Source organism: Arthrobacter sp. 10T416, from assembly GCF_056394165.1.
Genome location: NZ_JBFTHI010000001.1, coordinates 796,194 through 852,988, shown reverse-complemented (window position 1 = coordinate 852,988; position 56,795 = coordinate 796,194). Strand labels below are relative to the sequence as shown.

The 56,795-nt window shown below is 67.9% G+C and carries 55 protein-coding genes (2 of these 55 cut by a window edge); 45 read left to right on the top strand and 10 right to left on the bottom strand.

Features of this window, described 5'->3' with window-relative positions; genetic code table 11:
- From thrC to AC1DBE_RS03825, 22 genes are all read left to right on the top strand, one after another.
- Positions 1–392 carry the final stretch of a threonine synthase gene (thrC, locus tag AC1DBE_RS03930; RefSeq protein ID WP_476879388.1) on the top strand. Its footprint begins 715 nt before the window's first position, so the window shows 392 of its 1,107 coding nt (coding positions 716–1,107); its start codon lies beyond the left edge, outside the window; the stop codon is at positions 390–392.
- Between the two features lie 2 nt (positions 393–394).
- Positions 395–1,381 carry a homoserine kinase gene (gene thrB, locus AC1DBE_RS03925; RefSeq protein ID WP_476969654.1) on the top strand — a complete coding sequence of 329 codons (987 nt, stop codon included), beginning with the start codon at positions 395–397 and terminating at the stop codon, positions 1,379–1,381.
- Between the two features lie 308 nt (positions 1,382–1,689).
- A complete protein-coding gene (gene rho, locus AC1DBE_RS03920; RefSeq protein WP_476969653.1) occupies positions 1,690–3,750 on the top strand; it encodes a transcription termination factor Rho in 2,061 nt (686 codons plus the stop codon).
- 204 nt (positions 3,751–3,954) lie between these two features.
- Positions 3,955–5,028 carry a peptide chain release factor 1 gene (gene prfA / locus AC1DBE_RS03915; RefSeq protein ID WP_476880370.1) on the top strand — a complete coding sequence of 358 codons (1,074 nt, stop codon included), beginning with the start codon at positions 3,955–3,957 and terminating at the stop codon, positions 5,026–5,028.
- A gap of 17 nt (positions 5,029–5,045) precedes the next feature.
- Positions 5,046–5,957, top strand: a complete 912-nt coding sequence (gene prmC / locus AC1DBE_RS03910) for a peptide chain release factor N(5)-glutamine methyltransferase (RefSeq protein WP_476969652.1) — start codon at positions 5,046–5,048, stop codon at positions 5,955–5,957.
- A complete protein-coding gene (locus AC1DBE_RS03905) occupies positions 5,954–6,727 on the top strand; it encodes an L-threonylcarbamoyladenylate synthase (protein ID WP_476969651.1) in 774 nt (257 codons plus the stop codon). The genes prmC and AC1DBE_RS03905 overlap by 4 nt, the downstream gene beginning before the upstream one ends.
- Before the next feature lie 2 nt (positions 6,728–6,729).
- The gene (locus tag AC1DBE_RS03900) at positions 6,730–7,638 is read left to right on the top strand and encodes a glycosyltransferase (protein ID WP_476969650.1); all 909 of its coding nucleotides are present in this window, start codon (positions 6,730–6,732) and stop codon (positions 7,636–7,638) included.
- Positions 7,639–7,644: 6 nt separating this feature from the next.
- The gene (locus tag AC1DBE_RS03895) at positions 7,645–8,604 is read left to right on the top strand and encodes a glycosyltransferase (protein ID WP_476969649.1); all 960 of its coding nucleotides are present in this window, start codon (positions 7,645–7,647) and stop codon (positions 8,602–8,604) included.
- A 115-nt stretch (positions 8,605–8,719) separates the two neighbouring features.
- Positions 8,720–10,588 (top strand): polysaccharide biosynthesis protein, encoded by a 1,869-nt coding sequence (locus AC1DBE_RS03890; RefSeq protein ID WP_476969648.1) that lies wholly within the window; start codon positions 8,720–8,722, stop codon positions 10,586–10,588.
- Positions 10,588–11,610 (top strand): MraY family glycosyltransferase, encoded by a 1,023-nt coding sequence (locus AC1DBE_RS03885; protein WP_476969647.1) that lies wholly within the window; start codon positions 10,588–10,590, stop codon positions 11,608–11,610. Before AC1DBE_RS03890 ends, AC1DBE_RS03885 begins: the two co-directional genes overlap by 1 nt.
- Before the next feature lie 80 nt (positions 11,611–11,690).
- Positions 11,691–12,176 carry a hypothetical protein gene (locus AC1DBE_RS03880; RefSeq protein WP_476969646.1) on the top strand — a complete coding sequence of 162 codons (486 nt, stop codon included), beginning with the start codon at positions 11,691–11,693 and terminating at the stop codon, positions 12,174–12,176.
- A 419-nt stretch (positions 12,177–12,595) separates the two neighbouring features.
- Positions 12,596–13,396, top strand: coding sequence for a F0F1 ATP synthase subunit A (atpB, locus tag AC1DBE_RS03875; protein WP_476903015.1), 801 nt, complete (start codon positions 12,596–12,598; stop codon positions 13,394–13,396).
- 80 nt (positions 13,397–13,476) lie between these two features.
- The gene (gene atpE, locus AC1DBE_RS03870) at positions 13,477–13,695 is read left to right on the top strand and encodes an ATP synthase F0 subunit C (RefSeq protein WP_003804776.1); all 219 of its coding nucleotides are present in this window, start codon (positions 13,477–13,479) and stop codon (positions 13,693–13,695) included.
- Positions 13,696–13,748: 53 nt separating this feature from the next.
- The gene (locus AC1DBE_RS03865) at positions 13,749–14,297 is read left to right on the top strand and encodes a F0F1 ATP synthase subunit B (protein WP_476969645.1); all 549 of its coding nucleotides are present in this window, start codon (positions 13,749–13,751) and stop codon (positions 14,295–14,297) included.
- On the top strand, positions 14,297–15,121 hold the full coding sequence (locus AC1DBE_RS03860) for a F0F1 ATP synthase subunit delta (protein WP_476969644.1): 825 nt from the start codon (positions 14,297–14,299) through the stop codon (positions 15,119–15,121). The genes AC1DBE_RS03865 and AC1DBE_RS03860 overlap by 1 nt, the downstream gene beginning before the upstream one ends.
- 87 nt (positions 15,122–15,208) lie before the next feature.
- Positions 15,209–16,846, top strand: coding sequence for a F0F1 ATP synthase subunit alpha (gene atpA, locus AC1DBE_RS03855; RefSeq protein WP_476903256.1), 1,638 nt, complete (start codon positions 15,209–15,211; stop codon positions 16,844–16,846).
- A gap of 76 nt (positions 16,847–16,922) precedes the next feature.
- Complete coding sequence (locus AC1DBE_RS03850) at positions 16,923–17,816, top strand: F0F1 ATP synthase subunit gamma (protein WP_476969643.1); 894 nt, start codon at positions 16,923–16,925, stop codon at positions 17,814–17,816.
- An 82-nt stretch (positions 17,817–17,898) separates the two neighbouring features.
- Positions 17,899–19,353, top strand: coding sequence for a F0F1 ATP synthase subunit beta (atpD, locus tag AC1DBE_RS03845; protein WP_138768903.1), 1,455 nt, complete (start codon positions 17,899–17,901; stop codon positions 19,351–19,353).
- 1 nt (position 19,354) lies between these two features.
- Complete coding sequence (locus AC1DBE_RS03840; RefSeq protein WP_476903014.1) at positions 19,355–19,639, top strand: F0F1 ATP synthase subunit epsilon; 285 nt, start codon at positions 19,355–19,357, stop codon at positions 19,637–19,639.
- A 10-nt stretch (positions 19,640–19,649) separates the two neighbouring features.
- Positions 19,650–20,081 carry a DUF2550 domain-containing protein gene (locus AC1DBE_RS03835; protein WP_476879200.1) on the top strand — a complete coding sequence of 144 codons (432 nt, stop codon included), beginning with the start codon at positions 19,650–19,652 and terminating at the stop codon, positions 20,079–20,081.
- Positions 20,082–20,086: 5 nt separating this feature from the next.
- The gene (locus tag AC1DBE_RS03830) at positions 20,087–21,433 is read left to right on the top strand and encodes an alpha/beta hydrolase (protein ID WP_476969642.1); all 1,347 of its coding nucleotides are present in this window, start codon (positions 20,087–20,089) and stop codon (positions 21,431–21,433) included.
- Complete coding sequence (locus AC1DBE_RS03825) at positions 21,430–23,958, top strand: bifunctional lysylphosphatidylglycerol flippase/synthetase MprF (protein ID WP_476903013.1); 2,529 nt, start codon at positions 21,430–21,432, stop codon at positions 23,956–23,958. The genes AC1DBE_RS03830 and AC1DBE_RS03825 overlap by 4 nt, the downstream gene beginning before the upstream one ends.
- Positions 23,959–24,115: 157 nt before the next feature.
- Here the strand turns inward: AC1DBE_RS03825 and AC1DBE_RS03820 are convergent, their stop codons facing one another.
- The 3 genes from AC1DBE_RS03820 to nucS all read right to left on the bottom strand — a co-directional run bounded on the left by AC1DBE_RS03820 (position 24,116) and on the right by nucS (position 26,601).
- Complete coding sequence (locus AC1DBE_RS03820; protein WP_011692441.1) at positions 24,116–24,319, bottom strand: cold-shock protein; 204 nt, start codon at positions 24,317–24,319, stop codon at positions 24,116–24,118.
- A gap of 306 nt (positions 24,320–24,625) precedes the next feature.
- Positions 24,626–25,864: an N-acetylglucosamine-6-phosphate deacetylase gene (locus AC1DBE_RS03815; protein ID WP_476969641.1), complete on the bottom strand. Its 1,239-nt coding sequence runs from the start codon at positions 25,862–25,864 to the stop codon at positions 24,626–24,628.
- Positions 25,865–25,905: 41 nt separating this feature from the next.
- Positions 25,906–26,601 carry an endonuclease NucS gene (nucS, locus tag AC1DBE_RS03810; protein WP_476903011.1) on the bottom strand — a complete coding sequence of 232 codons (696 nt, stop codon included), beginning with the start codon at positions 26,599–26,601 and terminating at the stop codon, positions 25,906–25,908.
- Between the two features lie 87 nt (positions 26,602–26,688).
- Between nucS and AC1DBE_RS03805 the strand changes: the two genes are divergently transcribed.
- Positions 26,689–27,048, top strand: coding sequence for an ATP/GTP-binding protein (locus AC1DBE_RS03805; protein WP_476879205.1), 360 nt, complete (start codon positions 26,689–26,691; stop codon positions 27,046–27,048).
- Between the two features lie 23 nt (positions 27,049–27,071).
- Positions 27,072–27,869: an alpha/beta hydrolase gene (locus AC1DBE_RS03800; protein WP_476969640.1), complete on the top strand. Its 798-nt coding sequence runs from the start codon at positions 27,072–27,074 to the stop codon at positions 27,867–27,869.
- 6 nt (positions 27,870–27,875) lie between these two features.
- On the opposite strand, the gene AC1DBE_RS03795 is transcribed toward AC1DBE_RS03800, so the two are convergent.
- On the bottom strand, positions 27,876–29,057 hold the full coding sequence (locus tag AC1DBE_RS03795; protein WP_476879211.1) for an AI-2E family transporter: 1,182 nt from the start codon (positions 29,055–29,057) through the stop codon (positions 27,876–27,878).
- 331 nt (positions 29,058–29,388) lie between these two features.
- On the opposite strand from AC1DBE_RS03795, the gene AC1DBE_RS03790 reads away from it, so the two are divergent.
- The 7 genes from AC1DBE_RS03790 (at position 29,389) to AC1DBE_RS03760 (ending at position 38,191) form a co-directional block, all read left to right on the top strand.
- A complete protein-coding gene (locus AC1DBE_RS03790; protein WP_476879207.1) occupies positions 29,389–31,191 on the top strand; it encodes a hypothetical protein in 1,803 nt (600 codons plus the stop codon).
- 115 nt (positions 31,192–31,306) lie between these two features.
- A complete protein-coding gene (locus tag AC1DBE_RS03785; protein WP_476903010.1) occupies positions 31,307–32,311 on the top strand; it encodes a co-chaperone YbbN in 1,005 nt (334 codons plus the stop codon).
- Positions 32,311–33,411: an NADH:flavin oxidoreductase/NADH oxidase gene (locus tag AC1DBE_RS03780; RefSeq protein WP_476969639.1), complete on the top strand. Its 1,101-nt coding sequence runs from the start codon at positions 32,311–32,313 to the stop codon at positions 33,409–33,411. Before AC1DBE_RS03785 ends, AC1DBE_RS03780 begins: the two co-directional genes overlap by 1 nt.
- 130 nt (positions 33,412–33,541) lie before the next feature.
- Positions 33,542–34,315 carry an ABC transporter ATP-binding protein gene (locus tag AC1DBE_RS03775; RefSeq protein WP_476879210.1) on the top strand — a complete coding sequence of 258 codons (774 nt, stop codon included), beginning with the start codon at positions 33,542–33,544 and terminating at the stop codon, positions 34,313–34,315.
- On the top strand, positions 34,297–35,868 hold the full coding sequence (locus AC1DBE_RS03770) for a transporter (RefSeq protein WP_476969638.1): 1,572 nt from the start codon (positions 34,297–34,299) through the stop codon (positions 35,866–35,868). The genes AC1DBE_RS03775 and AC1DBE_RS03770 overlap by 19 nt, the downstream gene beginning before the upstream one ends.
- Positions 35,869–35,898: 30 nt before the next feature.
- Entirely contained in the window at positions 35,899–36,213 is a 315-nt protein-coding gene (locus tag AC1DBE_RS03765; protein ID WP_476880576.1) for a DUF3039 domain-containing protein, read from the top strand.
- 193 nt (positions 36,214–36,406) lie between these two features.
- Positions 36,407–38,191 (top strand): DEAD/DEAH box helicase, encoded by a 1,785-nt coding sequence (locus AC1DBE_RS03760; protein ID WP_476903007.1) that lies wholly within the window; start codon positions 36,407–36,409, stop codon positions 38,189–38,191.
- A gap of 107 nt (positions 38,192–38,298) precedes the next feature.
- Here AC1DBE_RS03760 and AC1DBE_RS03755 read toward each other — a convergent pair whose 3' ends face one another.
- From AC1DBE_RS03755 to AC1DBE_RS03745, 3 genes are all read right to left on the bottom strand, one after another.
- Complete coding sequence (locus AC1DBE_RS03755) at positions 38,299–38,646, bottom strand: hypothetical protein (protein ID WP_476880577.1); 348 nt, start codon at positions 38,644–38,646, stop codon at positions 38,299–38,301.
- 78 nt (positions 38,647–38,724) lie between these two features.
- Positions 38,725–39,369 carry an isochorismatase family protein gene (locus AC1DBE_RS03750; RefSeq protein WP_476969637.1) on the bottom strand — a complete coding sequence of 215 codons (645 nt, stop codon included), beginning with the start codon at positions 39,367–39,369 and terminating at the stop codon, positions 38,725–38,727.
- Positions 39,370–40,698: a nicotinate phosphoribosyltransferase gene (locus AC1DBE_RS03745; RefSeq protein ID WP_476969636.1), complete on the bottom strand. Its 1,329-nt coding sequence runs from the start codon at positions 40,696–40,698 to the stop codon at positions 39,370–39,372.
- 219 nt (positions 40,699–40,917) lie between these two features.
- Between AC1DBE_RS03745 and clpS the strand changes: the two genes are divergently transcribed.
- The 6 genes from clpS (at position 40,918) to rdgB (ending at position 45,237) form a co-directional block, all read left to right on the top strand.
- Positions 40,918–41,286, top strand: coding sequence for an ATP-dependent Clp protease adapter ClpS (gene clpS, locus AC1DBE_RS03740; protein WP_476903004.1), 369 nt, complete (start codon positions 40,918–40,920; stop codon positions 41,284–41,286).
- Positions 41,279–41,839 (top strand): DUF2017 domain-containing protein, encoded by a 561-nt coding sequence (locus AC1DBE_RS03735; protein ID WP_476903003.1) that lies wholly within the window; start codon positions 41,279–41,281, stop codon positions 41,837–41,839. Before clpS ends, AC1DBE_RS03735 begins: the two co-directional genes overlap by 8 nt.
- Before the next feature lie 67 nt (positions 41,840–41,906).
- Positions 41,907–42,977: a glutamate racemase gene (murI, locus tag AC1DBE_RS03730; RefSeq protein ID WP_476969635.1), complete on the top strand. Its 1,071-nt coding sequence runs from the start codon at positions 41,907–41,909 to the stop codon at positions 42,975–42,977.
- Positions 42,974–43,771: an MBL fold metallo-hydrolase gene (locus AC1DBE_RS03725; protein WP_476969634.1), complete on the top strand. Its 798-nt coding sequence runs from the start codon at positions 42,974–42,976 to the stop codon at positions 43,769–43,771. Before murI ends, AC1DBE_RS03725 begins: the two co-directional genes overlap by 4 nt.
- A 48-nt stretch (positions 43,772–43,819) precedes the next feature.
- On the top strand, positions 43,820–44,578 hold the full coding sequence (gene rph / locus AC1DBE_RS03720; protein ID WP_476880249.1) for a ribonuclease PH: 759 nt from the start codon (positions 43,820–43,822) through the stop codon (positions 44,576–44,578).
- On the top strand, positions 44,575–45,237 hold the full coding sequence (gene rdgB / locus AC1DBE_RS03715) for an RdgB/HAM1 family non-canonical purine NTP pyrophosphatase (protein WP_476969633.1): 663 nt from the start codon (positions 44,575–44,577) through the stop codon (positions 45,235–45,237). The genes rph and rdgB overlap by 4 nt, the downstream gene beginning before the upstream one ends.
- A gap of 40 nt (positions 45,238–45,277) precedes the next feature.
- On the opposite strand, the gene AC1DBE_RS03710 is transcribed toward rdgB, so the two are convergent.
- On the bottom strand, positions 45,278–45,991 hold the full coding sequence (locus AC1DBE_RS03710; RefSeq protein ID WP_476969673.1) for a VTT domain-containing protein: 714 nt from the start codon (positions 45,989–45,991) through the stop codon (positions 45,278–45,280).
- 118 nt (positions 45,992–46,109) lie between these two features.
- On the opposite strand from AC1DBE_RS03710, the gene AC1DBE_RS03705 reads away from it, so the two are divergent.
- Together AC1DBE_RS03705 and AC1DBE_RS03700 are read left to right on the top strand one after the other, a co-directional pair.
- Positions 46,110–47,117 (top strand): 3'-5' exonuclease, encoded by a 1,008-nt coding sequence (locus AC1DBE_RS03705; RefSeq protein WP_476969632.1) that lies wholly within the window; start codon positions 46,110–46,112, stop codon positions 47,115–47,117.
- Positions 47,118–47,196: 79 nt separating this feature from the next.
- On the top strand, positions 47,197–47,748 hold the full coding sequence (locus AC1DBE_RS03700) for a DUF4395 domain-containing protein (RefSeq protein ID WP_476903002.1): 552 nt from the start codon (positions 47,197–47,199) through the stop codon (positions 47,746–47,748).
- On the opposite strand, the gene AC1DBE_RS03695 is transcribed toward AC1DBE_RS03700, so the two are convergent.
- The gene (locus AC1DBE_RS03695; RefSeq protein ID WP_476969631.1) at positions 47,735–48,859 is read right to left on the bottom strand and encodes an ADP-ribosylglycohydrolase family protein; all 1,125 of its coding nucleotides are present in this window, start codon (positions 48,857–48,859) and stop codon (positions 47,735–47,737) included. The two genes, AC1DBE_RS03700 and AC1DBE_RS03695, sit on opposite strands and share 14 nt — an antisense overlap.
- A gap of 112 nt (positions 48,860–48,971) precedes the next feature.
- Between AC1DBE_RS03695 and AC1DBE_RS03690 the strand changes: the two genes are divergently transcribed.
- From AC1DBE_RS03690 to AC1DBE_RS03665, 6 genes are all read left to right on the top strand, one after another.
- Positions 48,972–49,328: a YidH family protein gene (locus AC1DBE_RS03690; protein ID WP_476880594.1), complete on the top strand. Its 357-nt coding sequence runs from the start codon at positions 48,972–48,974 to the stop codon at positions 49,326–49,328.
- A complete protein-coding gene (locus tag AC1DBE_RS03685) occupies positions 49,325–49,663 on the top strand; it encodes a DUF202 domain-containing protein (RefSeq protein ID WP_476969630.1) in 339 nt (112 codons plus the stop codon). The genes AC1DBE_RS03690 and AC1DBE_RS03685 overlap by 4 nt, the downstream gene beginning before the upstream one ends.
- A gap of 79 nt (positions 49,664–49,742) precedes the next feature.
- Positions 49,743–50,747 carry an MIP/aquaporin family protein gene (locus tag AC1DBE_RS03680; protein ID WP_476969629.1) on the top strand — a complete coding sequence of 335 codons (1,005 nt, stop codon included), beginning with the start codon at positions 49,743–49,745 and terminating at the stop codon, positions 50,745–50,747.
- A 65-nt stretch (positions 50,748–50,812) separates the two neighbouring features.
- A complete protein-coding gene (locus tag AC1DBE_RS03675; RefSeq protein ID WP_476969628.1) occupies positions 50,813–52,018 on the top strand; it encodes an exonuclease SbcCD subunit D in 1,206 nt (401 codons plus the stop codon).
- Positions 52,015–55,083: an AAA family ATPase gene (locus AC1DBE_RS03670; RefSeq protein WP_476969627.1), complete on the top strand. Its 3,069-nt coding sequence runs from the start codon at positions 52,015–52,017 to the stop codon at positions 55,081–55,083. Before AC1DBE_RS03675 ends, AC1DBE_RS03670 begins: the two co-directional genes overlap by 4 nt.
- A 113-nt stretch (positions 55,084–55,196) precedes the next feature.
- The gene (locus AC1DBE_RS03665) at positions 55,197–56,540 is read left to right on the top strand and encodes an MFS transporter (protein WP_476969626.1); all 1,344 of its coding nucleotides are present in this window, start codon (positions 55,197–55,199) and stop codon (positions 56,538–56,540) included.
- Here AC1DBE_RS03665 and hpaD read toward each other — a convergent pair whose 3' ends face one another.
- Positions 56,541–56,795, bottom strand: the end of a protein-coding gene (gene hpaD, locus AC1DBE_RS03660) for a 3,4-dihydroxyphenylacetate 2,3-dioxygenase (RefSeq protein WP_476969625.1). The gene runs 819 nt beyond the window's last position; only the last 255 of its 1,074 coding nucleotides appear in the window; its start codon lies beyond the right edge, outside the window; it ends in the stop codon at positions 56,541–56,543.

Below are 56,795 nucleotides of genomic sequence, written 5' to 3'. Positions count from 1 at the left end.
GGCACCCCATCACGGAGCCGGACACCATCGCCACCGCCATTCGGATCGGCAACCCCGCCTCCTGGGACACCGCCGTCGCCGCGCGCGACGAATCCGGCGGTGTCATCGAGGCCGTCACGGATGAGGAAATCCTCTCCGCGCACCGCTGGCTCTCCGCCCGCGAAGGCGTCTTTGTCGAACCGGGTTCCGCTGCCGGCGTCGCCGGGCTGATCAAGAAGCACGCCGCGGGCCAGGTACCGTCCGGCAAGACCATCGTCATCACCGTCACCGGGCACGGCCTCAAGGATCCGCAGTGGGCCCTGCGCACCGAAGACGGCAGCGATGTGCAGCCGGTCAAGGTGGCCAACGACGTCGTCACGGTCGCGGCCGAACTGGGACTGGAAGAAAAATAGCCTTGGAAACAACCCTCACCGTCCCCGCCGAATCGGCCGCCGACACTCCGGCGGTCCCGGCGGGGCAAGTGGTCACCGTCCGGGTGCCGGCCACCAGCGCCAACCTGGGCCCCGGCTACGACAGCCTGGGCCTGGCGCTTTCCCTGCACGACACCCTGACGGTGGAAACCCTCGCGAGCGGCGAGCTCGAATTTGAACTCAGCGGCGAGGGCGCCGACACGCTGCCCCGCGACGCGAGCCACCTGGTGGCCAGAGCCCTCACCGAGGCGCTGAACGTACTGGGTTTCCGCCACGAGGGGCTGCGGATCACCGCGGACAACGTCAACCCGCACGGGCGCGGCCTGGGGTCCTCGGCGGCAGCCGTGGTGGCAGCCGCCACCGCCGCGAACGCCCTGGTCCCGGCTGAATCCCGCCGCGGCAAGGACTGGATCCTGCAGTTCACGAGCCGGCTCGAAGGGCATCCGGACAACGTCGCACCCGCCATTTTCGGCGGATTGGCGCTGTCATGGCAGGACAGTGACCAGTACAGCAGCACCTGCGCCACAGTGGACGCCGGCATCGTCCCGGTGGTCGCGGTGCCGGACTTCGAGCTCTCCACCGAAGCGGCTCGGGCTCTTTTGCCTGCCTCGGTGGGACACCACGCGGCCGCCATGAACTCGGGCAGGGCCGCCCTGCTGATCCATGCCCTGACGCAGAACCCCGAATTCCTGCTGGCAGGAACCGAGGACTACCTGCACCAGAGCTACCGCGCCCAGGCGATGCGGCCCAGCGCCGCGCTGATCGACGCGCTCCGGCAGCGCGGCCACGCAGCCGTGGTCTCGGGCGCSGGRCCCACCGTGCTGGTSCTGGCSKCSGGSGAARAGGAAGCGGCCGACGTCGTCGASTTCATCGGAGCTTTCACCGCSGACAACACGCCGGACGTCGCTTGGCGTGTGATGAAGCTGGCTGTAGACACTGAGGGTGCTAAAGTGGAAGTGCACCGGCGGTAATCACGCAAGCTTTGTATAGACCGCGATGTTGGCCCAGTTGCCCTCTCTCATCTTTCACTGCGCAAACAATTTCCGGTGCCGCCTGCTTTCGGCCTGACGAAAGAAGCTGCAGAATTCCTCTGTACCCCTGAATCGTCAGCCGGCCGTTCCTTACTTTCGGGGCGTGTCTTGGTGTAGCAGTATCCGGCCCGCCGGCCGATATCCAACCGGCATGGCCGAAATCCCGGCTGCAGATCTGAACTGCAGCCCAGATCAAATCACCGCGTCCAGCTCCTAGCCTGGACGCCGTCGAGGGGGAAGGATCCTTCGTGACCGAAACCACTGAGCTGTCTCCAGCTGTGGACACATCATCTTCTGCTGCCGCTTCGGCAGCACCCGCCAAGAGCAGCGGCCTCGCAGGCCTCAAGCTCGCCCAGCTGCAGGCCCTGGCCAGCCAGCTGGGTATCTCCGGCGGCTCCCGGATGCGCAAGGGCGATCTGGTGACTGCCATTTCCGCCCACCGTGCCGGTACCCCGGTCAGCAAGTCCGCCGACCGCGCCGCTGAGAAGGCGAGCGACAACGGCTCCATTGCCCACGCTGTTGCCCCGGCCGCCGCACCCGTAGCGGCCGAAACCGCTCCGGCCGAGAACCCGCGTGCCCGCACCCGGGGACGCAGCCGCCGCGCAGGCAGCGACGGTGTTGTCACCGCTCCCGCCGCCGAGGCCCCCGCCGCAGCACCTGAGGTCCAGGCCGCCCCGGAGCAGGCTCCGGCCGAGCAGGCCTCCGAAGGCAGCGACCGCACCCGCCAGCCGCGGACCCGTAACCGCCGCCGCGGCGAAGCAGCCGCCCAGGCCGAAGCTCCCGCCGCTGCAGCCACCGAAGCTCCCGCCGAGCAGACGGCCGGCGAACAGCGCCAGGACCGCCAGCCCGAGCAGGGCAACGACGACGGCCAGCGCCGCGAGAACACCCGCGGCCGTGGCGGCCGTGAGGACAACGCCGCCAACCGCGACAACAGCCGCGATAACAACCGCGACAACGACGACAACGACGGCGGCAGCCGCCGCAACCGCCGTAACCGTCGTGACCGCAACGACCGCTCGGGCGGCCAGGACAACCGCGACAACAACTCGCGCAACGACCGTTTCCGGGACCGCAACGAACGCCGCCGCGGCCGTTCCCAGGGCCCGGACGTCGACGACGTCGAGGTCACCGAGGACGATGTCCTGCTGCCCGTCGCCGGCATCCTGGACGTGCTGGAGAACTACGCGTTCATCCGCACCTCCGGTTACCTGCCGGGTTCGAACGACGTCTACGTATCCCTCGCCCAGGTCAAGAAGTACAACCTGCGCAAGGGCGACGCCGTCGTCGGTGCCATCCGCGCCCCGCGTGAAGGCGAAGCCCAGCACAACAACCAGCAGCAGTCGGCCCGGCAGAAGTTCAACGCCCTGGTCCGCGTCACCTCGGTCAACGGCAAGACCCCCGAGGAGCTGAAGGACCGCGTAGAGTTCGCGAAGCTTGTTCCGCTCTACCCCTCCGAGCGCCTGCGCCTCGAGACGGACCCGAAGAAGATCGGCCCCCGCGTCATCGACCTGGTTGCCCCGATCGGCAAGGGCCAGCGTGGCCTGATCGTCTCGCCGCCGAAGGCCGGCAAGACCCTCATCCTGCAGTCCATCGCGAACGCCATCACCACCAACAACCCTGAGGTCCACCTCATGATGGTGCTCGTTGACGAACGTCCCGAAGAAGTCACGGACATGCAGCGCACCGTCAAGGGTGAGGTCATTGCCTCCACCTTCGACCGGCCCGCCGATGACCACACCACCGTGGCCGAACTCTCCATCGAACGCGCCAAGCGGCTCGTGGAAATGGGCATGGACGTGGTGGTCCTGCTGGACTCGATGACCCGCCTGGGCCGCGCCTACAACCTGGCAGCGCCGGCCTCCGGCCGCATCCTGTCCGGCGGTGTCGACTCGGCCGCGTTGTACCCGCCGAAGCGCTTCTTCGGTGCGGCACGCAACATCGAGAACGGCGGCTCGCTGACCATCCTGGCCACCGCCCTGGTTGAGACCGGCTCCAAGATGGACGAGGTCATCTTCGAGGAGTTCAAGGGCACCGGCAACATGGAACTGCGCCTGTCCCGCCAGCTCGCGGACAAGCGCATCTTCCCGGCCGTGGACGTCAACGCGTCCGGCACCCGCCGCGAGGAAAACCTGCTCTCTGCCGAGGAAGTCAAGATCATGTGGAAGCTGCGCCGTGTCCTGTCCGGACTCGAAACGCAGCAGAGCCTTGAGCTGCTGACCAACAAGATCCGGGAGACCCAGAGCAACGTCGAGTTCCTGATGCAGGTGCAGAAGACGACGCTTGGTGCGAAGTCCGATAACGACAAGTAGCTGAGTTGAGGGGTGGGGCCGTCGCATATTTTTGCCGGCCCCGCCCCTTCGCGTTGCGGCTGGCGTACTGCGTACGCCGGCCGCAACGCTCCGACAGGCCCGATGCCACTCCCGGGCCGGCAAAAAATATGCGACGCCGGCCGCCAGGTCACCCGCCGCTTCGTGCGTCATTAGACTTGGTACCAAGTCGAAAGAGGTTTGAAAATGTTTGAGTCCGTACAGGGGCTGTTGGATGAGCATGCTGCTATTCAGGCGCAGCTTGGGGATCCTGCCGTTTATGCTGACCAGAAGTTGGCCCGGAAGCTGGGGCGGCGGTCTGCTCAGCTGAACGGCATTGTGGAGGCTTACCACCGCTGGGAAGGCATCAGCGATGACCTCGCGGCCGCCAAGGAAATGGCCGACGAGGATCCTGAGTTCGCCGCCGAGGTGCCCGAGCTGGAGACTGCGCTGGAGACGGCCGCGGCCAAGCTTCGCCGGCTGCTGATCCCGCGCGACCCGGACGATGCCCGCAATGTGATCCTCGAGGTCAAGGGCGGCGAAGGCGGCGACGAGGCTGCCCTGTTCGCCGCGGACCTCCTGCGCATGTACAGCCGCTACGCCGAATCCCGCGGCTGGAAGACCGAACTGATCTCCGCCACGGAATCGGACCTCGGCGGCTACAAGGACGTCCAGATGGCCGTCAAGGGCAACTCCAACGACCCCGCCGAAGGCGTCTACGCCCGGCTGAAGTTCGAGGGCGGCGTGCACCGGGTGCAGCGTGTTCCCGTGACCGAATCCCAGGGCCGCATCCACACCTCGGCCGCCGGCGTGCTGGTGCTCCCCGAAGTGGACGAGCCCGAGGAACTCGAAATCAACCAGAACGATCTCAAGATCGACGTCTACCGCTCCTCCGGCCCCGGCGGGCAGTCGGTCAACACCACCGACTCCGCGGTGCGCATTACCCACCTTCCCACGGGCATTGTGGTGGCCATGCAGAACGAGAAGTCCCAGCTGCAGAACCGTGAGGCCGGCATGCGCGTGCTGCGTGCCCGCATCCTCGCGCACCAGCAGGAGCAGATCGACGCCGAGAACTCCGCGCAGCGCAAGTCGCAGATCCGCACCATGGACCGCTCGGAGCGCATCCGGACGTACAACTACCCGGAAAACCGGATCGCGGACCACCGCACCGGGTACAAGGCGTACAACCTGGACCAGGTCATGAACGGGGACCTGGAACCAGTCATCCAGTCCGCCATCGAGATGGACGAGCAGGCCCGCCTCGACGCCATCGGCGACTAGTAGCGACCCCGCCCCAGATGACACCTGATACCCGGCCGAGCCTCGCCGACGCTGTCCGCGAGGCGACGGCGGTGCTCGCCGCCGCCGGTGTGCCGAGCCCCAAAGTCGACGCCGAACTCCTGGCCGGCCACCTGCTGGGCGTCGGCCCCGGCCGGCTCCGCGCCATGGTCCTTGGGGACACGCCGGCGCCCGAGGGGTATGGCGAGCTTGTGGCCGAGCGCGCCCGGCGGATCCCGCTGCAGCACCTCACCGGTGTGGCGCATTTCCGCTATCTGGAACTCGCCGTCGGACCCGGGGTGTTCATCCCGCGTCCGGAGACGGAGTCCGTGGTCCAATTGGTGATCGACTGGCTCAAGACCTGGGCCGCCGCGGAGCCGTCCCGCGGACGCGGGCCCAAGGTTGTTGACCTCGGGACAGGCTCCGGCGCGATCGCGGGATCGATCGCGCACGAGGTTCCCAATGCGGAGGTTCACGCCGTCGAGTTCAGCGAATTCGCACACGCCTGGGCCGCGAAAAACCTCGCGCCGCTCGGGGTCCGGCTGGTCCGCGGGGACCTGCGGGACGCGCTGCCCGAACACAACGGCAGCTTCGACGTCGTGGTCTCCAACCCGCCGTACATTCCCGCCGAAGCGGTCCCCAACGAACCCGAAGTGGCGTTGCACGATCCCGCGGAGGCGCTTTATGGCGGGGGAGCGGACGGCATGGAACTGCCCACCGCAGCCGCAGCCTCCGCGGCGAGGCTCCTGGTGCCTGGCGGCTATTTTGTGATGGAACATGCCGAAGTCCAGTCGGGCTGGATTGCCACGATGCTGGAGCGCTCGGGGCGATGGACCGGGATTGCCACGCATCTGGATCTCAACGGCCGGGAGCGCGCCACGAGTGCTGTCCGCAAGCCCGACGCCGGCAGTGATGAAAGGATAGGTCAGTGACCACCACTTACGATTGCGCGGACGCAGAGCAGCGGGCCGCAGGACTTGAACACGCCCAGCGGGCCATCCGGGAGCACAAATGTGTGGTCCTCCCAACCGATACCGTGTACGGAATCGGCGCGGACGCCTTCTCGCCGATGGCCGTGACACTGCTGCTCGCTGCCAAGGGCCGCGGCCGGCAGATGCCCCCGCCGGTGCTCATTCCCCGGCTGAACGCCCTCGACGGACTCGCCACCGACGTCCCCGCCGAGGCGCGGCAGCTCGCCGAGGCATTCTGGCCCGGCGGCCTGACCCTGATCCTGCACGCCCAGCCCAGCCTCGACTGGGATCTCGGCGACACCAAGGGCACCGTCGCCCTGCGCCTTCCGGCCGACGACGTCGCCCAGGACCTGCTGACCCTCACCGGGCCGCTGGCAGTCTCGTCCGCCAACCGGACCGGCCAGGCCGCGGCCCAGAACGCTGCGGAAGCAGAAGCGCAGCTGGCGGAATCCGTTGAGGTCTACCTCGAGGGCGGCCACCGGCCGGTTGAGGGAAGCGGGGCCGAGCCGTCCACGATCGTTGACGCCACCGCCACGCCCATGCGCGTGGTCCGCCAGGGTGCCATCAGCCTGGAGCGGCTGCGGGAAGTGGTTCCGGGTGTGCTTGGCGCCGGCGAAGAGCCGGCCGCCCCCGCGGATGCCGACACCGCCCCCGCAGTTGCGGAACCTGACACCGCTGTTGCGGAACCTGACGTTCCCTCCGACTCCGCCGACGACGCCCCCAGGAACTGACCATGCAGCCCAAAGTCGCCGTCGCGGCCGTAACCTTCGACCGCCATCAAGAGCTGGCGCTGCTCCTGAAGGGACTCGCGGACCAAACCGCCCCCATCCACTCGATCGCACTGGTGGACTCAGGCACCGTGCCGGCCACCGACGTCATTGCCGCCGGTGGTTCGAACATCAACTACCTGCGCTCCGAGGCTAACCTTGGCGGCGCCGGCGGGTTCGCGTACGCGATCCTGGCCGCCATGGCCAGCGGTGCCGAGTGGATCTGGCTAATGGACGACGACGGCCACCCCGAGGACGGCACCTGCCTCGCCGAGTTGCTGAAAACCGCGGAAGAACACCAGCTCGACATTGTGAGCCCGCTTGTTGCGGCCACGGCCGATCCCAACCGGCTGTCCTTCAACTTCCGGATCAACGGCCTGCTGACCAACGACCGGTCCAAGCTGGCACCGATGGGCTACCTCCCGGACATGGTGCATTTCTTCAACGGCGCCCTGATCCGCACTGAGGTCTTCCACACCATCGGCATCCCGGACGTGAAGTTCTTCATCCGCGGCGACGAGGTGGACTTCCTCTCCCGGGTGAAGAAAGCCGGCCTGAAATACGGCACCCTGGCGACGGTGGCAGTGCAGCACCCGGCCACCTGGACCGAAATGAAGCCCGTCTTCGGCGGATTCATCACCCCCGTCATCCCCGAGGGCGAATTCAAGCGCTACTGCTACTTCCGCAACCGGGGTTACCTGACCCGTAAGTACCGCAACCTGCGCTGGTTCAGCGCTGACATGGTCGGCTTCCCGTACTACTTCCTCAAGAGCGGTGACTTCAAAGGCCTCGCGCACTGGTTCAACGCCTACTCAACCGGTTTCCGCGGCAAGGGCTTCGGCTCGCCCGCGCGGCTGATGTCCGGCGACCGCTAGGCCGGCATGGAGAACCTGTACGCCGTCGTCGTCACCTACAACCGGGCAGACTTCCTGCAAAACCTGCTGGAATCCTTTGCCCGCCTCGACACCCGCCCCGCGCGGATCATTGTGGTGGACAACGCGAGCAGCGACCATACCCCGGAGGTCGTGGCCCGGGCCATCGCCGCTGGCGGTGCGCCGATTGAGTACGAACGGCTGCCGGAGAACATCGGCGGCGCCGGCGGCTTCTCCCGCGGCGTGGAGCTGGCGCTGCAGTCGGGCGCCGAATGGCTCTGGCTGATGGACGACGACGTCGAGGTGCTCCCCGGTGCGGTGGAGGCCCTGGCCCGGTTCACCCCCGACTACTCCTGCATGATTGGCCGCCGCTACGACGCCAACGGCAACCCCTTCTTCTGGCAGCACCACTTTGTCGATGCACTGGGCGTCTTCCTGCCGGTCTCACGCGACGTCTTCCGGCACTCCGACGTTTTCCGCACCAATGTGGGCAACTTCGAAGGCATGCTGATCAACGCCGCAGTTGTCCGGGACATCGGGCTGCCGGATCCGCGCTTCTTCATCACCTGGGATGACACCATCTACGGGTGGCTCGCCGCCCAGCAGACCCCGGTGGTCTACGTCAACGCCTTTGTCATCAAGAAGGTGCGCGCCCAGCGCCAGGTGGACCTGGGCCTGCGCCACCTCAACGACTCCAGTGACCTTAGCCGCCGCTACGTGATGCGCAACCGCGGCCACGTGGGGCAGTACCTCCGGGCGCACGGCAAGTTCAGCAGGCCCGGTTTCGCGGCCGGGACCGCGCTGACCTTCCTGAAGGAAATGGTCCGCCTCATCCTCGTCGAACGCACCCTGAAAGGGACCGGCGCGCTGTGGCGGGGGTGGCGCGAATCACGGGCCATCCTGGCCGACGACGGCTGGCAGCCGATGCCGCCGCTGCCGCCCGCCGGGCACGACGACCCCGGAAACTGAGCCGGGAGAGATTAGTATCGTTCTAGGCTCCGCCGCTGTCCGACAGTTGTGCGGCGGGGTATTTTTGAAAAAGGCGCATAACCGCCGTGGTAGTGGAAGTCGGTTGCAATTTCTCGTGAGTACCAAATCTGAAGCGCGCGAACCTGCCGCAGCACGGGACGACAAGCCCGCCCTCTGGATCTGGATCCAGCTGTTCCTCGACTCCATGTCCTGGATCGTGGCGATCGTCCTGGCGCTGCTGCTGCGCTATGAAATGGGAATCCGTGCGGAACAGTTCCCGGGCGCCTTCCTCATCGCGGCGATCGCCGTCGTCGTCCAGGTAGTCGCCGGCTATGCCCTGGCCCTCTACCGGGGCCGATATCCGTTCGGCAGCTTCCAGGAAGCGCGCGCCCTGGTCTTCGTCACGGTCATTGTGGCCGCGTCCATCACCGCATCCCTCCTGGTCCTATACGGCGCCATCAACATCGGCCGCAGCGTGGGCCTGATCGCGTTCCCCTTCGCCTGCCTCTTTATGGGGGCCGCGCGCTACGCCAAGCGGCTCTACGTCGAGGGTAAGACCCGGCCCGGTGACGAGGCCCAAAACACCCTGATCTACGGCGCCGGGTTCCTCGGCAACTCGCTGCTCACCCGGATGCTGCAGGACCCGGACTCGCCCTATTTCCCGGTTGGCCTGATCGACGATGATCCGACCAAGAAGCACCTCCGGCTTTCCGGCGTGCAGGTCCAGGGCAGGGGAGAGGACCTTCCCTCGATCATCCGGCGGACCCGGGCACGGGTGCTGGTCCTGGCCTTCGCCAACGTCGAGGCCGCCGTCGTCCGCCGCATCTCCGACGCCGTTGCGGGGCTGAATATCCGCGTTCTGGTACTTCCCCCGCTGCGTGACATGCTCGGCGGCGGTGCCCCCGAGGGGTTCTCGGATTTCCGCGACGTCGCCGTTGAGGACCTGATCGGCCGCCGTCCGGTGGACATCAAGGTCGAAGAAATCGCCGGCTACATCAAGGGCAAACGGGTGCTGGTAACAGGCGCCGGCGGCTCGATCGGCTCCGAGCTCTGCCGGCAGATCGTGCAGTTCTCGCCCGCGGAACTGATCATGCTGGACCACGACGAGACCGGCCTGCAGCAGACCCAGATTTCCATCACCGGCCGGGGCCTGCTGGCCGGACGCGACACTGTCCTGGCCAACATCCGCGACGGCGAAGCCCTGCTGGACATCTTCGAGGACCGCCGCCCCGAAGTGGTGTTCCACGCAGCGGCACTCAAACACGCCCCACTCCTCCAGCAGTACCCGGTGGAGGCCTGGAAGACCAACGTCTGCGGCACCCTGAACGTGCTGCGCGCCGCCCAGCGCGCCGGGGTCACCCACTTCGTGAACATCTCCACGGACAAGGCGGCCAACCCCACCACCGCCCTCGGCCACTCCAAGCGCGTCGCTGAAAAGCTCACGGCCTGGATGGCCGGCCAGACGGACAGCCGTTTCGTCTCGGTCCGCTTCGGCAACGTGATGGGCAGCCGCGGCTCCATGCTGCCGCTCTTTACCGAACAGATCCGGGTGGGCGGACCGGTCACCGTCACCGATCCCGAGGTCACCCGCTTCTTTATGACCATTCCCGAAGCGTGCCAGCTGGTCATCCAGGCCGGGGCCATCGGTTCCGGCGGCGAGGTCATGATCCTCGACATGGGCGAGCCCGTGAAGATCCTCGACGTGGCACAACGGATGATCGCCATGTCCGGCAAGAAGGTCGAAATCATCTACACCGGACTGCGGCCGGGGGAGAAGCTGCACGAGGAACTCGTCGGTACGGGCGAACTCGACCAGCGGCCCCTGCACCCCAAGATCTCCCACACCCGGGCCACGCAGCAGGACCCCGAAAAACTGGACCTCAACGTCTGGCTGGCGCGCTGTGAGGCAGAACAGGGCGCCAACATCGCCGATATTCCCGATGACGAGGCCGACGAAGCCGGCGCCGTCCGGGTGGCATCGTGATGCCCCTGGTCCTGGTTGCCGGCATTACCCTGCTGGCGAGCCTGCTGCTGCCGTTCGCGGTCAAGCCCTGGCTGGTCCGGCTGGGCGTGGTCGATGTCCCCTCCGCCCGGTCCTCGCACCACAAGGCCACCATCCGCGGAATGGGCATGGCCGCGGTGCTGGCCACCGCGATCGGGTACCTGGCCGCCGTCCTCCTCGGAGTTGTTACGGTGGACCGGTCCGTTTTCGCCGTCGTGCTGGCCATCATCGCCGCGAGTGCGGCAGTGGGCTGGATCGAGGACCTGCGGGGCCTCTCCATCCAAGGGCGTGCGGCCGCCCAGCTGGGCATCGGCGCTGCCGGTTCGGCGGCGCTGATCGTACTGACCGGCCAGACCTTCTGGTGGCTGCCCCTGGCGGCCGTGGCGGTGGCGGCCTACATCAACATCGCGAACTTCATGGACGGCATCAACGGCATCTCCGGCCTGCACGGGGTGACGGCCGGCTGCGCGTACGCGTCCGCGGGCCTGTTCTCCGACCAGCCCTGGCTCACGGCCGGCGGCGCGGTGCTGGCCATGGCGTTCCTGGGCTTCCTGCCCTGGAACCTGGGCCGCGGATCGGTCTTCCTGGGCGACGTCGGCAGCTACCTGCTGGGGGCTTCGATCGCCGCACTGGCCGTGGCCGGCTTCCTCAGCGGCGTCTACGTCGAATACGTCCTCTCGCCGATCCTGGTCTACGCCGCGGACACCGGCTACACCCTGCTGCGGCGGATCAAGGCGGGGGAGCGCTGGTACGCCTCGCACCGCGAACACGTCTACCAGCGCCTGACCGACGTCGGGTTCTCGCACCTGCAGTCCGCTGCCATGGTGACGGCCTGCACCGTCGCCGTCATTGTCCTGGGCTTCACCGCCGCCACGGCAACCCTGCCGGTGGTGGCCCTGTGCGTGGCCGGCAGCCTGGCGGTGCTGGTGCTGTACCTCGTCTCGCCCGATCTGATCCGCCGGTTCCGGCACCGGCCCAAGGTGACCCGGATGCCGGTGGCCTAGCCCTGTTCTATCTCGTGTAGAATTCAGGGGCGGCCTCTCGCCGCGCCTTGCCCTTTACCCCCTGCGACGATTGGGATCCCATGACCTCCAACGCCGGCCCCGGACGCACGTCCGGCAACGGTTCAGTTGGCGGCTCCGGACCCACCACGTCCCTTTGGCTGCGGCTGCTGGCCCTCAGTTCGGCAGCAGCAGGAGCAGCCCTCCTGGTAACCGCCGGACTGGCCTTTGTTTTCAATGGAAGCTACGGGGCCCTCTCGAGCCTCTTCGGCGGGGCCGTGGTGATGGCGTTCTTCGCTATCAGCCTGGCGATCGGCCACTTCGTCGGCCGCAACAACCCTTCCGGAGCGATCGGAATGTTCGTCGCCACCTACTTCGTGAAGGTGGTGGGCTTCGCCGTGGTGCTCTTTGTGATCGGCGCGCCGGCGTGGCTGCACGAACGCTGGTTCCTGATCGGCGCCGTCGTGAGCGTGGTGGCCTGGCAGGCAGCCGAGATCGTCGGCTTCAGCAAAGCACGGCTCCAGATTTACAACGATCCTGAAACCCCGGAAGGCGGCAACAATGTCTAGCCGGAAAACCGCAGGCGATAACCCGGACCGGCCCCGGACCCCCAAAACCACAGGCGGAGCGCCCGGTGTGTCGCCGGACGGCAACGACGGCGGATACAACGCCGGAATAGCCGTCTTCAGCTACATTGTTGGCGGAATCATCGTCTGGAGTTTGATAGGGTGGGGTCTGGATAATCTGTGGGGAACCCGCTGGATTGTGCTCGCAGGCGCCCTGCTTGGAGCTGCGGGTGGGTTCTATCTTTCCCATATGCACGGCCTCACCAGTCACCGGAATTCGGCTGGCGGAGACGGCGCTGCAAACGGCCCGTCCAAGGACGCGGAACAGTAATGCCAAAAAATTTCACAGGGGGAATGACTGACGCAAATGTCGCCGCTCCCCGCCCAACGCCCAATGATGGACACTGCAGAGAGGAAACGCGTTGATCGCGCTTGCGCTCCCGGCCCAAGATTCAGGAGAGTTCACTCCTCCTGGAATTGAACAATTGCACCTGCCGGCTATCCTGCCCTGGGGTGCAGCCGAAGGATTCTCCAAGCAGATGCTGCTGGTGATCCTCTCGGTCGTCATTATCGCTACATTCTTTGTGCTGGCTGCCCGTAAGCAGCAGCTCGTTCCCGGCAAACTGCAGTTCGCAGGCGAGGCCGCATACGGCTTCGTCCGTAACGGCATCGCCAAGGACATCATCGGCGGCAAAGACTTCATCAAGTACGTCCCGCTGCTGTTCAGCCTGTTCTTCTTCATCCTGGTGAACAACATCTACGGCGCCATCCCCGTGATTCAGCTCCCGAGCTTCTCGCACGTCGGCGGCGCCTATGTGCTCGCCGCGATCGTGTACGTCACCTGGATTGCCATCGGCATCAAGAAGAACGGCCTGAAGTACTTCAAGCTGGCCACTGTGCCGAGCGGCGTGCCCATCTACATCCTCCCGATCGTCATCCCGATCGAGATCATCTCCAACTTCCTGGTCCGGCCCGTCACGCACAGCCTCCGTCTATTCGCGACCATGCTGGCAGGCCACCTGATCGTGATGATCGCCGGTTCCGGTATCGAGTTCCTGGTCATGCAGGAGAACGTCCTGCTCAAGGGCGCCTCCGTACTGGTCCTGGCCGGCTCGCTGGCGATGTACATGCTGGAGGCGCTGATCATGGCGCTGCAGGCGTACGTCTTCACGCTGCTGACCGCGATCTACATCGAAGGCGCACTCCACGCCGACAGCCACTAAGGCACCCACAAACTTCCCCTCACGGGGATGAAGCAACCCAAACAACCTGCCACACGGGTGGCATCTTGAAAGGAAGAAAAATGGAAGGCTCCATCAACGGCTCCCTCAACCTCATCGGCTACGGCCTCTCCGCCATCGGCGGTGGTATCGGTGTGGGTCTCGTGTTCGCTGCTTACATCAACGGCGTAGCACGTCAGCCGGAAGCCCAGCGCGTCCTGCAGCCGATCGCATTCCTCGGCCTCGCGCTGACTGAAGCCCTCGCCATCCTCGGCCTGGTCTTCGCGTTCGTTCTCAAGTAAACCTTCAGAACCCAGCGAACATCCAGAACCGAGTAGATAAGGACGGGTGAAATATGAAGCAGCTGATCATCTCAGCCGCCACCGAGGGTTCCAACCCCCTCGTTCCCAACATCTGGGAAATGATTGTCGTCTTCTTGGGCTTTGCTGTTCTCCTCTTCATCGTGACGAAGTACGTTGTCCCGATGTTCGAGAAGAACTTCGCAGAGCGCGCCGAGGCGATTGAAGGCGGCATCGCCAAGGCCGAGAAGGCTCAGGCAGAAGCTTCTGCAGCACTCGAAGAGTACAAGCAGCAGCTCACCGACGCCCGCACCGAGGCCAACCGCATTCGCGAGGAAGCCCGTGCCGAAGGCGCCCAGATCCTCGCGGATCTGAAGGAGAAGGCAGCTGCTGAGTCTGCCCGCATCACTGCCCAGGCACACGCGCAGATCGAATCCGAGCGCCAGACGGCCGTTGTGTCGCTGCGCGCCGAGGTCGGCACACTGGCTACCACGCTGGCAGGCCGCATCGTGGGCGAATCGCTCAACGATGATGCGCGTTCGGCCCGGGTGGTTGACCGCTTCCTGGCGGATCTGGAGAACCAGAACGCAGGTGCAGCTAAGTAATGGCAGGTGTATCGAGCGAATCGCTGACCGCGGCACTCGTCGCGTTGGAAGCCAAGCTTCCCAACGCGTCGCTGCAGTTGGCTAAGGAACTCTTCGGAATCCTGGGAACGGTGGACAGCTCGGCCGGCTTGCGCCGCGCCCTGACGGACCCGTCCCGCAGCGGTGCCGAAAAGTCCGCCCTGGTCACGCAGCTGTTCAACGGAAAAGTTTCCGCTGACGCTGTGGAGATCGCCAGCGGACTGGCCGCCTCGCGCTGGGCGTCGGCTCGTGACATCGGCGATGCACTCGAGACTCTTGCCGCTTCGGTGGTAATTGCCGTTGCTGAAAACAAGTCGGCCGTCTCTGCCTCGGGAATCAGCGGACTGGAAGCGTTGGAGAACGATCTGTTCTCCCTCAACCAGGCCGTCGATTCCAGCCACGAGGTGCAGCGTGCTCTGTCCGAGCCGCAGGCGAGCCAGGCTGCCAAGGTTGCCCTTGCCGAAAAGCTCGTGCCCAGTGCCAGCGAGGAAGCGAAGGTCCTTATCGGACAGGCAGTGTCGCAGCCCCGCGGCCTCAAGGCCACCAAGCTCGTCAGCCGTTTTGCCGAGCTTGCGGCCAAGCGCCAGCAGCGCTGGATCGCCACGGTCAGCGTCACCCGTCCGCTGACGGAGACCCAGACCAGTCGGCTGCAGGCAGGGCTCAATGCCCTGTACGGCCGCGAGCTCAAGATCAACATGAACGTTGACCCGGCACTGATTGGTGGCCTCCGGATCCAGATTGGCGACGAAGTGGTTGACGCTTCGGTCCTCGCCCGCCTGGGCCAGCTCCAGCGTCAGATTGCTTAGTTAGCCGGACAAGCACAACTTACCGACATGAAACCCCGGTCATCGTGAGCAACGATGATCACGAAAACAGGAGAGCAGGGACTGCAGATGGCCGAATTGACCATCAACGCCGACGACGTCCGTAATGCGTTGAACGAGTTCGCGGCGTCCTACGAACCCGGAAACGCAGAGCGCGTAGAGGTTGGCCGTGTAACGACCGCAGGTGACGGCATCGCCCGTGTTGAGGGCCTTCCCTCGGTCATGGCGAACGAGTTGCTTCGCTTCGAAGACGGCACTCTGGGCCTGGCCCAGAACCTCGACGTCCGCGAGATCGGCGTCATCGTCCTCGGTGACTTCACCGGCATCGAAGAAGGCCAGGAAGTGCACCGCACCGGACAGGTTCTGTCCGTTCCGGTCGGCGACGCCTTCCTCGGCCGCGTGGTTGACCCCCTGGGCCAGCCCATCGACGACCTCGGCGAGATCAAGGCCGAAGCCACCCGAGCCCTGGAACTCCAGGCGCCCGGCGTGACCCAGCGCAAGTCGGTCCACGAACCGATGCAGACCGGCCTCAAGGCTATCGACGCCATGATCCCGATCGGCCGCGGCCAGCGCCAGCTGATCATCGGTGACCGCCAGACCGGCAAGTCGGCAATCGCCATCGATACGATCATCAACCAGAAGGCCAACTGGGCTTCGGGCGATGTGAAGAAGCAGGTGCGCTGCATCTACGTGGCCATCGGCCAGAAGGCGTCCACCATCGCGGCTGTCCGCCAGACGCTCGAGGACAACGGCGCACTGGAGTACACGACCATCGTGGCTTCCCCCGCATCCGACCCCGCCGGCTTCAAGTACCTGGCACCGTACGCCGGCTCGGCCATCGGCCAGCACTGGATGTACGGCGGCAAGCACGTCCTCATCGTGTTCGATGACCTTTCCAAGCAGGCCGAGGCCTACCGTGCGGTGTCGCTGCTGCTGCGCCGCCCGCCGGGACGCGAAGCCTACCCGGGCGACGTCTTCTACTTGCACTCCCGCCTGCTGGAGCGTTGTGCCAAGCTCTCCGACGAGCTGGGTGCAGGTTCGATGACCGGCCTTCCGCTGATCGAGACCAAGGCGAACGACGTTTCCGCCTACATCCCGACCAACGTCATCTCCATCACCGACGGCCAGATCTTCCTGCAGTCGGACCTCTTCAACGCCAACCAGCGTCCCGCCGTCGACGTGGGTGTCTCCGTGTCCCGCGTTGGTGGCGCCGCGCAGGTGAAGTCCATGAAGAAGGTCTCCGGTACCTTGAAGCTGGAACTGGCGCAGTACCGCGACATGCAGGCTTTCGCAATGTTCGCGTCGGACCTCGACGCCGCATCGCGCCAGCAGCTGACCCGTGGTGCACGCCTGATGGAACTGCTCAAGCAGGGCCAGTACTCGCCGTTCCCGGTCGAGGACCAGGTCGTTTCCATCTGGGCCGGCACCAACGGCTACCTCGACGACGTTCCGGTGGAAGACATCAACCGCTTCGAGACCGAGTTCCTGGAACACCTCAAGCACAAGTCCTCGATCCTCACGACGCTGGCTCAGACCAACGTTATGGACGATGACACGGCAGAGGCGCTGAAGACCGCGATCGTGGACTTCAAGAAGGGCTTCTTCGGCGAGGGCGACAGCTACCTGGTCGGTGCGGGGCACGAGGAGTACGCCCCCATCGATGAGGACGCGGTCGACCAGGAAAAAATCGTCAAGCAGAAGCGCTAGTTTCGCTGGCAGGGACTGCCGGAACCCCCGCGGGTTCCGGCAGTCCCGGCCACCGGGATCTTAGGAAAGGATAAGTATGGGAGCCCAGATCCGGGTCTACCGCCAGAAGATCAGCTCGACGACGTCGATGCGCAAGATCTTCAAGGCGATGGAACTGATCGCTACCTCGCGCATCGGCAAGGCCCGCGCACGCGTAGCGGCTTCACTGCCTTACGCAAACGCGATCACGCGTGCCGTTTCTGCTGTCGCAAGCCAGAGCGAAATCGACCACCCGCTGGTTACCGAGCCGGAGCAGATCCGCCGCGCCGCCGTCCTGGTCATCACCTCGGACCGCGGCCTTGCGGGGTCCTACTCGGCCACGGTGCTCAAGCAGGCAGAAGGCCTCGCCGAGCTGCTCCATGAGGAAGGCAAGGAAGTCAAGACGTACGTCATGGGCCGCAAGGCACAGGCATACTTCGACTTCCGCAACCGCCCCTATGAGCGTGTGTGGACCGGTAACACGGACGCACCCGAGTTCGAGACGGCGCAGGAAGTCGGCGAAGCACTGCTGGCAGACTTCGCCACCGCCTACGAAGAGGGCGGCGTCGACGAGATCCACGTCGTTTACACCCGCTTCAAGTCCATGGTGACGCAGGAGCCGACGGTCATCCGTCTGCTCCCGCTGGAGGTCGTCGAAGAGCAGGCCGCCTCCGAGTCGGAGCTCCTGCCGCTGTACGAATTCGAGCCGGAAGCTGAGCAGGTCCTCGACGCCTTGCTGCCGCGCTACATCGAGTCACGTATCTTCGCCGCCATGTTGCAGGCAGCAGCTTCGGAGCTCGCAGCCCGCCAGCGGGCAATGAAATCCGCCGGCGACAACGCGACGGATCTCATCAAGAAGTACACGCGTCTGCGCAACACTGCCCGCCAGGCTGAAATTACGCAGGAGCTTTCCGAAATCGTGGCAGGCGCCGACGCGTTGAACGCGTCCTAGCCGGCCCGCCAAGGACCCAGCTTTACCTGCACTAAAGAACAAACTTAACCGCCCACGCCATCTACTGAGTGAAGTGAGAGAGATGACTGCCACTGCTACCGAACACGTAGCCGCAACGTCCGGTGCCACCGGCCGTATTGCACGTGTTATTGGCCCGGTTGTCGACGTCGAATTCCCGGCTGACGCAATCCCCTCGATATACAACGCTCTCACCACGGAGATTACTCTCAACGGTGAGACCAAGACCATCACCTTTGAAGTTGCGCTGCACCTCGGCGACAACCTCATCCGCGCCATCTCCCTGCAGGCGACCGACGGCCTGGTCCGCGGCACCAACGTGGTTGACACCGGTGCCCCGATTTCCGTGCCGGTCGGCGACGGCGTCAAGGGTCACATCTTCAACGTCCTGGGCCAGCCCCTGGACGTGACCGAGTCCGAGCTGCAGATCAGCGAACGCTGGCCGATCCACCGCAAGGCTCCGGCCTTCGCGACGCTCGAAGGCTCCACCGAGATGCTGGAAACCGGCATCAAGGTGATCGACCTCCTCACCCCGTACATCAAGGGTGGCAAGATCGGCCTCTTCGGTGGCGCCGGCGTCGGCAAGACCGTGCTGATCCAGGAAATGATCACCCGTGTGGCCCGCAACTTCGGTGGCACCTCGGTGTTCGCCGGTGTCGGCGAGCGTACCCGTGAAGGCAACGACCTCTGGGTTGAAATGGAAGAAGCCGGCGTCCTCAAGGACACCGCTCTTGTATTCGGCCAGATGGATGAGCCGCCGGGAACGCGTCTGCGCGTGGCCCTGTCCGCCCTGACCATGGCGGAGTACTTCCGCGATGTGCAGAACCAGGACGTGCTGCTCTTCATCGACAACATCTTCCGCTTCACCCAGGCAGGTTCCGAGGTTTCCACCCTCCTCGGCCGTATGCCGTCCGCCGTGGGTTACCAGCCCAACCTGGCTGACGAGATGGGCCTCCTCCAGGAGCGCATCACGTCCACCAAGGGCCACTCCATCACCTCGATGCAGGCCATCTACGTTCCCGCAGATGACTACACCGACCCGGCCCCGGCCACGACCTTCGCACACCTCGACGCGACCACGGAACTGTCCCGTGAAATCGCTTCCCGTGGTCTGTACCCGGCCGTTGACCCGCTGACGTCGACCTCCCGCATCCTGGATCCGCAGTACATCGGACACGACCACTACAACACGGCCGTCCGCGTCAAGCAGATCCTGCAGAAGAACAAGGAACTCCAGGACATCATCGCCATCCTCGGTGTCGATGAGCTCTCCGAAGAGGACAAGATCGTCGTGTCGCGTGCACGCCGCATCCAGCAGTTCCTCTCGCAGAACACCTACACGGCGAAGCAGTTCACCGGCGTCGAAGGCTCCACCGTGTCCATCAAGGACACCGTGGAAGGCTTCACGGCCATCTGCGACGGCGACCTCGACCACATCGCAGAGCAGGCGTTCTTCAACGTCGGCGGCCTGGATGACGTTGAGCGCCAGTGGGCCAAGATCCAGGAGCAGACCAAGTAATATGGCTGAGCTTGAGGTTGAGATTGTCGCAGCGGACCAGTTCGTCTGGTCCGGAGCGGCCAAGATGGTCAAGGCCCGCACCAGCGATGGTGAAATCGGAATCCTGCCCGGCCACTCGCCCCTGCTGGCGATTCTGGCCGAAGGTGAGCTGGCGATCGAGCCGGTTTCCGGTGACCGTATTGCTGTAGTTGTCGACGGCGGATTCTTCTCCGTCGACAACAACAGGGTCGTCATTGTTGCTGACAACGCCCAAATGGGCGACGCGGCTACTGCGGGGATCCGCTAGCCCGACCTTGATGAACGTTACTGGTTTTCCGTTCATCATCCTGGCAACTGTTTTTGCGTTGCTGGTTTTTGCACTGTGTCTTTCCGGGGTGCGCCGCTTCAATTTGCGGCGCGCCCTGGGCACGGTGGACGCCTCCATTTGCGTAGCTGGAAACAGCTGGCAGATGGGGGTTTGTCGTTATCAGGACAACGACCTCGAGTGGTTCCGGCTTGCCTCCCTGAGCGTTCGTCCCAAGCATTCGTTCCGCCGCAGCTCGCTGGAACTGCTGGGCCGCCGCGAACCGACAGAATCCGAGCTCGTTAAAGTCCAGCCGGAGACGGTGATCGTAGAGCTTCGCTGTGAGGGCCAGGACGTCCTGCTCGCGATGAGGTTTGATGCCTACACAGGCCTTTCCTCCTGGCTCGAGGCCGGACCGGTCATCGGCGTCGGCACCTGGCGCTAACACCGGTGGGCTTCGCCGAAAGCATCCGGATCGCCGACGGTCCGGTCCTGTGGGCGGCGTGCGCCGCCGGGATCGCCGGCACGCTGTACCTGCTCAGGCCGATCGCCGGCTGGAAGCGTACCCCGGCGCTTCGTGCCGCGGCCGTTCCCGTAGCCGCGCTCGTCCTCGCTGTTGTGCTGGTGCTCGGTGTGCACTGGCTCCTCGTCTACGCCGTGCCCGTCTTCCCCGACGTGCTCCCGCCCGAGGTGCTCCTCTGGGCCGTGCCCGCGGTCGCAGCCCTGCTGTTGGCGGCCTACCGGGTCCGGACGCTGCTGCGAAGCAGCCCCCGGCCCGACCGCGCCCGGAAGGCCACCACGGTGGCGGCGGCCGCCTGCGCCGGCGTCCTCGCTCTGTCCGCCGTGCAGATCAATGCCTATTTCGGCCTGAACCACACCGTCAGCGACCTGACCGGAACGGCCGTCGCACGGATCCAGAACCTGGAGACGGACCTCAAACGGCAACCTGACGACCCTCCGGCCGTCGCACTGGCCGGCTGGAAAGCCCATGGAGCACTCCCGTCCTCCGGGCTGATCCGGAAGGCCACCATACCCGGCACCGCATCAGGCTTCGTCAGCCGTGAAGCCTATGTTTACCTGCCGCCGGCCTACCAGGCGGTCCCGCGTCCTGAGCTGCCGGTACTGGTCCTCTTCGCCGGCCAGCCCGGAGCTCCGGCGGACTGGGTCACCGGGGGAGCGCTGCGGAGCCGGATGGACCGGTTCGCCGCGGCCCACCACGGCGTAGCTCCTGTGGTGGTGGTTGTCGATCCCAACGGCAGCCCCAACAGCAACCTCCTGTGTATGGACAGCCATATCGCCCAGGCGGACACGTTCCTCTCCCGCGATGTCCCGGCCTGGATCCGCGCCACGTTCGCCGTCGCCCCCGAGCCGCGCTACTGGGCAGCCGGCGGATTCTCCTTCGGTGCCACCTGCGCCGTCCAGATGGTGACCAGGCACCCGGACATTTACAGCGCCTCCCTGGCCTTCGCCAGCGAAAAGGAACCCGCACTGGCCAAGGAGCGGCACAAAACCATCGAAGCCTCGTTTGGCGGGGACACCGTGGCGTTCGAGCGGCAGACACCCCTGCACCTGATGCAGTCACGGCGCTATGACGGCAACGCCATCTACTTCGGCGCGGGCGAGCGGGACACGCAGTTCGTTGAGTACATGGACGTCCTTGCCGACGCCGCCCGCGGGGCCGGTTTCACGGTCCAGGAGCGGCTGGTTCCCGGCACCGGCCATTCCTGGGAAGTGGCCGCCCGCGGTCTCCCGGCCGGCCTCGACTTCCTGGGCCGGCGCTGGGGGATCAACCCGTGAGAATAGGCCTTCGGCGCATCGGGCGGTACCTCCGTAAAACACCGTTCTCGCTGGCGTTCCTCGCGGCTTTCCTGGGCGCGGGCGTGGCAACCGGAAGTTTCCTGGCCGGGCCGCCGGTGTCCCTGCTGGGTGCCGCGTCCGTGAGCGCATCCGGGCTGGAAGGCGGGTTGTGGTGGAGCATGTTCACCTCTCTCTTTTTCGCCACCAACCCGCTGGCCTACCTGGCCGCGTCCGTGATGGTGCTGGGCTTGCTGGGCGCAGCGGAACGCAGGCTCGGATCAGTCCGGCTCGCGGTGTTCTTCTTCGCGGGGCAGTTTGCGGCCGTGTCACTGTTCCTGCTGTTGACCCAGCTCGCGCGGTTCGCCGGCGACAACTGGCTGGGCGGGATGGTCGACGCCCGGCTGATGGGGCCTTACGCGGCCATCCTCGCCGTCACCCTGGCCGCCGGGGCGCTCCTCCCGGCCCTGTGGCAGCGCCGGCTGCGGACCGCCGTCGTGGCCGGGTCCCTGCTCCTGGTTCTCTACATCGGCCACCCCGAAACTGTGGTGGGCCTGGCCGGAGCGCTGGTGGGGCTGATGGCCGGCTGGTGGATCCAGGGGGACAAAGGAACCCTGCACCGCCACCGCTCCACCTCGAGGGAGACCCGGAACCTCCTTGCGCTGACGGTGGCGATCTTCGCCGTGGGGCCGATGATCACCGCAACGGTCCGCAGCCCCACGGGTCCGCTGGCGCTGCTGCGGGAGATGGCGCTGAACCCGCTGCCGACCTTGGGGCAACTCGAACGCAGCTGCGGGTCCGGGGTGGACATCAGCTGCCTGGGCGCCGGGCGGGAGGGATACGCCGGGCCCCTGGGCCTGGCCCTGGCTGTGGTGCCGGTGGTGCTGCTGCTGATCTGCGCCGACGGCATGCGGCAGGGCAGGCGGCTGGCGCTGCGGATCGCGGTCCTGGTCCAGCTGGGCGTGACTGCGCTGGCAGCGGTGTACCTGGCCCTGTTTGCCCGGATCCCGCACTACGCCGCGCGTCCGCCCTCAGCAGTCATGGGTTCTCCGGTGGTGCACATCCTGCCGCTGGCGGTGGTCCCGCTGGCCCTCGCGCTGCTGCTGGTCGCCAATCGGCGCCTTTTCCGCGTCGAAACCAGCACCCGGGCACGCCGTATCCTCGGCCTGACCGTGGCGGGAACGTTCGTGGTGCTCGCCGGCGGCTATTCGGCCATATGGTTTGCCGCCGGCGGCCTGGCCCGCGACGGCGGCTGGCTGGGGCTCGCGGCCGAGCTCGCCCGGCAGTACCTGCCGCTGCCCATCCCGGGGATCTACGGCCGGGTCTTCCAGCAGCGCAACCCGGTGGAGGCCTTCCTGTTCGCCGGCTCCGGCATCATCTTCTGGGCGGTGGCACTGACAGGGGTGTGGCTGGTGCTCCTTCGGCGGCACCACGGTACTGACGCGGGATCAGCGGACCGCGGGGTGGCGCGCGGCCTCATCCGGCTGGGCGGCGACTCGCTGTCCTGGATGGCCCTGTGGGAACCTAACAAGTACTGGTTCGCACCCGAATCCCGCGGCGGCGTGGCCTACCAGCGGCACGGCAACGTGGCACTGACCGTGGCCGGCCCCTTCGGACCGGCCCGGAACCGTGACAGCACCGCCGCCAGCTTCCTGGATTTCTGTGGCGAGCACGCGCTGATTCCGTGCTTCTACTCCTGCACCGACGGGCTCTGGCCCCTGCTGGAGGGCAAGGGCTTCCGCCGGGTGGCCGTGGCGGTGGAAACCCGGCTGGCGGTCCGCGACCTGGAGTTCAAGGGCAAGGAGTGGCAGAACGTCCGGACCGCGCTGAACCGCGCGGCCAAGACCGGCGTCGGCGCGGTGTGGGGCCGCTACCGTGACTTCACGCCCGCGCAGCGGGCCCAGCTCAACGAAGTCTCCGAGGAATGGGCAGCGGGCAAGCAGGTCCCCGAAATGGGATTCACGCTGGGCAGCCTGGACGAGCTCGAGGACGACGACGTGCTGTGCTGCCTCGCTGTGGACGGGGATGGCCGGGTGCACGGCGTCACGAGCTGGCTGCCGGTCTTCGACGGTGGCGAGCTGGTGAGCTGGACGCTGGACGTGATGCGCCGGCGCGGCGACGCCTTCCCCGGTGTGATGGAATTCCTGATCGCCTCTGCGGTGCGGGAGCTGCGGGAATCCGTGGCCGTCATTTCGCTCTCCGGTTCACCGCTCGCGGGTGAGGCCGGAACTGCGCCCGTCGGAACTGCGCCCGGCGGGACGGGATCCGGGACAAGTGAGGCGAGTCCCCGCGGGAGCGACGGGCTCGCCGGAATCCTCGACGTCGTGGGCAGGGCCCTTGAACCGGTTTACGGATTCCGGTCACTGGCCACGTTCAAATCACGATTCAAGCCGGAATACCGCACCCTGTACCTGTACTACCAGGACCCGCTGCAGCTGCCGGCGATAGGGCGCGCCCTGAGCCGGGCTTACCTCCCGGACCTCTCCGTCCGCCAAAGTGCACGACTGCTCCGGACGCTGGTGCGCTAATTCGATTGCCGCCGCCAAATACAGGCACGGGATAAAGGGATTCCTGCCGGCAAAGAATGCAGCCAGCCGGGCAATATAGCAAAAAAATGATCCCCGGCCATAATGCCGGGGATCATTTTCGGGACCGGGCTGCCAATGGTTGCCCTGCCGGGGGAGACTAGACCAGCGTCACGCCGGTTGCCTGGGGGCCCTTGGCGCCCTGGCCGATCTCGAACTGAACGCGCTGGTTCTCGTCGAGGGTCTTGAATCCGCCGGTCTGGATCTCGGAGTAGTGAACGAAGACATCGCCATCGGAGTCATCCGGGGTGATGAAGCCGAAGCCCTTTTCAGCGTTGAACCACTTGACGGTTCCCTGTGCCATTTAATTCTCCTCATTTTGGATCTAGAAGCAGCCCGGCGCACTTTGCACCGGGCCGGGTCACTCTGCGAGAAGAACCTTGGCTTCGGTCCGGTTTGAGACCGGACCTGGCGGCAGGAGCTTCACGCTCGCAACACGTCTTGCGAGCATGAAAAACACCTACACAAAGACTTGTCTAAGAATTTCATGGCACCTCCGTGAGGTCAACGGGGCCGGGACATAATTCCAGAAATTTTATCTAAAGAGTTCGTGAACTACTTCCCGGCACTGGAAACAAACCCTGGAGAGCGCCGGCGCCGCAAAGACGGATTAGGAAAGCGGGGCCAGCCATTCCCCGCGGCGCATTACCCGGGAAAGGTGAAGTCCGGAATTTACGACGACGGCGTCCGCCCTCAGTCCGCGGCGTAATGAGCCGAGCTCGGCCGCCAGGCCGAGGACCGCGGCGGGAACCGCTGTGGCCGAGGTGACGGCATCTGCCAGGGGTACGCCGGCAGCCACGGTGCGCCGCACGACCTCGAGCAGTGTGGCGGTCCCGCCGGCGAGGGCGTCGCCCCGGTCCAGGCGGGCGCTTCCGCCGGTAACGGTAACTGCGGCCCTGCCCAGGCTGTAGTGGCCGTCGGGCAGGCCCGCGGCGGCCATGGAATCGGTCACCAGGGCGATGTTCGCCGCGCCGGCCAGCTGGAATACGGTGGCCACCACGGCGGGGTCCAGATGCACGCCGTCGGCAATCAGTTCGAGTACCGCCCCGCCCGAGGCCGCACTCCGCAGGCACGCCGCCACCGGCCCCGGCGCCCGGTGGTGCAGGGGCGGCATGCCGTTAAAGAGGTGGGTGACAGTGGGCCTCGTGCCGCGGGACCCTTCCCGCCTGCCCCGGGATTCCAGGGCGACACCTGCCGCGTGGAGGGCCGCCGTGGCTGTCGCGTCGTCGCAGTCCGTGTGCCCGAGAGAGGGAACCACGGCATGCGAGGCCAGCGTTGCCACCAGGTCCTCCGCCCCCGGGAGTTCCGGCGCAAAAGTCATCGAGGCTAGTGTGCCGCGGGCGGCCTGCAGCAGCCCGGCGAGGAGCTCCGGATCGGGCTCGCGGAGGTGGGCCGGATCCTGTGCCCCGCAGCGGGCCGCGGCGAGGAACGGGCCTTCAAGGTGGATTCCGGCCAGCAGGCCCTCTTCCGTCAGTGCGGCGTGCAGCGCCAGTCCCCGCAACAAGGAGCCGGGTGCGGCGGTGACCAGGCTTGCCAGGAGCGTGGTGGTCCCGGACCGGTGCAGGAAGTCGATGGCCTGCCGCGCCTGGTCCTCGGTGCCGGCCGGGAAGTCACCGCCGTGCGCGCCGTGGCAGTGCAGGTCAACCAGTCCGGGAAGAATGAAGTCTCCGGGACCGAGACGAAACTCAGTCGCGTCACCGAAGCCGGCGGCGGCGCCGTCGAACCCCGAAGCCGGTCCGGCGTAAGCGATCCTGTCGCCCTCCACGGCGACGGCGGCGTCGGAGAGCACGGCACCGTCGCTGACCATGGTGCCGAACAGGAGCTGCCGGCGGTCCGGAACATGGTTCATGGTCAGAGTCTAAGGTGCACCCGGCTGCAGGGTCAGCGGGCCTAGAAGAGCCGTGACTCGCTGTCGTCCACGCCGCGCATGGCGTCGTAGTCCAGGGTGACGCAGTCGATGCCGCGGTCATTGGCCAGTACTTTGGCCTGGGGCTTGATCTGCTGGGCGGCGAAAATGCCGCGCACGGGGGCCAGCAGGGGATCGCGGTTCAGCAGTTCGAGGTAGCGGGTGAGCTGCTCGACGCCGTCGATGTCGCCGCGGCGCTTGAGCTCGATGGCAACAGTGGCACCGGTGGCGTCGCGGGCCAGGATGTCCACCGGGCCGATGGCCGTGAAGTACTCGCGGCGGATAAGGGAGAAGCCAGCGCCGAGGGTCTCGATCTGCTCGGCCAGCAGCCGCTGCAGGTCTGCCTCAACGCCGTCCTTGATCAGGCCGGGATCCAGGCCAAGTTCATGGGACGTGTCGTGCAGCTGCTCGTGGATGTTGATAATGAGCCGGTCATCCGTCTTCGCGGACTGTACAGTCCACTGCTCGACGACGCCGACCTCGACGTCCACCTCGTCCGGCGTGGACACCCGCAGGTTCGCCGGGGGACTCATCCAGTTCAGCGGCTTGTAGGAACCGCCGTCGGAGTGGACCAGGACCGAGCCGTCGGCCTTGACCACCAGGAGCCGGGTGGCCAGTGGGAGATGGGCTTTGAGCCGGCCGACATAATCAACGGAGCAACGGGCTATGACTAAACGCACCCGGTCAACACTACCGTCTGTTGCCCCGCATGCGGGAGCCTGCGGGCCCGTTGCCCGGCGGGCACGGCTCTGGGGCAGAATGGAGCTATGCCCCGTTCCAACCGACCCCGCCGAGCCGTGTCCGGGAAAGCTGCCTCCGGGAGGGGCGCCGCAAAGGCCGGCAAGCACGCCGCGGGTCCGGCGCCGGAACTGGATCTGGAACGAGCCCGCACCGGGATCGCCCGGCGGGAGAGCGCCCCGGACGGGGAATGGATGGTCCGCTCGATCTCGGCCGGGCGGGCGGAAAAGACCTATATCTGCCCGGGATGCTCCACAGCCGTGCTGCCGGGCATCGCGCACCTTGTGGTCTGGTCCGAGGACCATATCTTTGGTGCCGCGGCCGGCCTGGCCGAACGCCGGCACTGGCATTCGAACTGCTGGACCTCGCGCAGCTACAAGTACCGCTGAGCGGTTTCGCTAAGCTGGAGGGCATGACTTTCGACCCCGCGTCCTACATGTTCAGCCAGCCTTCCGCGCCCACCGCAATCCGTGCCTCCACCGTGCTTCCGGCGCGCCGCGAGAATGTTGAACTCCGCACCGCGGACGGGCGCCGGCTGGTCGGCGAACTCGCTGTGCCGGAGTCGGGGGAGATCAAGGCAACGCTGATCACCCTGCACCCGCTGCCCACGCATGKCGGATTCATGGATTCGCACGTCTACCGCAAGGCCTCCTACCGGCTCCCGGCGCTGGCCGGCATTGCAGTCCTCCGGTTCAACACCCGCGGAACCTCCTCGCCGCGCGGAACCAGCCAGGGGCAGTTCGAGGAAGGCATCGGCGAACGGCTGGACGTCGAGGCTGCGGTCCGTTTCGCCGTCGACCGCGGCCTGCCCAACCGCTGGCTGGTGGGGTGGTCGTTCGGGACCGAGCTCGCCCTGATGTACGGCGCCGCGGAACCAGTGGCCGCCGAAATTGAGGGCGCCATCCTGCTCTCGCCCCCGCTGCACCGGGCTACCGACGTCCACCTCAAGGAGTGGGCAGCCTTTGGCAAGCCGCTGAAGGTGCTGGTCCCCGAGCACGACGACTACCTCCAGCCGGATGCCGCGGCGCAACGCTTCGCCCTGGTGCCGCATGCCGACGTCGTGGGCGTCGACGGCGCCAAACACCTCTGGGTAGGCGAGAAGTACGCCGGCCGGGTGCTCAACGAGATCGTGGACCGGGTGCTACCCGGGGGAGCGGCGACGGCGCTGCCCGAGGAATGGGACGGCCCGGTCGCCACCGCCCACGCCTGAGCGGGGTTAGTGCTTGTCCTGCCGGACGATGAAGATCTCCTTGACCAGCAGCATGATCGCTGCGGCCGTGGGAATGGCGATCAGGGCACCGAGCACGCCGAGCAGGCTGCCACCGGCGATGACCGAGATGACGGCGACTGCGCCGGGCACGGCAACGGCCTTCTGCATAATGCGCGGGGAGATGAAGTACGCCTCGAACTGCAGGTAGGCGAAGTAGCAGATCGCGTAGACCACGGCCGTCTGCCAGCCCGCCGTGAGGGCAATCAGGGTGACCAGGACACCGGCGATCATGCCGCCGACCAGCGGGATAAAGGCCAGTAGGGCCACAACGAAGGCCAGCAGGACCGCAAACGGAACGCCAACGATGGACATCACGATGAAAGCGAAGGTCGCATTCAGCAGGGCGACACAGACCTGGCCGATGACGTAGTTGCCGACCGAGCCGGTGATTTCCTCCGACAGCGCCTCCACCCTGGCCCGGCGGGACCGCGGAGCCAGCCGGTAGCCCCACTTCTTCATGGACGGCATGGCCGAAAGGAAGTAAAGGCTGAGGACCAGCACGATCAGGGCACCGAACAGGCCGTTGGCCACTGTGGAACCGAAGCCGACCACTCCGCCGAAGATCCCGCCCATGGCCTCCGGGTTGTTGACGAACTTTTCGAGCTCCTGCGAGATCCGGTCCCGGACGCCGAACTGGCTGTCGAGGGAGCGGAAGAAGTCCGAGTCGATGAAGTCCTGGATCCAGTGCGGCGCCTGCTGCACAATCTGGGTCACCTGCTGGACGATCGTGGGGATCAGCGTGGCAAAGAACCCGGCGACGGCCAGGGCCAGGACGGCGACGGAGATCAGGATTCCGACCGGCCGCGGGACCTTCTTGCTTTCCAGCCAGCGCACCACGGGGTCCAGGCCGAGCGAAATGAACAGCGCGGTGACAATCCAGAGGAGCAGTTGCGTGGTGTTGGAACCGATCCAGTAGACCAGCAGTGCCGCGCCGACGCCGACGGTGCCCATGAACCCGACGTACAGGGGGTGCTGGGCCGACAGTCGGGGCCCCGGATCACCAAAGCGGGCCGTAGATTCCATGTCCGACCCGGCCAGCACGTCTTCGTCCTGCTCCGGCGGCATCTCGAACCGCAGCCGGGGCTGTGCGCCGGGCAGCGGCTGGCGCAGGCGGCGGGCCATCGACATCAGGATGCCTGCAGCGGCCGCCCGGGGGCTGGAAAGCGTGGGAGTGGGCTCAAGCGGCGCCTGTGGCTGGCTGCCGGATTCCTGGCCTTCGGTGTGTCCGGCGGGGGACGACCCGGTGGATTCAGTCACTGCGTTGAATGCCCTTTTTGTCGGTAAATTCCCTGCAAAACCGCGGTTGCGGGCCGGGTGTGATGATCACCGCAAACACTATCAGCAGCCTTGCGAACTCGCGGGTTTCGGGCGCCCGGCGACGCGGGACCGGGGCTTGACAACGCCGCCGATCTGACTCGCAGGTAACAAAACGGTTACTCTTAAATCTACGTGTCCGCTGATGATAGGTAATATTTTGCGTTTCAAGACTGCAGTTGCACTTGTGCTGCTCGGCCTCCTGACACTGCTGGCCGGAATAGGCCAGAAGACGGTGTGGGCTCCGGCCGACACTTTCACCGCCACCGCGCCGACGGACGGCAAGGCCGCTCCGTTGACCGTCTTCGACCAGAAGCTGCGCACCCTGCACGGCGGCACGGTGAAGATCCATGTCAAGGGCGAAGGCAACTTTATGCTTGCCGCCGGCCGGCCGGATGACGTCGATGCGTGGGTCGGCAAGACCGCGCACAACACTGTCTCGGGAGTCTCCAGCGACGGCAAGTCGCTGCAGCTTGACCACACCGACGGCGACGCCGCCGCGCCCTCGCCGGCCGGCTCAGACCTGTGGGTGACCACGGAGAACGCCAGCGGCGACCTCGATTACACCTGGACGGCCCCGGCCGACGGTGACTGGTCCCTCCTGCTGGCCGCGGACGGCAAGAAGCCGGCTCCCGCCTCGGTCTCCATGACGTTCCCCAATGACACCTCCACACCGTGGGCCATCCCGCTGATGGTCCTCGGCGGGCTCCTGATCATCGCCGGCGGGGCGCTGCTGGTGCTCAAGCCGGGGCAGCGCAAGTCCGACGACGGCGGGTCCGCCACCGGCGGCCGCCGCAAGGAAAGCCTCTTCGCACGCCGGGCCCGGGCGCAGGCTGAGGCCCGTGCCGGGGCACGCGACGCCGGTGCGACCCCCGGTGAGACTTCCGCGCCCAAGGGCGCCGTGGAACGCGTAGCGGCCGGCGCCCCGGCCCGCCGCCGGTCAGCCGCGGCGGTAGCCCTGCTCACCGCCGCGGCCGTGGCGGGAACGGGCGTTGCCGCGCAGGCCAGCCAGACTCCGTCTCCGGCACCAAGCAGCTCCTCCTCCGCGTCCGCCGCGGCTCCCGATGCACCGGTCCTGCTGGACGCGCAGTTCCGCCGCATCCTGGAGCAGGTCTCCAGCGCCGTGGATGCCGGCGACGCCGCGAAGGACGCCGACAAGCTCGCCTCGCGGGTTGGGGCTACCGAACTTGAGGTGCGCAAACAGAACTACAAGATCCGCTCCAAGGTGGGCAGCTACGAATCGCGTATGCCGGTGCGGGCCACCAAGCTTCTCACCACCGTGGTCAGCAACAAGCGTGACTGGCCGCGTTCCGTCCTGGCTGTCACGCAGGGCGACGGCAACGTGGTCCCGCAGCTGCTGACCCTCGTGCAGGCCTCGCCACGGGAGAACTACAAGCTGGTCGGCGCGACCCCGCTGCAGCCCGGCACCACGTTCCCGGGCATCAACCGCGGGGGTACCGAAACGCTGGCCGCATCGGACAAGTCCGGCCTGCTGTACAGCGGTCAGGAAGCCCTGTCCGGCCTGGGCGACCGGCTGACCAAGGCCGACTCGGCGTTCAAGGACAAGCTCTCCGAGGGCCAGTCGTCGCCGTACATCGCGGACACGCTGGCGTACCAGAAGGACGTGGTGAAGTCCGGCGCCAACGGCAACTTCTCCTTCAGCCACAAGGTGGTGCCCGAGGACACCGTGGTGTTCCGGACGGCCGACGGCGGTGCCCTGGTCCTGGGGCGGTTGGACTTCGCCTTCGACGGCACGCCGAAGAACTCCGGTGACAAGCTGACGATCGGGAACGACGCGGCAGCCCTGGCCGGCGGCAAGGAAACCAGCACCGGAATGGTCCTGAACTTCGCCGAAGCCGTGGCCGTCTACGTGCCGCCGACCGGCTCGAAGGATTCGATGAAGCTGGTCGCCGCCACCCGCGGCCTGGTGGGCGCGAAATTCAAGTAGTCCCCACAGGGACCTGACTGCCCGGCACCACCAGCCGGCAAACCACCCAGCAACGACCGGGCCGCCTCCGCGGCCCGGTCGTTGCTGCATGGGGCGGAGTGGATAGAGTGGAGCCATGACTTCGCCAGCTTCCCGTCCGGTCCCGCCGGCGGCCGCCAGCCCGCTCAACCTGCGGGGCGCCGTCGACCTCTCCTCCCTCAAACAGCGCCCCGCGCCGCCCGCGGGTGGCCGCCCGCCGGCCACCGGAAGCGGGGCAACCGGTGCGGACACCGCGGAGGGCGGTGGTCCGGCCGGAGCGCCGCTTCGCGTGGACGTCACGGAGACCAACTTCCAGGAACTCGTGGACCTTTCCGCGCAGGTTCCCGTGGTGATTGCGCTGTGGGCTGCCTACTCGCCGGGCTCATCGCAGGTTGTGGACGTGCTGGAGCAGATCGTCGAAAGCTACGAGGGCCGGCTGGTCCTCGGCGCCGCAGACATCGAGGCGTTTCCCCAGCTTGCGCAGGCCTTCCAGGTGCAGGCCGTTCCGACCGCCGTCGCCGTGGTCAAGGGCCAGCCCGTGCCGTTGTTCCAGGGCGGTGCCGAGGAACAGCAGGTGCGCAGTCTCTTCGACGAACTGCTTAAGGTTGCGGCCGCCAACGGGGTGACCGGCAGGATCGGCGCCGGCGGCCCCGGGGCCGCCGAGGCGGAGGCGCCGCCGCTGCCCCCGCTGCACCAGAAAGCGTTTGATGCCATCGAGGCCGGTGACTACGACGGCGCCGCCGCCGCGTACCGGCAGGCGCTGACGGAGATGCCGGCCGACGCCGAGGCGAAGGCCGGGCTGGCCCAGGTGGAGCTGATGGGCCGCCTGCAGGCGCTCTCCGCGGACGAAACGGACGCGCTGCGCGGCCGCGCCGCCACGGAGCCGGACAACCTGCAGTCCCAGCTCGCCGTCGCGGACCTCGACATCGCCGGGGGTCACGTTGAGGACGGCCTCGGCAGGATTGTGGCGTTCATCGGCCGGAACTTCGGGCCGGAACGCGAGACTGCCCGGGTGCGCCTGCTGGAGCTCTTCGACGTCGTGGGAACCACCGACGAACGGGTCGCGAAGGCCCGGCAGAACCTCGCGCGGGTGCTGTTCTGATGGGGTCCGCACTCTTCACCCCGCTGGACCTGCGCTCCCTGCGCCTGGAACACCGCGGCTGGGTCTCGCCGATGTGCCAGTACAGCTGCGACCCGGACACCGGCGAGGGCGTGCCCAACGACTGGCACCTGATGCACCTGGGGTCCTTCGCCACCGGCGGGGCCGCCCTCATCTTGACGGAGGCGGCCGCCGTGAACGCCGCCGGCCGGATCAGTCCCCGCGACGCGGGACTCTACAACGATGCCCAGGCCGAGGGCTGGGAACGGATTGTGTCCTTTGTGCACAGGAACGGCTCCGCCAACGCCAAGATCGGCACGCAGCTGGCCCACGCAGGCCGCAAGGCGTCCAGCTACTGGCCGTTCTCGGGGAAGGCCGGCACGGTCCCGGCTTCTGAGGGCGGCTGGGACACCGTGGGGCCCGGCACCGGCGCCTTCGACGGCTACGCCCCGCCGTCGGCCATGACAACCGAGGAGATCGACGGCGTGATCGCCGACTTCACCGCCGCCGCGGTCCGCGCCGTACACGCCGGCTTCGACACCATCGAACTGCACGGCGCCCACGGTTACCTGCTGCACCAGTTCCAAAGCCCGCTGGTCAACGACCGGACGGACCACTGGGGCGGCGACGAGGACGGCCGCAACCGCCTCACCCTCGCCGTGGTCGATGCCGTGCGGGCGGTCATCCCTGACTCCATGCCGTTGCTCCTCCGGATCTCCGCGTCCGACTGGGCGGAGGGCGGCATCGACGCCGAAGCGTCGGTGCGGCTGGCCCGCGCCGCCGGGGAACACGGCGTCGACCTTGTGGACGTCTCCAGCGGCGGCGCCGTCGCCCATCAGTCCATCCCGGTAGGCCCCGGCTACCAGACCGGATTCAGCGCCCGGATCCGGCGCGAAGCCGGGGTCCGCACCGGCACCGTGGGGCTCCTGACCTCCGCGGGCCAGGCCGAGCACGCCGTCGCGACCGGGCAGGCGGACGGGGTGTTCATCGCCCGGGCCGCGCTGCGGGATCCGCACTGGTGGCTGCGCGCCGCGTTCGAACTGGGCCACGACCTTGCCTGGCCGCCGCAGTACGAGCGGGCCATCCCGCGGCACTCATTCTAGGCCCGCCCGGACCCCGTCAGGCTGCCCGCGCCGCCCCAGCATTCCGGCGCGGGTAGTCCGAAGGGATGAGCCTGCGAAGTACTACTTCCGGAGGACCCGCGGCGGCGGCGCCGGCGGTTAGTCTAACGACATGACTTTCCAGACGCCGCCCGTCCCGGCGCTGGCCCTGCGCGGGCTGGCCAAACGCTTCGGCACGAAGATCGCCGTCGACGGCATCAGCCTCGACGTTCCGGCCGGCTCCTTCTACGGCATTGTGGGCCCCAACGGCGCCGGGAAAACCACCACACTGTCAATGGCCACCGGCCTGCTCCGCCCGGACTTCGGTACCGCGCTGGTGCACGGCACGGATGTCTGGCAGCACCCGCACGCGGCAAAGAAGCTGATGGGGGTGCTTCCGGACGGGGTCCGGCTCTTTGACCGCCTGACCGGCGAACAACTGGTGACCTATGCCGGACTGCTGCGCGGTATGCCGCGGGACGTGGTGGCTTCCCGTGTGGCGGACCTGCTGGCCGCGCTGGACCTGGAACAGGACGGGCGCACCCTCGTCGTGGACTATTCCGCCGGTATGACTAAAAAAATCGCCCTCGCCTCCGCCCTGGTCCACGCGCCGAGGCTCCTGGTGCTGGACGAGCCGTTCGAATCGGTGGACCCTGTTTCCGCCGCCAACATCCGTGACATCCTGGACCGCTATGTCGCATCCGGCGGCACGGTGATCGTCTCCAGCCACGTGATGGACCTTGTGCAGCGGATGTGCGACCACGTCGCCGTCGTGGCCGGCGGGCGGGTACTGGCCGCCGGCACCACCGAGGAGGTGCGGGCCGGGCAATCACTGGAGGACCGCTTCGTGCAGCTGGTCGGCGGCCGCAGTCGGACGGAGGGACTCGAGTGGTTGCGCACCTTCTAAGGCTCAAACTCACCCTGCTGCGCAACGGACTGCGGCGCAGCCCGTGGCAGCTGGTGGGGCTTGGTATCGGGGTGCTCTACGCCCTGGGCATCGTCGCGCTGGGCGTCACCGGCCTGCTGCACCTGCGCGGGGCCGACGCCGGGACCGCCCAGACGGTGGTGGTGCTTGGCGGTGCCGCCGCGGTGCTGGGCTGGGGCATCATTCCCATCGTGGCGTCGGCGGCGGACATGACGCTGGACCCGGCCAGGTTCACCACGTTCGCTGTGCCAATGCCGCAATTGCTGGCCGGACTGGCAGTTGCGGGCCTGATCGGCATCCCGGGCGCGGCCACGACGCTGGTGGCCCTGGCCACCGTAGGCACCTGGTCCCGCAGCGTCCCGGCTGCCGCCGGTGCCCTTGCCGGTGCGGTCCTCGGTGTGCTGACGTGCGTGGTGCTCTCCAAGGTGGTCACCGCCGCCACGGCCGGCCTGGCCAGTTCGCGGCGCTTCAAGGATGTCAGCGCGATCGCTTTCCTCATCCCGCTGGTGCTGATGGGGCCGATCGTGGCCGGCATCGCCCGGGGGATCGCGGGCTCCGCCGGCTTTATGGCCGAGCTCGCGGCGTTCGTGGCGTGGACCCCGGCCGGGGCAGCCTGGGCCGTGGGCGGCGAGTTCGCCGCCGGAAACACCGGGGCGGCCGTCCTCAAGCTGCTGATCGCAGTGCTCTCCCTGGCCGTCCTGGCCCTGTGCTGGAAGGCGCTGCTGCAGCGGGCCCTTGTCACGCCGCCCTACGCTGGCACCGCCAAGAAGAAAGCGTCCGGGACCGGTCTCTTCGCCCTGGTGCCGGCTACCCCCACCGGGGCTATCGTGGCACGCTCGCTCAGTTACTGGCTGCGCGACCCCCGGTACGCCGGATCCATGGTGGTGGTGCCGCTCCTGCCGGTGCTGCTCTGGTTCCAGGCCAGCCAGACCGGGGTGTACGGCATGTTCCAGCTCGTGGGGCCGCTGACGGCATTCCTGCTGGCCTGGGCCATCTCCTCGGATGTTTCCTACGACAGCACCGCCTTTGCCCTCCACGTCTCCGCCGGAGTGCGCGGACTGCACGACAGGCTGGGCCGGGCTATGGCGTGCCTGGTGTTTGCCTTGCCCGTGGTGCTGGTGTTCAGTGTCCTGCCGATGTTTGTGACCGGCGCGTGGGCCCTGCTGCCCGGGATCCTCGGCCTCGCGCTGGGTGTGCTCTTCACCGGGCTGGGGCTCTCCTCGGTGGTCTCGGCACGGTACACCGTGCCCGTGCCACTTCCCGGGGACAGCCCCTTTAAGAAGCCGCCGGGCAACGTGGCGCAAACCCTCGCGGTGCAGTTTGGCGGCATGGCCGTCCTCCTGCTGCTGGTGAGCCCGGAGGTTGTGCTGGTGGTCCTGCAGTTCACCGCAGGAAGCACGCTCCCCGGCTGGATTTGCCTTGCCCTTGGGCCGGCCCTGGGCCTCGCGCTGTTCGCTGCCGGGGTGCGGCTGGGCGGCCGGTGGTTCGATTACCGGGCCCCGGAACTGCTTGCGCAAGTGTCCGTTGACCGCTGAGGGGAAGCTAAGATGGATGACATGACGAGCATGACGGATCCCATCAAGAGTGCCTTGGACGATGACCCGATGCGTGAGCTCTCCGGAGCCGGGACGTCGACGGCCACCATTGAGCGCGAGGAACTGCGCCAGGAAGTCGAGCCCGGCGACCGGGAACGCTTCTCGCACTACGTGCGCAAGGAAAAAATCATGGAGTCCGCTCTCTCGGGTGAACCCGTCATCGCGCTCTGCGGTAAAGTCTGGACCCCGGGCCGGGACCCGAAAAAGTTCCCGGTCTGCCCCGAGTGCAAAGAGGTCTACGAAGGCCTGCGCCCGGGCGGCGACGGCGGCGACTCCGGGAAGTAGGGCTACGACAGAAGGCCTCCGCGCGGCGGCTTCACAGCGCCGTGGGACGGGCCGCTGCCGCGTGCCCCCCGCGGCCGGATAGGCGTTCCGTTGCCGTCCTGATATCCGGTTCATCCGAAAAAAGATTGGTGTTTTTGTGCTTACTTGGGTTTCTCCGGAACCGGCTGCCGTGCGCGGACGGGAGGGCTCCTAAGTGACGGAGACACTCTTCGGCGGACCCGTGCTGCCGCCCGCGTATCCCGAGCGGGCCGCGTGGGGTACCGCCCCGAAACTGCGTGCCTGGCAGCAGGAGGCACTGGACAGCTACTTCGGCGCCAGCCCCAAGGACTTCCTGGCAGTCGCTACCCCCGGTGCCGGTAAGACAACTTTCGCCCTCCGTGTGGCCTCGATGCTCATCGAGGCCGGTGTGGTTAACCGGGTGACGATCGTGGCCCCGACGGACCACCTGAAACGCCAGTGGGCAGATGCCGCCGCGAAGGTTGGCATCGCCATTGACCCGAACTTCAAAAACGCCGACGGCCAGCACGGCCGCGGCTTCATCGGCGTCGCCGTCACCTATGCTCAGGTCGCCAGCAAGCCGATGCTGCACCGGGCCAAAACCGAGGCCGCGCGCACGCTGGTGATCCTCGACGAAATCCACCACGGCGGTGAGGCGCTCTCCTGGGGCGATGGCCTGCGCGAGGCCTTCGACCCGGCCGCCCGGCGCCTGTCCCTGACCGGTACCCCGTTCCGCTCCGACACGTCGCCCATCCCGTTTGTCGAGTACACCGAGGACCGCGACGGCATCCGCCGCTCCAAAGCCGATTACACCTACGGCTACGGCAAAGCCCTGCGGGACCACGTGGTCCGGCCGGTGATGTTTATGGCGTACTCCGGCCAGATGCGCTGGCGGACCAGCGCCGGCGACGAAATGGCCGCCTCGCTCGGTGAGTCGGCGGTGACCAAGGACATCACCTCCCAGGCCTGGCGGACGGCGCTCAACCCCGCCGGCGAATGGATCCCCGCGGTCCTCGCCGGAGCGGACAAACGCCTCAGCGAGGTGCGCCGCACCGTGCCCGACGCCGGCGGCCTGGTCATTGCCACCGATCACGACGACGCGCGTGCGTACGCCGGCCAGCTGAAGCGGATCACCGGGGAGTCGCCCACCGTCATCCTCTCCGACGACGCCAAGGCCTCGAACAAGATCGAGGAATTCTCCGCCGGCGACAAGCGCTGGATGGTCGCGGTCCGTATGGTTTCCGAAGGTGTTGACGTGCCGCGGCTGTCCGTAGGTGTCTATGCGACTTCGACGTCCACACCGCTGTTCTTCGCCCAGGCCGTGGGCCGTTTTGTGCGTGCGCGCAAGCGCGGCGAAACGGCGTCGGTCTTCCTGCCGTCCGTGCCGCAGCTGATGGCGCTGGCGAACTCCATGGAGGCCGAGCGCGACCACGCACTGGACCGGCCCGAGAAGGAAGACGGCGACGGGCTCTTCAACCCCGAAGATTCGCTGATGGACGAGGCCAACCGCGAGGAAAAGGCCTCGGACACGCTGATGAAGGGCAAATTCGAGGCCCTCGACTCGCAGGCGTCCTTTGACCGGGTGCTGTTCGACGGCGGCGAATTCGGGACCGGCGGCGAGGTGGGCTCCGAAGACGAGCTGGACTTCCTGGGCATCCCCGGCCTGCTCGATGCAGAGCAGGTGGGCACCCTGCTCCGCCAGCGCCAGCACGATCAACTCAACCGCAAGAACAAGCGCGCCCCGCAGCCGGAGGCGGCCCGCGAGGCACCAGCCCTCCCGGACCACAGGATGCTGATGGACCTGCGCACCGAGCTGGCCAAGAACGTCGCGGCCTGGTCCGCGCGGACCGGGACACCGCACGGGGTCATCCACACCAAACTGCGGACGGTGTGCGGCGGCCCGGCCGTGGCCCAGGCCAACGAGGAGCAGTTGCAGACCCGGCTCCGGAAGCTCCAGGACTGGTTCATCGGCCGCAAGTAGGTCCCCCCGGCGGGACTGTGCAGCCGGACGGTGGTGCGGGCACAAAAAAGGGACCGGGGGACCGGTCCCTTTTTCGTGCAGTTATGGTGCTGGTGCCGCGGCTCCGGCTACTGGCCCGCGCCGCAAACCTTGCTGTAGGCCTGGCCCGCGGCCGAGTAGTCGGCCTTCATGGTGTCCAGCTTGGCGGTGTCCGGCGTCGGTTTCGCCGCTTCGTCGAAGTATTCGATGATCGTCTGCAGCGGATCCCGGAGGTCATCGGAAGCCGCCGCCTCGATCGGCCGGAGCTGGTTCGCGACCTTGTTCATGCCGGCCTTGTCCGACGAGGCGGACTGGGCGGAGACGACGGTCTTGACCCGGGCGCAGGTTTCTTGGTTGGTCAGCTGCGGGGAGGCCGTGCAGGCGGCTGCGCCGAGCAGGGTCCCGGCAGCGATCAGGACGGTCAGGGTCTTCTTCATGGTGTACTCCGGGATTTTACGGTCCGACGTTACTGGCAAGGATTCCGAGTCTACTGTGCGGCCGGGGCCGCGGCGATCTCAGCTAAGGTCCACGCCGCCGAGCTCCATTTCGGCGAAGGCGTCGTCGAGGTCGTCGGCGATCCCGACGGTGAGCCCGCGCAGGACGGTGACGGAGTAGCCTGCCTGGACGGCGTCCAGGGCGGTGGCTTTCACACAATGGTCGGTGGCGATCCCCACCACCACCACCTCCTCGACGTCGTGGCTCTGCAGCCAGTCGTCCAGGCCGATGGCGTCCTCATCGGCCGCGAAAGCGTCCGCATCGACGGCGCCTGCCACGGGCAGGGAGCCGGGGGTGCGGTCGCCGGTGGGGACGGCGTCGTCAGGAGCGAGCAGGCCTTCGAACCCCGAGTACGCCGCCGTGAACTGTCCCTTACGGAAATAGGCCTCGACGTACTCGGTGTCCAGGTCCGGGTGCAACTCGGCGCCGCGGGTGCCCGCGACACAATGCGGCGGCCAGCTGTCGAGGAAGTCGGGCTGCTCGGAGAAGTGGGCGCCCGGCTCGATGTGCCAGTCCTGGGTGGCGACGACGTGGTCGAACTGGCCGTGGTGGGCGTCAACGTATTCGCTGATCTCCGCGGCCAGGGCCGCCCCGCCGTCGACCGGGAGTGTCCCGCCCTCGCAGAAATCGTTCTGGACGTCAACGATGATCAGGGCGCGGGACATTCAGTCCTCCTCGTAGATGGTCGGGATGGCGGCGTCGCCGCGCTGCAGGCGGTTGACCACGGCCGGGAGCTCCTTCATGCTGTCGGCGTGCCGCTGGCGGGCGCGGACCACCCCGTCCGGGCCCGTCCAGCCCGGCAGCAGCTCGCCGTTCTTGATGAACTGCTGCAGCAGCTGCCGGTCGTTGCCGTCGTCGTCCGGCCGGTGCCCGATGCCGACGATCTCCTGGGTGGCGGTGCCGCGGTCGTTGAGGCGGCGCAGGGCGTACTTGCGGCCGCCCTTGCTCGTTTTGTTCTTCGCGGCCTTAGCGACCGGCACAAACGTGCCGTTGTCGTCGGTGCGGCTGACCAGTTTGTAGACCATGCTTGCCGTTGGCGCGCCGGAGCCGGTGACCAGCGAGGTACCGACGCCGTAGGAGTCCACCGGGGCGGACTGGAGCGCCGCGATGGCGAATTCGTCCAGGTCCGAGGTGACGATGATCCTGGTGTTTTCGTTGCCGAGCTCATCGAGCAGCTGCCGGACCCACTGGGCCTGCGCCACGAGGTCACCGGAGTCGAGCCGGACCGCGCCGAGTTTGTCGCCGGCAAGTTCGACGGCGGTACGGACCGCGGCTTCGACGTCGTAGGTGTCCACCAGCAGCGCCGTTCCGGCGCCCATCGAGGCAAGCTGTGCTTCAAACGCCTCGCGTTCCGTGTCATGCAGCAGGGTGAAGGAGTGCGCCGCGGTGCCCACCGTCTTGATCCCGTAGCGGCGGCCGGCCTCAAGGTTGGAGGTGCTGTCAAAGCCGGCGATCACTGCCGCGCGGGCGGCGGCCACGGCGGATTCCTCCTGGGTCCGCCGGGAGCCCATCTCGACGCAGGGGCGGGTTCCCGCAGCTGTGATCATGCGGGAGGCCGCCGATGCGATCGCGCTGTCATGGTTGAGGATCGAGAGGATGTACGTCTCGAGGATGCAGGCCTCGGCGAAGGTGGATTCGACGATCAGGATGGGGGAGTTGGGGAAGTACGCCTCACCTTCCGCGTAGCCCCAGATGTCGCCGGAAAAGGAGAAGTTGGCGAGGTACTCGAGGGTTTCCTCGTTGACCACCTTGGTCCGGCGCAGGTAGTCGATCTCGGCGTCGCCGAAGCGAAATCCGGCGATGCCCTCCAGCAGCCGCCCTGTACCGGCCACAATCCCGTAGCGCCGTCCGTCCGGCAGCCGCCGGGCGAACGCTTCGAACACCGACTTGCGGTGCGCGGCGCCCGAATGCAGTGCGGCCTGCAGCATGGTCAGCTCGTAGTGGTCGGTGTACAGGGACGTGCGGGGATGGTCCCAGCCAGCTGAGGTACTCACAAAATCACTCTAGTCCCCACCGGCTCCCTCGTCTCGCTCCGCTTCGCCGTGGGGCCCTCGCCGGTGTGGGCCCACCCACCGGCTCCCTCGTCTCGCTCCGCTTCGCCGTGGGGCCCTAGCCGGTGTGGGCCCACCCACCGGCTCCCTCGTCTCGCTCCGCTTCGCCGCGGGGCCCTCGCCGGTGTGGGCCCACCAGTATGGTCCCCATAGAATGGACAGATGACCCTCAGCGTTGCGCTCGGCCCTGACACCAAGGAGAGCACCCAGACCGGAACAGCGACGTCGACAGACGTCCTGACCGCTCCGGACATCCCTTGGAACCTCGTGATCTGGAATGATCCGGTAAACCTGATGAGCTATGTGAGCTATGTCTTCCGCAGCTATTTCGGCTACTCCGAGGCCAAGGCCAACAAACTCATGCTGGAGGTCCACAAGAAGGGCCGCTCCATCGTGGCGCACGGCAGCAAGGAACAAGTCGAACAGCACGCGGTGGCCATGCACGGCTACGGCCTGTGGGCCACCGTGGAGAAGGCGGCCGGGCACGGCGGGGGCACCGGATCAGGCAAGGGCAAAGGAAAACGTGGCTAAGGCATTCAAGTACGGGCTCAAGGGCATCACCGGTTACCTCGAGCCGGCCGAACGCGACCTGCTGCGCAGCCTCTTTGACGACGTCATCTCCATGCTGGAACCGGAGGAACGGGCCAACCAGGATCCGCTCGCGGCCCTGGTCGGGCTGGACACGGAGGCCCGCGAGCCCTCCGACCGGGCTCTCCGCCGCCTCCTGCCCAACGTCACCAAGGACGACGACCAGGCCTCCCTGGAGTTCCGCCGCTACACCGAGCGTTCCCTGCGGGAGGCCAAGATCGGTGCCCTGAAGGCTGCCGCCCTGGGCCTGGACAAAGACGAACTGGTGCTGACCGGGGCCGACGCACGGCACTGGTCCACGGCCCTGAACGATGTCCGGCTGGTGCTTGCCGAGCGCCTCGATATCCGCGACGACGCCGACGCCGAGCACGTCCACCGGATGCAGGACTGGTCCCAGGCCGAGGACGTGGAGAGCTACCTGGCACTGGTTTACAACTTCACCACCTGGCTGCAGGAATCCCTGGTCCAGGCGATGCTGGCCTCGCTCGAGGCGTAGCCGCGGCCGGTACCCCCGCGCGGTGCGGGGTGTGACCTATCAGACACGAGTTGCTGGACACAATGTGATGGCCGCACTTGTAGCGAAGCCCTATCCTCGAATAATCATGACTTCAGCATCGAGCACGGATCAGGCGGCGGGCGCTGCGGCGCAGACCACAGCGGGCAGCGCCGGAAAATCCCTGCCGGGGGAGCGCCCTATCGGCGTTTTCGACTCCGGCGTCGGCGGCCTCACCGTGGCGCGGTCCATCATTGACCAGCTGCCCAACGAGTCCATTCTCTACGTCGGCGACACCGCCAACGGCCCGTACGGCCCGTTGCCCATCGCCGAGGTGCGCGCCAACGCGTTGGGGGTCATGGACGAACTGGTCGATTCCGGCGTCAAGCTGCTCACCATCGCCTGCAACTCCGCGTCCGCCGCTGTGCTCCGCGACGCCCGGGAACGGTACACCGCGCGTTACGGCATCCCCGTCATCGAGGTGATCCAGCCGGCCGTGCGCCGCGCGGTCGCCGCCACCCGGAACGGCAGGGTCGGCGTCATCGGCACCTCCGCGACCGTCGGCTCCCGCGCCTACGAGGACACCTTCGCCGCCGCGCCGGACCTGGAAATCACCTCCGCCGCCTGCCCGGCCTTCGTCCCGTACGTCGAGGCAGGGATCACCACCGGCCCCGAGCTGCTCGCCGTCGCCCGTGAATACCTGGCCCCGCTCACGGCGGCCGGCGTGGACACCGTGGTCCTCGGCTGCACCCACTACCCGCTGCTGACCGGGGTGATCTCCTTCGTCCTGGGCGAGGACGTCACCCTCGTCTCCAGCGCCGAGGAAACGGCGAAGGACGTCTACCGGGCCCTCGCCTCGCGCGGACTTGAACGGACCGGAACCACCGCCCCGGAGCACAACTTCATCGCCACAGGTGATGCCGCCCAGTTCGAGCACCTCGCGCGCAGGTTCCTCGGCCCCGAGGTCCTCAGCGTCCGGCACGTGGACCACGTCGCCGCTCAGTACCCCACCGGCAGCCTGGCCCGGATCACGCCGGAAATGATCGCCGCCGCCCAGGCGGGCGCCGACCGGCCGCGGATCTCCAACTTTGTTTCCGCCGATGCCCCGCAGCTGGCGGACCTGCGGAGGTCCGGCCGGTGAAACTGACCATTGTGGGCTGTACCGGATCTTTCCCGGGGCCCGGCTCACCGGCGTCGTGCTACCTGCTGACCGCGCACGACGGCGAGCGGACCTGGAAGATCGTGCTCGACCTCGGCAGCGGAGCGCTGGGAGCGATCCAGCGCTACACCGACCTCGAGGATATCGACGCGATTTTCCTGACCCACCTGCACCCGGACCACTGTATGGACCTGTGCGGGCTCCACGTTGCCGTCCGCTGGAAGCCGGGCGGCTGGGGGCGCGGCCGGATCCCGGTCTGGGGTCCCGCCGCCACGGCCGACCGGATGGCCACCGCCTACGGCCTGGACCTGGACCCGGGGATGCACGAGGAATTCGACTTCAGCAACTGGTCCGAGCGCAAGCCGGTGACGGTGGGCCCGTTCACGGTCACCCCCTTCGCGGTGAACCATCCCGTGGAGGAGGCCTACGCCCTGCGGGTGGAGGTCACGGAACCGGACAAGGACGGCACTCCGGTGACCCGGGTGCTTGGGTACTCGGGCGACACGGACTCCTGCGCCGGGCTCGAGGACGCGGCCCGGGACGCTGACCTGTTCCTGTGCGAAGCCGCGTTCGAGGAAGGCCGCGACGACGACATCAAGGACGTGCACCTGACCGGCAAACGTGCCGGCGAGGCGGCCGTGGCCGCCGGGGCGCGGCGGCTCCTGCTCACGCACATCCCCGTCTGGACTTCCCAGATCACCGTCACCGCCGAGGCCAAAGCGGTCTTCGGCCAGCACGTGGCCGTCGCCGTGGCGGGCGTGCACTACACCGTCTGAGCACACCGCCGGGCGGAGGGCCTGCGCCGAGTCGATATGCTGGAGGGCATGACTTCCGAAGCGCTCACCACCCCCGTCATCCGCGCCGATGGCCGCACCCCCGACCAGCTCCGCCCGATCAGCATCACCCGCGGCTGGTCCAAGCAGGCCGAGGGCTCGGCCCTGATCGAGTTCGGCAACACCCGGGTGCTGTGCACGGCGTCGCTGACCGAGGGCGTGCCGCGCTGGCTGAAGGGTGAAGGCCGCGGCTGGGTCACCGCCGAATACGCCATGCTGCCGCGGGCCACCAACACCCGCTCCGCCCGCGAGTCCGTCAAGGGCAAGATTGGCGGCCGTACCCACGAGATCTCCCGGCTGATCGGCCGTTCGCTGCGTTCGATCATCGACACCAAGGCCCTGGGCGAAAACACGATCGTGCTGGACTGCGATGTCCTGCAGGCCGACGGCGGCACCCGGACGGCTGCCATCACCGGCGCCTACGTCGCCCTTGCCGAGGCGATCCGGTTCGCCCGGGAAAACAAGCTGATCGCCCGCAACGCCCAGCCGCTGGTGGACACCATCGCCGCTGTTTCGGTCGGGATCATCGACGGCGTTCCGATGCTGGACCTGCCCTACGTCGAAGACGTCCGCGCCGAGACGGACATGAACGTTGTGGTGACCGGTTCGGGCAAGTTCGTCGAGGTCCAGGGCACCGCCGAGGGAGCGCCGTTCGACCGCGACGAACTCAACAAGCTGCTGGACCTGGCCCTGCTGGGCACCGAGCAGCTCGCCGCGATCCAGCGCGAAACCCTGGCCGAGGCTCCGTGAGCGGCGCTGTCCCCGAGTCCCCGGCCACTCCGGTCCTGGTGCTGGCGACCCACAACCAGGGCAAGCTGCGGGAACTGCGGGAGCTGCTGCGCGGGCAGCTGCCGGGAATCGACGTCGACACCCAGGTGGTGGACGCGGGCGCCGTCGGTGCGCCCGACGTCGCCGAAACCGGTGTGACCTTCGCGGAGAACTCGCTGCTCAAGGCCCGGGCCGTGGCGGAAGCCACAGGCTTGGTCGCCATCGCCGACGACTCCGGCCTGGCCGTGGACGTCCTGGGCGGGGCGCCGGGCATCTTCTCGGCGCGCTGGGCCGGGCGGCACGGGGACGACGCCGCCAACCTCCAGCTGCTGCTGAACCAGCTTTCCGACGTCCCGGACGGGCACCGCGGCGCGGCGTTTGTCTGCGCAGCGGCCCTGGCCGTACCGGAGGGGGCGTCCGGGGGTGCGCGAGAAGTGGTGGAGTACGGCCAGCTCGAAGGCACGCTGTTGCGGGAGCCGCGCGGGGCCAGGGGCTTTGGCTACGACCCGGTGCTGCAGCCGAGCGGCCTGGACCGCAGCTGCGCCGAACTCAGTGCGGAGGAGAAAAACGCCATAAGCCACCGCGGCCACGCCTTCCGGGCGCTGCTGCCGGCCATCGTTGAGGCGCTGGCGGGCAGGTAGCCCGGGCTGGCGTGGCCGCTGGTCACTGCAGGGGTTTGGGCTAGGGCGTCTTGCGCTCGTCTTCGGGCTCGTGCTCCTCGATGAATTCCTCGACCACGCCGGTGCCGTACTTCTCGGCCTGGCGCTTGGCGATGAGGCCGCGGATGACCTCGATGCCGATCGGGATGACGGAGAGCAGCACGATCACGATGAAGATGATGTCCAGGTTGTCCCGGACCCACGGCACCGTGTCGCCGAGCAGGAAGCCCAGCAGCGTGACGCCGCCGCCCCAGAGCACGGCGCCGATGACGTTGTAGATGAAGAATTTCCGCTTGCTCATCTGCGCCACGCCGACAATCACCGGGACAAAGGTCCGGATGATGGGGACGAAGCGGGCCAGGATGAGCGCCTTGCCGCCGTGCTTCTCGAAGAAGGCGTGCGCGCTTTCGACGTTTTCGCGTTTGAACAGCTTGGAGTCAGGCTTGTTGAAGATCGCCGGGCCGGCCTTGGACCCGATGAGGTAGCCGGTCTGGTTGCCGATGATCGCGGAGACGATGATCAGCGCCGCAAGGGCCCAGATGTTGAACTTGATCGTGTCAGTGGCGACCAGCAGCCCGGCGGTGAACAGCATGGAGTCGCCCGGCAGGAAGAAACCGACCAGCAACCCGGTTTCGGCGAAGATGATCCCGCAGACCAGCACCACTACCCACGGTGCGAGGGCCGGGTCGGCGAGGAAGATCTGGGGGTTCAACCAGTCGGGCAGGAACGAGGCCATCTGCGGCTGGACCGGTCCGGCGCCTCCGAGGGTGGTCACGGCGAAGTGCAGGGTATTTGGGTTCACCTATCTAGGGTACTTGACCGGGTAGGGCCGGATCCGGCGCTAAAGTTGGACCGTGGGTTTGGACTTTACGGCGATCGACTTCGAGACCGCGAACGGCTTCCGCGGCTCGCCGTGCGCCGTCGGCCTCACCAAGGTCCGTGGCGGCGTCGTCGTCGAGGAAGCGTCGTGGCTGATGCGGCCGCCGGCGAACCATGACGCCTTTGACCACAACAACGTCCGTATCCACGGCATCCGGCCCGAGCAGGTGGCCGGGCTGCCCCGCTTCGGTGACCTGTTTCCCGAGATCGGCGCCTTCATTGGCAGTGACGTGATCGCCGCCCACAACGCCGCCTTCGACCTCGGTGTGATCCGTTCCGGCCTGGAAGTCTCCGGGCTGCCCGGGCCCGCCTACGACTTCGTCTGCACGGTGATGCTTTCCCGGCGCTGCTACTCCCTGGTGTCCAACTCGCTGCCCTACGCCGCGGAGGAGGCCGGTGTCCCGCTGGTCAACCACCACGACGCGGCCGAGGACGCCCGGGCCTGCGCCGGCATCCTGATCGATATCGCGGCCCGCAACGGCGCCGCCAGCATCGCCGAACTGTACCTCTCACTGGGGCTGATGGTATCCCGCCAGCCCGCGTTCGACCCCCGGACCGACCCGTTGTCCAAGGCGACGAGGTCCGCGCTCGAAGCGCTGGCTGCCGGGGCAGGCGCGGCGTCGGCCGCGCGGGCGTTCCGGCCTGGTTGGCCGGAGGAGGGTGCCAACCCCGTGCCGAACGCCGGGGCAGAACCGGGCCACCCCCTTTTCGGCCAGACCGTGGTGTTCACCGGCGAACTCGCCATTCCGCGGCCCGAGGCCAAGCTGCGTTCCGCCGAGCTGGGTGCGCGGCCGGAAAGCCGGGTCACGGCCCGCACAACTGTCCTGGTGGTGGGGGACGGCTTCGTCGCGGCTGACCTTCGCTCAGGCCGCCTGACGGGCAAGGCGCGCCGCGTCCTGGAACTGCACGACCGCGGCCAACGGATCGAAGTTCTTTCCGAGGGCGAGTTCCTCCAGATGGTCGGCGGACACTACGCGCCCTGAGGCGTTCGGGCGGCTGCGCCCAGGTCATACGACGCAATAAACATTTCGCCCGGCCATGGCCCGCTCCTAGCCTTGAATGATGAGCAAACTCATCCAGCCACCTGTCCGGGCGGACCAGGCACCCGCGGCCGACGCACCGGGCGGCATCGATTGGGGCAAGGTTTTCGCGTTCCCCAACCCGGTCAACGAGTACTCCGCACGGATCACGGCGGCGCTGGTGGTGCTGCTTTCACTCGCGACGCTTGTGACGGGGTCGGGCTGGGGACTGGCGGTGATCGCCATCGGGTTCTGGCTCCGGGTGTTGTTCGGTCCGCGGATCTCGCCGTTCGGCGTCCTTTCAGTCAAGGTCCTGACACCGCTGCTGGGCAAAAAGCGGCTGGTCCCCGGGCCGCCGAAGCGCTTTGCGCAGGGGATCGGGGCGGCGCTGTCGACGACGGCGGCTATCCTCTTCGCCGCCGGCCTGGCGCCCGCTGCCTGGATCCTGCTCGCAGCGCTGATCGCCGCTGCCTCCCTTGAGGCCTTCGCCGGTTTCTGCCTCGGCTGCGCGGTCTTCGGATTGCTGCAGCGCCGCGGACTCATCCCGGAGGACGTCTGCGAAGCCTGCAACAACATCTCGCTCAGGCGCCCGTAACCGCCGCCAGCCGTTCGGCCATACCCCGGATAACCTCCGGCGCCTCGAGGGCGGCGAGCCAATCCGCCGGCAGGCAGTCGATGCCGTAGTGCGCGCCCAGGATGTTGCCTGCGATGGAGGCGGTTGAGTCGCTGTCCCCGCTGTGGTTGACGGCCACCGCAATGGCCGCGCGGAAGTGCCCGGCCGGGCCTGCCGAGTCCGCCGTCGACGATGGTTCGGTCGCCAGCACCGCGTAGAGCGCGACGGCGAGTGCCTCCTCGGCCACCCAGCCTTCGCCCAGTTCCTGCACCAGTTCCTCGGCCGCCAGGACGCTCCCGCCGCCGGCGGCCGCGGCGAGGCTGAGGGATGCCGTGAGCCGCTCAACGAGCGCGGGGTCGGTTTCCTCGCCCTTCGGCAGCCTGCCTTCCTGCAGGTGCGCCAGCGCGAAATCCGCGGCCTCTTGCAGGCTCCGGCCGCCAATCAGTGCGTGGATCAGCAGGCTGAACACCGCGGCGCTCTGCCGGGCCGACGGGTGCCCGTGTGTCAGGGTGGCCGCGTCCGCGCTGAGTTTGTAGACAGCGTCGGCCTCGACGAAGGGGAGTAGCCCGAACGGTGCCGAGCGCATCACTGTCCCGCAGCCCTTCGAATCCGGGTTGACCGGCCGGTACACGGTTCCCATTTCGCCGGTGGCGAGGCCGCTGAGGCAGGCGTTGCCGGGCGCCCGGCGGTGCCGCAGGACCTCGTGGCTGTCGATCCAGCGCGGCGGCTGGAAAGGCGCGGACTCCGGCACTGCCACGCCCTGCGTCCCGAGCCAGCGCAGGTAGGCCAGCCAGATGCAGGCGTTGGTGTCCGCGGCGACACCGTCGTTGGCCCACTCCAGCGCCTCCAGCAGGCCGTCGGCGGTATAGAGGGTCATCTGCGTGTCGTCCGAGAAATGGCTGCCGGTGTGGAGGTCGGCGAAGTCCCGCAGGCCCGCGGGGCCGTATTCGGCACGGATCGCATCGATGGTGGCGAATTCCACCGCGTAGCCCAGCGAATCGCCCAGGGCGCCGCCGAGCAGGCAGCCGTGGATACGGGAGTTGTGGGTCGGGAGGGACGACGCCGCGGGGGCGCTGCCGGGATCGATGCTCATGCCTTCAAATTTACCCCGGCCGGGGGACCCGCCGGGATCGGCCGCCCGGTCCCGGTAGGGTGCTGTTGGCGCCGAATTCGTCCTGGTGCCGCTGAAACTGACAGGGAGAATCATGCGCGAACCAGCGTGGCGGAAGACGGGCAGCACCCCGGACTACAGGTTTTCGCTGGCCAACGAACGGACCTTCCTGGCCTGGATCAGGACTTCGCTGGCGCTGATTGCCGGAGCCCTGGCCATCGACCAGCTTGCTCCCAACATTGCGCCGGGTCCCGTCCGCATCTCCCTGTGTGTGATCCTGGCGCTGATCGGCGCGGGGCTGGCGGTCCTGTCCTACCACCGGTGGGGCCGGATGGAGGCGGCCATGCGGAACAACCGTGAACTGCCGTTCTCCGGCGTGCTGCTGGTCATGACGGTGGGCGTGGCCGCCGCGGCGTTTGTCCTTGCCGGGCTGCTCCTGGTGGCACGGTGACTCCTGCGGTGCACCGGGACCCCGGGCTCCAGCCCGAGCGCACCTCGCTGGCCTGGCGGCGCACCTTGCTGGCCCTCGTCGTCGTCGATTTGCTGATCTGGCGCGGCTGGTTGCGCGCCGGAGCCTCCGGCGCCTCTGCCGCCGTCGACGTCCAGGGGCTCAGCGTCCTGATGGCCATGGCGGCCACCGCGGTCCTGGCCGGATGCGTGCTGATGCGCGGGCGGGAGTTGCGGCGCGGCCCGGGGGCTCCACCGGCGCCCCTGCTGCGGAACGCCGCGGCTGCCGTGATCGGCCTGGCGGCCTGCACCGTCGCCGCCCTGGCGCTCGGCCGCTAAGCTCGGACCCAGTTAACGTCCAGACTGCGCTGGCAGACTGCTCGCGGCACCGGACCCCCAACCGAAGGAACCCCAGACCATGACGAACCCCGTCCCAGCAGGCTCAGCACCGGGCGCCGCATCCAACCCCGCGCCGGAAGCCGGGCAGCCGTCCGGGGCCGCCGGGGACGTCCAGCCCCGCCTCCTCGCCAGGCTCTCCGCCGAAGCCCTGGGAACTCTGTTCGTTGTGGTGGTGGGCCTCGGTGTGCCGTTGTTCGCGGTGCCGCAGTACAACCCCATGTCTGCGTCGCTCGCAGCGGGCCTGGCCCTGACCGCGTCCATGCTGGCCTTCGGCTACCTGTCCGGCGGCCACTTCAACCCGACGGTCACGGTCGGGAACGCGATCGCGGGCCGGATCGGTCTGGTGGAGGCCGCCGCATACCTCGGGGCGCAGCTGGTGGGTGCCCTGCTGGGGGCGCTGACCCTCTTCGGCGTACTGCGGACAGTCCCGAAGCTGGAAGGCACGCGGACCGCCTTCGATACCGTCACGGCAGGCTATGACGCGCACTCCGTCGTCCAGGCGCCCATGGCGGGCGTGCTGTTAGTTGAGGTGCTCGGCGCCGCCCTGCTGGTAGCCGTGTACCTGGGGACCACCGCCCGCCGCAACCCGGCCCGGGCCGCCGCGCCGTTCGCCGTCGGCCTCAGCATGGCCGTTCTCCTGCAATTGGGCCAGAGCATCGGCAACGCCCCGTTTAACCCGGCCCGCGCCACCGCGTCCGCACTCTTCAGCAGCCCCGACGCCCTGGGCCAGCTGTGGCTCTTCTGGGTGGCCCCGCTGGTCGGCGCCGCCCTTGCGGGACTGGTGTTCCGTGGCTTTGCCTACACCTCGGTCAGGTCCGGCGCGCCGGATAGTCCAGTGGCCGGCGGATCCCACGACGTCGACGGGTACGACGCTGACGACGTGGACGGCGACCCTCGCACTGGCACCGACGGTATGGGCCGCCCGGCCGCCGCACCGGCTCCGGCACCCGCACCCGCCGACGCGCGGAACCATGACGCGCGGACCGACGACGCCCGCGACTTCTTCGACAAGCGCACCCAGTAGTTCCCGCTGCGGCCCTCGCCGGGGCCTTGCGCAATAGTGTCGGTGGCAGCCGATAGCGTAGTGGCATGCGGTTATTGCACACCTCGGACTGGCATTTGGGCCGGTCGTTCCACGGCGTCGGGATGCTCGACGCGCAGCGGGCCTTCATCGATCAGCTGGTCGGCGTCGTCCGCGACGAGTCGGTGGATGTCGTCCTGATCGCGGGCGATGTCTACGACCGTGCCCTGCCCGGCGTTGACGTCGTCGGCCTGCTGGACGACGCCCTGGTGCGGCTCAGCGGCGCGGGCGCGAAGGTGGTGCTGACCAGCGGGAACCACGATTCCGCCATCCGGCTCGGATTCGCGTCCCGGCTGCTTGAACGCGGCGGAGTGCATCTGCGCACCCGACTGGAGGAACTGGATACGCCCGTGCTGCTGCCGCTTGCGGACGGAGCAGGGGAGGAAGGCGACGCCGGGGAGGCCGGGGACACGGGTCCCGTGCTCGCGATCTACGGCATCCCGTGGCTGGAGCCGCGGCTGGTGGCCGGCCAGCTCGGCGTTGAAACCGCCAGCCACTTCGAGGTCACCCGCGCCGCCACCGGCCGCGTCCGGGCCGACCTCGCCGAACGGTCGGCCCGCCGGACGGTCCATTCCGTCGTCCTGGCCCACACCTTCGCCAGTGGCGGCATCAGCTCGGACAGCGAACGGGACCTGAGCATCGGCGGGGTCGGTGCTGTGCCGCTGGACCTCTTCGACGGCTTCAGCTACACGGCCCTCGGCCACCTGCACGGCCGGCAGTCGCTGTCACCGGCTGTCCGTTATTCCGGCTCCCCGCTGGCCTACTCCTTTTCCGAAGCCAAGCACCACAAGGGCGGCTGGCTGATCGACGTAGACACCAGCGGCATCACCGCCGTGACCGAGATACTCTGGGACGCCCCGCGCGCCCTCGCGGTGCTCCGGGGCACACTGGACGAACTGCTCGCCGGGGCCGACTTTGCGTGGGCCGAGGAGGCGTACTGCCAGATCACACTGACGGACGCACAACGGCCCACCCAGGCCATGGAACGGCTGCGCGCCCGCTTCCCCGACACCCTGGTCCTCGGCTTTGACCCCGAAGGTGCCGAAGCGGCCGCGAAAACCAGCTACAGCAGCCGGCTCGCGCAGTCAGGGGACGATCTCTCGATCTGCTGCGGCTTCCTGGAGCATGTCCGGGGCCGCAGCGTCGACGACGCCGAATCCGGCGTCCTCGCAGAGGCCCTCGAAGCCGTACGTCTGGAAGGGGTGTCCCGGTGAGGATCCATCGCCTGGAGATCTCCGCGTTCGGCCCGTTCGCCGGAACGGAGAGCATCGATTTCGACCGGCTCAGCGCCCACGGGCTTTTCCTGCTCAACGGCGCCACCGGGGCTGGAAAAACCAGCGTCCTGGATGCCATCTGCTTCGCCCTCTACGGCTCCGTGCCCGGGGCGCGGCAGGAAGGAAAACGGCTGCGCAGCGACCACGCCGCTCCGGCGGCCGAGCCCCGCGTCACCTGCGAGTTCTCGGCGCAGGGACGGCATTTTGAAGTGTCCAGGATGCCGGCCTGGAACAAGCCCAGTGCCCGGGGCAAGAACGGGTTCACCGAACAGAAGGCCAACACCCTGCTCCGTGAACGGGTCGACGGTGCCTGGGTCGAAAAGTCGGGCCGCAATGATGAAGCCGGCGCCGAGATCACTGCCCTGCTGGGTATGGACCGGGAACAGTTCACCCGGGTGGTGATGCTGCCGCAGGGCGACTTCGCGGCGTTCCTGCGCTCCAAGGCCGCTGACCGGCTGGTCCTGCTCCAGAGCCTCTTCGGCACCCAGCGTTTCGAGGCGGTGGAACAGGAACTGGGACGCCGCGCGGCCGCGGTCCGCACTGAGGTGGAAAGCCTCAACAACGCCCTTGCGCTGCTGCTGGCCCAGGCTGAGGCCGAATCCGCCGGACTAGGACTGGAACTGGACGAGGCGCCCGGCCGCGAGGACGCGGACCGGCTGCTCTCCTGGCTCCATGCCGGTGCCGCGGCCGCCGCCGGCGAACGGCAGGCAGCAGCCGCCGACGCCGAGAGCATCGTCGCCCACCTTGCCGAACGCCTTGAAGACGCCACTGCCCGGGCCGCGCGGCGGGCCAAACTGGCCGCCGCCGAACAGCGGAGGGCCGCGGCCGAGGCCGCCGCGCCGGAACTCCAGGAGACGGCCGAACGGCTCGCAAAACACCGGAAAGCCGAAGTGCTGGGTGGCCAGCTGCAGGCCATGGACAGTGCCTGGTTGGCGGAGGAACGCGCTGCGGCAGCGGCCGCGGCGGCGTCCGACGGGCTGCGGGCCGCGGCACCGTCCGACCCCGAACTAGCCGAACTTGGCGCCCGTCTCACCGGACCCGACGGCCCGGACGGCGGCGCCGTCGTGGAAAGCCAGGTGCTGCGCACAGAACTCAGCCGGCTCCGCTCCCTCCAGGCGGTACTGAGGGAGCGGCTGCCGGACGAGGACCGGCTGGCCGGCCTGCTGGCCCGCGCCGTGCACCTCCAAGGGACCCTCTCCGGGCTCGAGACCACACGCCTGTCCGCCGCAACAGCGCTGGAGGCCCTGCGCGCTGAGTCGGCCGAACTGACTGCGGGCCTGGCGTCGCTCGAGGAGCTGGCTGCGGACGTCCAGCTGCGCACCAAGGAGGCCGCGGCAGCAGACGAACTGGTTGCCATCGTTGGCCGCTACGGCACCGCGGAGGCACGCTGCGCTCGCATGGCCGAGCGGCACCGCGTGGCCCGCGACACTCACCAGGACTGCCGGCAACGCTGGCTGGACCTCCGCGAGGAGCGGCTCGCAAACGCCGCTGCGGAACTCGCGGCCCAGCTGGTCCCGGACCAGCCGTGCCCGGTGTGTGGCAGTGCCGAACATCCCGCGCCCGCCCCGGCAGCCGCGTCCGCCCTGGCCATCGCCGACGCCGAGAAATCCGCCCAGGAGGCCGCGGACGCCGCCGAAACTGTCCTTGCTGTCCTTCACCGCGAGCTGGGCGACGCGCGGCAGGACCTCGCGGTGCTGGCTGCCCAGGGCGGCGATACAGCGCCTGAACTGGCCCGCAGCGACGCCGAGCGGGCCAGGTTACTTGCGGCCGATTCCACCCGCGCGGCCGCAGACCTCGCGGCCCGGCGGGCGCGCCGCACCGAGCTGGAAGACGGGATTTCCGCCGCTGAGCTCACCGTGGCCGACACCGTGGCCGGGATCGCGCAGGCCGAATCGGCGCTCAAGGAGGTCCGCGCGCAGGCCGGCGAACTCGAGGCCGCACTGGCGGACCTGCGCGCCGGGCACGCGACGCTGGGCGACCGGCTCGGCTCCGTCCGGCGCGCCACAGAGCTGCTGGAACGCGTTGATGCGGCCGCCGGCAGCCTAGAACAGGCCCGCGCCCGGACCGCGGAGGCCGTCGCCCGGCTCGACGAGGCCCTCCCTGCCGCCGGATTCGAGTCGGTGGCAGCCGTCCGCTCCGTCCTGCTGCCGGTGAGCGACGCCGCAGCCTTGGAAAGCGCCGTCCGGGCCGGCCAGGACGAGACTGCCCGGCTCGCGGAACTCTTCGCCGGGGAGGAACTGTCCCGGGCCGCCCGGGAATTGGCCACGGACGACCCTTCCGACCCCGCAACGGTGGATGAGCTCCGGATCGAGTGCGCCGCGGCCGAACGCCAGGTCCGCGACGCCGTCCTGGCCTCCGGCCTGGCCACGAAATCCGTCCGGACCCTCGACAGGATCGCGGGGGAGTACGCCGGCCAGGCTGCCGCGGGCCGCGAGCCGCGGGAGCGTGCTGCGCTGTGGACCGCCGTCGCCGACGCTGCCCGCGGCGGTGGCGACAACACTTACCGGATGAGCCTGAACAGCTACGTGCTCGCCGCCCGGCTGGAACAGGTTGCGGAGGCCGCCTCGGAGCGGCTGATCGGCATGAGCGACGGCCGCTACACCCTGCAGCACACCGATGCGAAGGCAGCGCGGGGGCAGAAATCCGGGCTTGGCCTGGAAGTGGTAGACCAGTGGACGGGCCAGCGGCGTGACACCGCCACGCTCTCCGGCGGCGAGTCCTTTATGGCTTCCCTGGCCCTGGCACTGGGGCTGGCCGACGTTGTGCAAATGGAGTCCGGCGGGGTGGACATCGAAACTCTCTTCGTGGACGAGGGCTTCGGCAGCCTGGACGAGCAGTCGCTGGAGCAGGTTATGGATGCGCTTGAGGGACTCCGGGACGGCGGCAGGGTGGTGGGGCTGGTGAGCCATGTGGCAGAGATGAAACAGCGCATCACCACGCAGCTGCAAGTGGTCAAGGGCCGCAACGGCTCCACCCTGCACATCTCCGACGACGCCCTGGTCTAAACGCCCGGCAGGCGGCCATGTGAGGGCCGTGGCGCTCGGGTATCATTGAAGGGTTACCGGGTCGCGCGCATCGGGAGGAGGGACGATGCGCACCATTAAACGAACCCGGAATCATGAACCCTTCACCGTCTTCGACGACGACCCTTCCTGCCGACGTTCCCGCAGTCCCCGCCAGCGGCGGACGCTTCGCCAGGCTTCCCCTGCTCGCAGGACGCAGCTTTATCCCGCTGGGACTCTTCGCCCGGCTCCCTCTGGCCATGCTGACCGTCGGCGCCCTGACCCTCGTCACGGCAGTCACCGACTCCTACGCAGTCGGCGGCGCCGCTGCCGGTGCCGTCGGCATCGGCTCCGCGCTGGGTGCCCCCGTCCTCGGCGCCCTCGCGGACCGGCTGGGCCAGCGCCCCGTCCTGCTCTTTTCCGCCGTTTTCAACACCGTGGCCGTCATCGCCCTGATCCTTGCCGCATACCTGGTCCCGGGTGCCAGCGATCTCGCTGCCGCCGTCCCCGTGCTCGCCGCAGCCTTCGTGGCCGGCGCCAGCTGCCCGCAGGTCGGCCCGCTGGCCCGTGTCCGCTGGATGGCGCTGAGCTCCCGCAAAGGCGGCGCCGGCCAGCCCGGCGATCTGGACACTGCGCTCTCCTACGAGAGCACCGCAGATGAACTGACGTTTGTGCTGGGGCCGGCCCTGGTGGGAATCCTCGCCAGCCTGCTTAGCCCCTGGCTCCCGCTGGCCCTCGCCGCCGCACTAACCCTCACCTTGGTGCCCGCATTCGCCGTGCACCCCACGCACCGTGCGGTACCCCGAACTCCCGCGCGGAGCCGCGCCGCCGCCGCTGCGGCGCGGGAGCACCGGAAAACCCTTGCGCCGGGACAACGCGCCGCCAACACCGCGGCCGTCGCCCTGCCGGTCCTGGCCATGGTCTGCATGGGCACCTTCTTCGGCGCCACCCAGACCTCCCTGAGCTCGTTCTCCGCGAGCTTCGCGACATCCGAACTCGCCGGACTCCTGTACGCCGTCATGGGCCTGAGCTCGGCGGCCGCGGCATTGTCCGTGGCGTACTGGCCGCGGCGGTTCAGCGTCAACGCCCGCTGGCTGGCATGCGCGGCGCTGATGACGGGGCTGGCGGCGCTGCTGCTGGTGCCGACGACGGCGCTGCCGATGATCCTGGTGTTGCTGGTCCTTGGCCTTCCGGTGGGCCCGCTGATGGTCACGGTGTTCGCGATCGGCGGCGTCGTTGCCCCCGAGGGCAAACTGGGCACCGTGATGACAATGCTCGCAAGCGGCATCGTCGCCGGCACCGCCATTGGTTCGTCCATCGCCGGGCAGCTGGCCCAGACCTCCGGGTATTCGACGGCGTTCCTGGTTCCGGTCTGCGCCGCGGCCGCGCTGTTCCTGCTCGGTGCGGCTGCCGCCGTCGTGCTGCGTCGGCGCAACGCGACGGCGGCGGCGGCCGCCTAGCTAGAGCTGCGAACCGAGCTTGAAGCCACGTTCCTCGCCGGGCTCACGGGTGTAGGCGAAGCCGTCGGCGCCGACCGTCACTGCCATCTCGCTGCTGTCGGTCCGGACAACCAGCGGCTGCGGGTTGCCGTCCAGGTCCAGGACCAGGGAGGCCTCGGTGTACCAGCTCGGGACCACGGGATTGCCCCACCAGTCGCGGCGCTGGTTGTCGTGCACGTCCCACGTCACCGTGGGGTTGTCCGGATCGCCCGTGTA

Excerpts from the sequence above, each read along its gene's own strand:
- AC1DBE_RS03695 (WP_476969631.1), bottom strand. The coding sequence starts at position 48,859 with ATGAGCATCGATCCCGGCAGCGCCCCCGCGGCGTCGTCCCTCCCGACC.
- AC1DBE_RS03865 (WP_476969645.1), top strand. The coding sequence starts at position 13,749 with ATGAAGCAGCTGATCATCTCAGCCGCCACCGAGGGTTCCAACCCCCTC.
- AC1DBE_RS03750 (WP_476969637.1), bottom strand. The coding sequence starts at position 39,369 with ATGTCCCGCGCCCTGATCATCGTTGACGTCCAGAACGATTTCTGCGAG.
- AC1DBE_RS03765 (WP_476880576.1), top strand. The coding sequence starts at position 35,899 with ATGACGGATCCCATCAAGAGTGCCTTGGACGATGACCCGATGCGTGAG.
- AC1DBE_RS03850 (WP_476969643.1), top strand. The coding sequence starts at position 16,923 with ATGGGAGCCCAGATCCGGGTCTACCGCCAGAAGATCAGCTCGACGACG.
- AC1DBE_RS03755 (WP_476880577.1), bottom strand. The coding sequence starts at position 38,646 with ATGAAGAAGACCCTGACCGTCCTGATCGCTGCCGGGACCCTGCTCGGC.
- AC1DBE_RS03805 (WP_476879205.1), top strand. The coding sequence starts at position 26,689 with ATGCCCCGTTCCAACCGACCCCGCCGAGCCGTGTCCGGGAAAGCTGCC.
- AC1DBE_RS03880 (WP_476969646.1), top strand. The coding sequence starts at position 11,691 with ATGACCTCCAACGCCGGCCCCGGACGCACGTCCGGCAACGGTTCAGTT.
- AC1DBE_RS03775 (WP_476879210.1), top strand. The coding sequence starts at position 33,542 with ATGACTTTCCAGACGCCGCCCGTCCCGGCGCTGGCCCTGCGCGGGCTG.
- AC1DBE_RS03790 (WP_476879207.1), top strand. The coding sequence starts at position 29,389 with ATGATAGGTAATATTTTGCGTTTCAAGACTGCAGTTGCACTTGTGCTG.
- AC1DBE_RS03710 (WP_476969673.1), bottom strand. The coding sequence starts at position 45,991 with ATGGCCTCGTTCCTGCCCGACTGGTTGAACCCCCAGATCTTCCTCGCC.
- atpE (WP_003804776.1), top strand. The coding sequence starts at position 13,477 with ATGGAAGGCTCCATCAACGGCTCCCTCAACCTCATCGGCTACGGCCTC.
- AC1DBE_RS03885 (WP_476969647.1), top strand. The coding sequence starts at position 10,588 with ATGCCCCTGGTCCTGGTTGCCGGCATTACCCTGCTGGCGAGCCTGCTG.
- AC1DBE_RS03700 (WP_476903002.1), top strand. The coding sequence starts at position 47,197 with ATGAGCAAACTCATCCAGCCACCTGTCCGGGCGGACCAGGCACCCGCG.
- AC1DBE_RS03820 (WP_011692441.1), bottom strand. The coding sequence starts at position 24,319 with ATGGCACAGGGAACCGTCAAGTGGTTCAACGCTGAAAAGGGCTTCGGC.
- AC1DBE_RS03665 (WP_476969626.1), top strand. The coding sequence starts at position 55,197 with ATGAACCCTTCACCGTCTTCGACGACGACCCTTCCTGCCGACGTTCCC.
- AC1DBE_RS03780 (WP_476969639.1), top strand. The coding sequence starts at position 32,311 with ATGGGGTCCGCACTCTTCACCCCGCTGGACCTGCGCTCCCTGCGCCTG.
- AC1DBE_RS03900 (WP_476969650.1), top strand. The coding sequence starts at position 6,730 with ATGCAGCCCAAAGTCGCCGTCGCGGCCGTAACCTTCGACCGCCATCAA.
- AC1DBE_RS03895 (WP_476969649.1), top strand. The coding sequence starts at position 7,645 with ATGGAGAACCTGTACGCCGTCGTCGTCACCTACAACCGGGCAGACTTC.
- prfA (WP_476880370.1), top strand. The coding sequence starts at position 3,955 with ATGTTTGAGTCCGTACAGGGGCTGTTGGATGAGCATGCTGCTATTCAG.
- atpA (WP_476903256.1), top strand. The coding sequence starts at position 15,209 with ATGGCCGAATTGACCATCAACGCCGACGACGTCCGTAATGCGTTGAAC.
- murI (WP_476969635.1), top strand. The coding sequence starts at position 41,907 with ATGGCCGCACTTGTAGCGAAGCCCTATCCTCGAATAATCATGACTTCA.
- AC1DBE_RS03835 (WP_476879200.1), top strand. The coding sequence starts at position 19,650 with ATGAACGTTACTGGTTTTCCGTTCATCATCCTGGCAACTGTTTTTGCG.
- AC1DBE_RS03680 (WP_476969629.1), top strand. The coding sequence starts at position 49,743 with ATGACGAACCCCGTCCCAGCAGGCTCAGCACCGGGCGCCGCATCCAAC.
- AC1DBE_RS03860 (WP_476969644.1), top strand. The coding sequence starts at position 14,297 with ATGGCAGGTGTATCGAGCGAATCGCTGACCGCGGCACTCGTCGCGTTG.
- AC1DBE_RS03795 (WP_476879211.1), bottom strand. The coding sequence starts at position 29,057 with ATGTCGATGGCCCGCCGCCTGCGCCAGCCGCTGCCCGGCGCACAGCCC.
- atpD (WP_138768903.1), top strand. The coding sequence starts at position 17,899 with ATGACTGCCACTGCTACCGAACACGTAGCCGCAACGTCCGGTGCCACC.
- AC1DBE_RS03840 (WP_476903014.1), top strand. The coding sequence starts at position 19,355 with ATGGCTGAGCTTGAGGTTGAGATTGTCGCAGCGGACCAGTTCGTCTGG.
- prmC (WP_476969652.1), top strand. The coding sequence starts at position 5,046 with ATGACACCTGATACCCGGCCGAGCCTCGCCGACGCTGTCCGCGAGGCG.
- AC1DBE_RS03815 (WP_476969641.1), bottom strand. The coding sequence starts at position 25,864 with ATGAACCATGTTCCGGACCGCCGGCAGCTCCTGTTCGGCACCATGGTC.
- clpS (WP_476903004.1), top strand. The coding sequence starts at position 40,918 with ATGACCCTCAGCGTTGCGCTCGGCCCTGACACCAAGGAGAGCACCCAG.
- rph (WP_476880249.1), top strand. The coding sequence starts at position 43,820 with ATGACTTCCGAAGCGCTCACCACCCCCGTCATCCGCGCCGATGGCCGC.
- AC1DBE_RS03785 (WP_476903010.1), top strand. The coding sequence starts at position 31,307 with ATGACTTCGCCAGCTTCCCGTCCGGTCCCGCCGGCGGCCGCCAGCCCG.
- AC1DBE_RS03690 (WP_476880594.1), top strand. The coding sequence starts at position 48,972 with ATGCGCGAACCAGCGTGGCGGAAGACGGGCAGCACCCCGGACTACAGG.
- AC1DBE_RS03675 (WP_476969628.1), top strand. The coding sequence starts at position 50,813 with ATGCGGTTATTGCACACCTCGGACTGGCATTTGGGCCGGTCGTTCCAC.